Below are 45,383 nucleotides of genomic sequence, written 5' to 3'. Positions count from 1 at the left end.
TTGTTTCTTGCGGGTGCAAAACTAACACCTTTTTATAGATAAACAAGGCTTTTTAAGCCCATTTTTAAGTTTATTTCTTAATCTTTTACTAACAGGTTGATAACAACGCATTTACAACTTATTCCTTTTTATATTTTATAGGTAATTTCTGTAGCACAACATCTTCTCCCCTTGTTTTCTTTGGGTTTCGCGCATTTTTGTTTCTCGCAGATTTAGCCAATTGAGCAGATTTAAAAATCCCTAGCCCTGTCCCGATAGCTATCGGGAGAAACGAAAATCCTTGCCCTTTTTCTTTTAAAAAGGGCAAGATTGGAGCGGATAGCAGGTAATAACTCCTATAAAAACTCCTCCTAATATAGCATATCAAACATTACACCTATATATAAGGACATAAAAAAGCAGCTACTATATAGTAACTGCTAATGAATAGCTTGAACTATTCCTGAAACTTATATATACCTACTCCTATATGTAAGTACGATATTGCTTTTATATATACAAAAAAGAAAATAACCTGACACTTCTGAAAGCTTCTTTTATACTTGAAAGACAATAATTCTATTTACAAATTTAGATTCAGTTATAGAAGAGGAAATCGTTTAATAAAAAACCCCGTCATTTTATAAAATGACAGGGTTTACTATATATGGTGTTTTTTATTATTCTAAAACAAAACTCACACTTACGTTTGATACAATTTCAATTTCTCCTACTGCAAGCGTTTCATTCGAAGCTGCACCAGCACTATCCATAGCCATAGATTTCATAGCTGCATAGATTGGTTGCGGACGGTATCCTTGAGAGTTATCTGAAATAACAATTGCTTTACCTACTTTTTGTCCTAACACAGAAACATAATCCTCTGCTTTAGATTTTGCGTCTTTTATAGCTAATTTTCTAGCTTCTGACTCATGTTGCGCCAATTTAGAAGACTCAAATGCTACATTGTCAATACGATTGATTCCCTGATCTACCAAACCTTCCATTAATTCATCATATTTAGTTAAATCTTTCAATAAGATTTCAACTGTTTGTGTAGCATTATAATTATGTTTCTTTTTTTCATAATCATATTGTGGGTTTAACGCAACTTGTTTTGTTTTAAAATCTGCAGTTGGGATATTCATTTTTTTAATAAATTTTAAAACAGCATCCATCTTCTGGTCGTTTTGCTTTTTAACATCTTTAGCATTGCTTCCTTTGGTTTCGATGGTTGCTAAAATTGTCGCCTGATCTGGAGCAACTTTTACTTTCCCTTCACCAGACACACTAATTTGAGGGATTTGTTTAGTTTCTTGAGCGTAAGACATAGTCATAAAAATAAGGGTTAAAAATAAAGCTGCTTTTTTCATATTTATATTGTTTAATTGTTTCTTATTAGTTCTTTTCAAAAGTTGTGCCATTATAACTTTCCTAGCTTTGCCATTATAAAAAGTATAACGATTGGAATAGCTAACAGAATAACCATCAATGAATGATCAAAAACTAATGTTGGCTCTTTTATCAAAGTAATCATATAACCTCCTATGGCCCCTCCAAAATGTGCCGTATGTCCAATATTATCATTTTTCGCTCTCATTCCGTATATAGAATACAACAAATACAGAATCCCAAAAAGATATGCCGGCATCGGAATTACAAAAAACACCCCCAACATCATATTAGGTTGCAACAATATTGCCGAATACAAAACTCCCGTAACAGCTCCTGATGCACCTACAGCACGATAACTATAATCATTTTTATGAAATACCATCGTGAGCAAACTTCCAAAAACTAAACTCCCAATATAAATTAATACAAACGAAAAGTTTCCTAAATAATTAATTACTACTGGTGCAAAAAACCAAAGTGTTAGCATATTAAAAAGCAAATGCATCATATCAACATGCAAGAAACCAGAAGTTAACATTCTTATTTGTTCTCCAGAACGAATACTTCCAACATGAAATTCATATTTTCTAAAAAAAGAAAGGTCATTAAATCCCTTATAACTAACTAAAACATTGGCAACAATTATTCCTATCAAAATGGTATTCATATCCTATATTTATTATGGATTGTAAATATAGTAATTCTCATAGACACGACAGTTACTGATTAAAATATATACGTTATTCATTTTTGAGTTATATTTGTAGAAAAATAAAACCGCATGCAATTCCTCGTTTATATACTGGCATATCCATTACTTTGGATTATATCTATACTTCCATTCCCAATTTTTTATTTATTTTCTGATGTTGTTTATTTTATCATTTACTACTTAGTTAGATATCGTAGAAAAACGGTTAAAGAAAATCTAGCACTTGCTTTACCTCACCTTACTGACAAGGAAAGAAAAACAATCGAAAAAAAGTTTTACCAGCACATGTGCGACATGTTCTTGGAAATGATAAAAACCATGACTATTTCTCCAGAAGAAATGCGTAAACGTTTTGTTCTTACTAATGTAGACCTTGTAAAAGAATATGAAAAAAAGGGGAAGAGTGTTGTTTTATTTGCATCTCATTATGCAAGCTGGGAATGGCTACTAACTTTAAATGCTCAAACTGATTTTAGAGGTATTGGAGTTTATAAAAAAATTGTAAATCCTTATTTTGACAAATTAGTTCGAAAAATTCGTTCTAAATATGATGCTGAATTAGTCGAAACTAAAAAAATAATTCCACTCATGGCACAGAATCAAAGAGACGGTATTTTGAGTATGTATGGCTTAGCTAGTGACCAATCACCTAAACTTGACAGAGCTTTTCACTGGGATTCGTTTATGGGAATTGAAGTTCCTGTTCATACTGGTGCAGAAATGCTTGCTAGAAAATACAATTTGAGTGTTTTATTTGTGAAAGTAAAAAAAGTAAAACGCGGGTATTACGAAGCTACTTTTATTCCTATTTGTGATACGCCTAAAAAAGCTGATGGTTTTGAAATTACTCATACTTACCTGCGAGAAGTTGAAAAACAAATCCTGGAAGCTCCTGAGTATTATTTATGGACGCATAAAAGATGGAAACATAGAAGATAATTACATTAAAACAAAAATGCCCGGAAATAATTTCGGGCATTTTTCATTCAATTTTATCGCATAAAATTAAATTCCTGCGATTGCTTTTATTTCATCTATAATTCTCAAAGCAAGAACATCTGCTTTTTCTTGAGAAGGTGCTTCGGTATAAATACGGATAATTGGTTCTGTATTCGATTTTCTTAAATGAACCCACTCTGTAGCAAAATCAATTTTCACTCCGTCTATGGTTGTGATATCTTCATTTTTATATTTCTCTGTCATTGCAATCAAAATCGCGTCAACATCAATTTGAGGCGTTAATTCGATTTTGTTTTTGCTCATATAATATTCTGGATATGAAGCACGCAAAGCCGAAACTGTCATTTTTTTATTTGCTAAATGCGTTAAGAATAACGCAACCCCTACCAAGCTATCACGCCCGTAATGAGATTCTGGATAAATAATCCCTCCATTTCCTTCACCTCCAATAATAGCATTATTTTTTTTCATCAACTCTACTACATTCACTTCTCCTACTGCACTGGCTTCGTATTTTCCACCATGAGAAACGGTAACATCTCTTAAGGCACGAGATGATGACATATTCGAAACTGTGTTTCCTGGCGTTTTACTTAAAACATAATCAGCACAAGCAACCAATGTATATTCTTCACCAAACATTTCTCCGTCTTCACAAATAAAAGCCAAACGATCTACATCTGGATCTACTACTACTCCTAAATGCGCTTTTTCTTTCACCACTAATTCAGAGATATCTGTAAGATGCTCTTTTAATGGTTCTGGATTATGAGGGAAATGTCCATTTGGTTCGCAGTATAATTTTACTACTTCAACTCCCATTAATTCTAATAATTTTGGAATAATTATTCCTCCCGAAGAATTCACTCCATCTACAACAACCTTAAATTTTGCTGCTTTTACCGCTTCAACATCTACCAAAGGTAAATTTAAAACTTCATCGATATGAATATCCATATAAGCATCATTAATCGTGATTTCTCCTAAACTATCTACATCCGAAAAATCGAAAGCCTCAGCTTCTGCAATTTCTAAAATTTTTGCACCTTCTGCTCCATTAAGGAATTCTCCCTTTTCATTCAATAATTTTAATGCATTCCACTGTTTTGGATTATGAGATGCTGTAAGTATTATTCCTCCATCTGCTTTTTCTAAAGGAACAGCAACTTCTACAGTTGGCGTTGTTGAGAGTCCTAAATCTATAACATTTATCCCTAAACCAATTAATGTATTTACAACCAAGTTATGAATCATAGGACCCGAAATTCTCGCGTCACGCCCAATTACAACCGTTAGTTTTTCTTTTTTAATATTGTTTTTAAGGAATGTTCCATAAGCCGAAGCAAATTTCACTGCATCAACTGGGGTTAGATTGTCCCCTACTTTACCACCAATTGTTCCTCTTATCCCTGATATCGATTTTATTAAAGTCATTTTAATGAGTTATGGTTATTGCTACAAATATAAAAAAGTTGTGGAGTAACTAAGAGAATAAGAAGCCAAGATTTTGAAAAAGTATCTAAACCGCTCTATTTTTAAGCAAATGAGTTCAAAAGTTTTTATTACATTTACAAGAGTAAACTTAACGCCTTAACTTTTTAGAACGTTAGTAACTCCAAAAAAATGAATTTCCTAGCTCATATATATCTTTCTGGCGATAATGATTTAATCAAAATTGGCAATTTCATGGCCGATGGAATTCGAGGAAAACAATTTGAAAATTTTCCTACCGAAGTTCAAAAAGGGATCATTTTACATCGCGCCATAGATACTTATACCGATGCTCATCCTGTGTTTAGAAAAAGTACCAAAAAACTTCATAAAAAATACCATCATTATGCTGGTGTTATTATTGATATATTTTACGATCATTTTTTAGCCAAAAACTGGAAAACTTATTCAGATGAAAATCTCAATGATTTTGTTGATCGATTTTATAATTCTTTGACTGAAAATCATAGTATTTTAAGCGAAAAAACACAACGTATAATGCCTATTATGTTTCATGAAAACTGGCTGGTAAGCTACCAAACCATCGAGGGGATTAATCATATCCTGACTCAGATGGATCGCAGAACAAAAAACACTTCAAAAATGCAATTCGCTACAGCGGAATTAAAAGAATTCTACACTGAATTTGAGGCTGAATTTACCGAATTTTTTGAAGATTTAAAACAACACGTTAATCACAAATTACTTTCATTATGAAGAAGATTACCTTTTTATGCTATTTTATCTCGCTTACCTCTTTTGCCCAAAACACGACTAATCAACCAACAGGATTAGTTACAAACAAAGCAATGGTTGTTTCGGCACGTGAAGAAGCTTCGAAAATTGGTGCCGATATCATGAAAAAAGGAGGAAATGCATTTGATGCCATGGTTGCAACCGAATTGGCTTTGGCAGTAGCTTTTCCTTATGCAGGAAATATAGGTGGCGGTGGCTTTATGGTATATCGAAAAGCAAATGGAGAAGTTGGTTCTCTTGATTACAGAGAAAGAGCTCCCCTGGCAGCTACTAAAGATATGTTTCTTGATAAAAACGGGAACGTTATTAAAGGAAAAAGCACCGAAACTGCACTAGCTATTGGAATACCCGGAACTGTTGCCGGAGTTTTTGCAGTACACAAAAAATTTGGTTCTTTGCCAATGTCTACAATTTTAGAACCTGTTATTGCTCTGGCTGAAAGAGGCGTAATTGTAACTAAAAAACAAGAGAATCGATTAAACGAATATCGTGATGTAATTATAGAAAGAAACGGCAAAAACACTTTGCTGGCTACCATATATAAAGAAAATGATACTATTAAATATACTGCTCTTGCTGAAACTTTAAAAAGAATTCAGAAAAATGGTCGTGATGAATTTTACAAAGGTAAAACTGCCAAAATATTAGTTGATTATCTTAATAAAAAAGGTGGTATTATCACCATGAAAGATTTAGCGTCATACGAGGCAAAATGGAGAAACCCATTGACTTTTAACTACAAAGATTTAAAAATAACTTCGATGTCTCCACCTAGTAGTGGCGGAATTTGTTTAGCACAAATTTTAAAAATGATTGAGCCTTATGATTTAGAAAAAATGGGACATAATTCAGCTGAGGCTATTCAGGTTATTGTAGAAGCTGAAAGAAGAGCTTATGCTGATAGAAGTTACTTTTTAGGCGATCCTGATTTTGTAAAAATTCCATTAAAAGGATTACTTTCTGATGAGTATTTAAAACAAAGAATGTCTTCTTTTAGTTTTGACAAAGCCACTCTATCATCGGATGTAAAACATGGAGAAATAAAATATAGCGAGAGTACTGAGACAACACATTATTCTATCGTAGATCAATTCGGGAATGCTGTTGCAGCCACAACAACAATTAACGATGCATACGGTTCTAAATATTATTGTGACGAATTAGGTTTTTTCCTAAACAATGAGATGGACGATTTTAGTGTAAAACCTGGTGAGCCAAATATGTTTGGACTTGTTGGAAACGAAGCTAATAGTATTGCTCCTAAAAAAAGAATGTTAAGTTCTATGACTCCTACAATTGTTGAAAAAAATGGCAGCCTATATATGGTTGTGGGAACTCCCGGTGGATCTACAATTATTACATCGGTTTTACAAACTATTTTAAATGTATACGAATACAATTTTAGTATGCAAGAAGCTGTAAATGCTCCCCGTTTTCATCACCAATGGCTACCTGACAATGTGATTTTTGAACCTAATGCATTTGACACAAAAACACTTGATTATTTAAAATCTAAAGATTATATCATCAACGAAAAAAATCCTCCAGTAATAGGTAAAGTAGATGCCATTTTAGTTTTACCGAACAAAAAACTAGAAGGTGGTGCTGATTATCGCGGAGATGATGCAGCTGTTGGATTTTAATTGAATAACATTTAGAATACTATTTTTTAAAGCTGTTAATTTCTTTAAAGAGATTAACAGCTTTAAAATTGTTTAATTTGGGTTCTAAAGGCTAAATTTGCACTATCATATAACTTTTTCAAACCATAATGTTAAAAAAATACTTCAGGAGATTCGAATCAATTATTGCTTTGCTGCAATCCATATTGACGCAAAAGCAATTTATATTCATGTCTAGTGTTTTGGTTGGTATTTCCTGTGCCTTTGCTGTAATTGTCTTAAAAACTTTTGCGCATAGTGTATTTTCGTTTGCCACTTACATTAATGGAATTTTAAAACTAAGTTTCATTAATAGTATCCTACCTATCATTGGTATCTTACTTACCGTTTTTGTTGTAAAAAGAGTTTTAGGTGGAACTATTGAAAAAGGTACTTCACAGATTTTATATACTGTTGCAAAGAAGGCTAGTATTATACCGAAAAAGCAAATGTATGCGCAAATTATCACTAGCTCCCTTACTGTGGGTCTTGGTGGTTCTGCAGGTTTAGAAAGTCCAATTGTCGTTACTGGAGCTGCTTTTGGCTCTAATTATGCCCAAAATTACAAATTGCCTTATAAAGACCGAACATTACTTATAGGTTGCGGTGTTGCTGCTGGTATTGCAGCTGCATTTAACGCTCCTATTGCTGGTGTCCTTTTTGCTATCGAAGTTTTATTAGTTGATGTAAGTATTTCGGCATTTACTCCAATTATGATTTCAGCTGCTACTGGCGCTTTGGTTTCAGCAATTGTTTTAGACGAGAGCATCTTATTGAACTTTAAACAACAACAAACATTTGATTATCACAACATCCCTTTCTATGTACTTCTAGGAGTCTTAACTGGCTTTACAGCGGTATATTATTCCCGAAACTTCCAAAGAGTAGAACATTATTTTTCTAAATTAAAAATGAACGCTTATAAAAAAGCACTATTTGGATCTTCGATGTTAGCAATTCTTATATTCATATTTCCAACTCTTTTTGGCGAGGGATATGAAAGCATAAAAACGTTATCCGAAAGTGATCCTGGGAAATTATTGGACAATACCTTATTTGAAAGCTTCAGAAACAATCAGTGGGTTTTATTACTTTTTGTTGGATGCACTATGATGGTAAAAGTTTTTGCTTCTGGTTTAACAATTGGTAGCGGAGGTAATGGTGGTAACTTTGCTCCTTCTCTATTTTTAGGTTCTTATATAGGTTATTTCTTTTCTAAATTGATTAGCCTTACAGGTCTTACGCAATTGCCAATTAGTAATTTTACCATGGTAGGAATGGCTGGTATTTTAAGTGGATTATTTCATGCTCCTCTTACTGCTATTTTCCTTATTGCCGAAATTACTGGTGGTTATAGCCTAATGATTCCACTTATGATTGTTTCTTCAATTAGTTTTGCTATTTCTAAACGTTTCGAAAAGTATTCTCTTGATGTAAAAGGATTGGCACAAAAAGGACATGCATTTACAAGCAATAAAGATTCAAATATTTTATCGACTCTAGAAATTGATTCTATCATTCAAACCGATTATCTAACGGTTTCTCCAGATGAACATCTTAGTAAATTAGTTGATTATATTTCACACTCTAATCAAGTTGTTTTTGCAGTAATAAATTTAGATTCAGAACTAGTAGGAATAGTACATTTTAATGACATTCGAGAGATTATATTTAATGTTTACAGAGTAAAATATACCTTGATAAAAGATATAATGAAAACTCCTCCTGCAACTATTTCCTCAATAGACAGCATGGAAACTGTCATGAATAAATTTGAAGCATCTAAAGCAGCATTTTTGCCAGTAATAAAAAACGGAAAATATTACGGATTCATTTCCAAATCTATAGCCCTAGAAGCCTATAGAACCAAGTTAAAATCTATGACCATAGAATAAACTAACATCGGATAGAGTTAAAGTTGGAATTATCCGATATTAAGACATATCTTTGTGGTATTATGTGGAACATAGACTTAACATATAGAACAGAATTTCAATCAACATTTGAAAGACTCTACCAGAAAAGACAAGATTTGCAAGCCAGCAGACCATTGCCTAACATTGCTTTGCATAAAATTCGCGAGAGCTTATCGATAGAATGGACATACAACTCTAATAGTATTGAAGGTAATACCATGAGTTTACGAGAAACTCAAATGGTAATTCAAGAAGGGATAACCATAAAAGGAAAGTCGCTTCGAGAACATTTTGAAACTCATAACCACGATAAAGCCATTGATTATTTATATTCGATTGTAAGCGATGATTATAAACTACGAAGTATTGATATTCTTTCACTTCATGGATTAGTCTTACGGTCTATCGAAGATGATTTTGCAGGACGCATCCGTAATGGTGGAGTTCGTATTTCGGGAGCTAATTTTATGCCACCAAATGCTAATAAAGTTTCTGATTATCTAGATGAATTAATTGATTTCGTTAATACAAATCCATTAGATTTAAATGATATTGAGTTGGCGGCAATTTTCCATCATAAATTTGTCTGGATACATCCCTTTTTTGATGGTAATGGTCGTACTGTTCGTTTGAGTATGAATTTACTATTGATGCGCTGTGGTTTTCCTCCTGCTATTATTCTAAAAAATGATAGAAAAAAATATTACGAAGCGCTCAATCAGGCTAATAATGGTAATTATCAAAAACTAATTCTTTTGATGTGCCAAGCACTAGAAAGAACACTTACTATTTACCTAAATGCAATGCCTGGTAATGAAACCGAATACAAAACAATTTCTAATATCGTGAGTGAACCGAGTGTTTCTTATGGTCAGGAATATGTAAGTTTATTGGCTAGAACAGGAAAAATAGACGCCTATAAAGAAGGCAGAAATTGGTACACTACCAAAGAAGCTATCGATGATTATATTTTAACCCGAAAAAGAAAACGCTAACTAATAAAGCTAGCGTTTTTTTTATCTGTTCGCATAATGTAACGCAGATAAAATGTTTTTTTACTAAATTTTAAATCCATGCTCATTTATCAGCGTCTTTACTAAGTAAATCCATTTGATCAGCGTACTATATTAGCACAACGTATATTAAATCAGTATCGCTCAACGTTTTTTGCAATAGCGAATCTATTCAATCTGTGTTAAATCAATACACTATTTTAACACAAACTTCTAGACTGTTATATCAAAAGAACAAATCAAAATGGTAACTTTGCTTTTTTGCAAAATTATGTCGGATACAAATAATACTATTGAAGTTCTTGGCGCAAGAGTTCACAACCTAAAAAACATTGATATCTCTATTCCTCGTGAAAAACTGGTCGTAATTACTGGTTTATCAGGTTCGGGGAAATCCTCTTTGGCATTTGATACTATCTATGCTGAAGGACAACGTCGTTATGTAGAAACTTTTTCGGCCTATGCCAGACAGTTTTTAGGTGGCTTGGAACGTCCTGATGTTGATAAAATCGACGGGCTTTCGCCTGTAATCGCTATTGAACAAAAAACAACTAGTAAAAGTCCGCGTTCTACCGTAGGTACTATTACCGAAATATATGATTTCCTCCGTTTATTATATGCGAGAGGCGCTGATGCCTATAGTTATAATACGGGCGAAAAAATGGTGAGTTATAGCGATGAGCAAATTAAAGATTTGATTATTCATGATTTTAACGGTAAACGTATTAATATTCTTGCTCCTGTAATTAAAGCGCGTAAAGGACATTATGCTGAACTTTTTCAGCAAATAACCAAGCAAGGATTTATAAAAGTTCGTGTTAATGGCGAAGTTCAGGATTTAGTTACGGGTATGAAACTGGATCGTTATAAAACCCACGATATCGAGATTGTTGTTGACAGAATGGTTATTGAAGACACTCCTGACAATCAAAAACGATTATCTGAAAGTATTAATACTGCTATGCATCATGGTGAAAATGTATTAATGATTTTGGATCAAGATACTAACGAGGTGCGTTATTTTAGTCGCAATTTAATGTGCCCCTCTACTGGAATATCATATCAAAATCCGGAGCCGAATTTATTTTCTTTCAACTCACCAAAAGGGGCTTGCTCTCATTGTAACGGATTAGGAACTGTAAATGAAATCAACATAAAAAAAATAATTCCAAATCCTAAATTATCTATTAAAGCTGGTGGATTTGTACCGCTTGGTGAATATAAATCATCATGGATTTTTAAGCAATTAGAAGTTATTGGAGAGAAGTTTGGTTTTAAAATTACCGACCCTATCGAGAAAATTTCTGAAGAAGCCATGAATATGATTTTGCACGGTGGAAAAGATAAATTTACAGTAAACTCCAAAGATCTAGGTGTTGCTCGTGATTATAAAATAGATTTTGAAGGTATATCAAATTTTATCAAAAGCCAGCATGACGAAAGTGCTTCGACTACAATAAAACGTTGGGCGAAAGATTTTATGGACGAAATAAAATGTCCTGAATGTCATGGTTCCAGATTGAAGAAAGAAGCTTTATTTTTCAAAATAAATAAAAAAAATATCACCGAATTATGTGATATGGACATATCTGATTTGACTACATGGTTTTTGGACCTAAACAGTCATTTATCCGACAAACAACTTTTGATTGCATCTGAGGTTGTTAAAGAAATAAAAGACCGCTCAAACTTTTTAATGAATGTAGGTTTAAATTATTTGGCTTTAAGCCGAAGTTCTAAATCGCTATCTGGTGGTGAAGCACAACGTATTCGGTTGGCAACCCAAATTGGGTCACAATTAGTTGGGGTATTATATATTCTTGATGAGCCAAGTATTGGTTTACACCAAAGGGATAATGAAAAACTAATTCACTCTTTGGAGCAATTGCGTGATATAGGAAACTCGGTTATTGTTGTAGAACACGACAAAGACATGATTGAACGTGCTGATTATGTGATTGATATTGGCCCCAAAGCTGGGAAATATGGTGGTGAGATTATTAGCAAAGGAACTCCAAAAGAGATTCTGCAGCACCATACCATAACAGCTAAGTACATGAATGGAGAAATGAAAATCGAAATTCCTGCTAAGCGTCGTGAAGGAAATGGAAAGTTTTTAAAACTTACTGGTGCTACAGGAAATAACCTGAAAAATGTTTCTATTGAATTACCATTAGGAAAAATGATTTGTGTTACGGGAGTTTCTGGAAGCGGAAAATCGACCTTGATAAACGAAACACTTTATCCTATCTTGAATGCTTATTATTTTAATGGCGTAAAGAAACCACAACCATATAAAAAGATAGAAGGTCTGGAACATATTGATAAAGTTATTGATATTGACCAAAGCCCTATTGGGCGAACTCCACGTTCGAATCCAGCTACATATACAGAGGTTTTTACTGAAATTAGAAATCTGTTTACGATGACTTCCGAAAGTATGATTCGTGGATATAAAGCTGGACGTTTTAGTTTTAACGTAAAAGGTGGTCGTTGCGAAACCTGTGAAGGTTCGGGTGTGAGAACTATCGAAATGAATTTCTTACCTGATGTTTATGTTGAATGTGAAACGTGCCAAGGAAAACGTTTTAATCGTGAAACGCTTGAAATACGTTATAAAGGAAAATCTATTTCGGATGTTCTGAATATGACTGTAGATGAAGCTGTTCCGTTTTTTGAAATGATTCCCAAAATTTATAGAAAAGTAAAAACAATTCAGGATGTTGGTTTGGGTTATATCACACTTGGACAACAAAGCACAACGCTTTCTGGTGGTGAAGCGCAACGTATTAAACTTGCTGGAGAATTATCTAAGAAAGATACTGGAAATACGTTTTATATTCTTGACGAGCCTACAACAGGATTACATTTTGAAGATATCCGGGTTCTTATGGATGTGATTAATAAACTAGTTGACAAAGGAAATACGATCTTGATTATAGAGCATAATATGGATGTAATAAAACTTGCCGATTATATTATTGATATTGGTCCTGAAGGTGGAAAAGGTGGCGGGCAGCTTATTGCAAAAGGAACTCCCGAAGAAATAATCAAAAATAAGAAAAGTTATACAGCGCAGTTTTTGAAAAAGGAATTATCTTAGTATATTGCACACTGCTTATAAGATAAGAGACAATTATAAAAAAATATAGCTCTAGCCCTGATAGTAATGAAAATCCTTTATTGTTTTTCTTTAAAACAATAAAGATTACTTCACTTTACTTTTATTATAATAGGAGTTCAGTGAACTTCGTTTGAAATGGGTAGCAGGAAATAGCTCCCTTCGACTTGAGTTTATCCTGAGCGAAGACGAATGGACTCAGGGTGGCAATTTTAAAAATAAATTAATACAAAGAAAATGAGATTAGAAGATTTTGACAATGACGAAGATAAAGTAATCCAAGATAGATTAAAACAAAAAACATGGAACGAAATTAGAACTAATGATAGTTGGGCTATTTTTAAAATCATGGCTGAGTTTGTAAATGGATATGAAAACATGGGACGCATTGGTCCGTGTGTATCTATTTTTGGATCGGCAAGAACAAAACCAGATAGTAAATATTATTTATTGGCTGAGAAAATTGCTTATAAAATCAGTAAAGCTGGCTACGGTGTAATTACTGGTGGTGGTCCTGGAATTATGGAAGCTGGTAATAAAGGTGCTCATTTAGGAGGTGGAACTTCGGTTGGACTGAACATTGAATTGCCTTTTGAACAACATTTTAACCCTTATATTGACCACGATAAAAACTTAAATTTTGACTACTTTTTTGTTCGTAAAGTAATGTTTGTGAAATATTCGCAAGGTTTTGTGGTTATGCCAGGTGGTTTTGGAACTCTTGACGAAATGTTTGAAGCAATCACTTTAATTCAGACTAAGAAAATCGGAAAGTTCCCTATTATTTTGGTTGGAACCGAATTTTGGTCGGGATTAATCGAATGGGTAAAAACGGTATTGGTTGAGAAAGAACATACAGTAAGTCCTGACGATTTGAACTTATTTAAAATCGTTGACTCTGAGGATGAAGTAGTTGAAGCACTAGATAAATTCTACAAAAAATATGATTTAAGTCCTAATTTCTAAAATTTTAAAAGCTGTGTAACAACAGCTTTTTTTATACTTTTTTCTATACATTAGACTCAATTACTCCATAATTAATTAGTATATTTATTTCTTTATTAAATCGTTAAAGATAATCATTGAAGTCTCTTTCTAAATTTACTATTTGTATTCTTGTTTTATTTAGCTCGATAGAACAATACGCACAACATCATTCTAAAATGACTGTGGCGGTAAATCTCGAGTTAAAAACATTAAACATCAGACAAGAAATTACTTTTAATAACGTATCGAATGATACTTTAATTTCTGTTGTTCTTAACGATTGGAACAATTCATATTCGGATAAAAACACTCCCCTTGCCAAGCGTTTTTCGGATGAGTTTTACAGGGGTTTTCATCTTGCAAAACCTGAAGAACGAGGAAACACAACAATCATTAGTTTGACCGATACTCATGATGGAGCACTTGCCTGGGAACGATCATCCAAAAACCCAGACTTTATTGTTGTTAAATTAAACCAGAAACTAGCTCCTAACGAAACCATTTCGTTACACCTTACTTATATCGTTAAAATCCCAAGTGATAAGTTTACTAAATATGGTTTTTCTCAAAACGGTAGCTTAAACCTGAAAAATTGGTTTTTGAGCCCTGCACGATTTGAGAATCATCGTTTTATAAAATATAACAATTATAATCTAGATGATATTGCAAATGCCGCTACTGATTATGAAGTTGAGATAAAAGTTCCTAATAATTACACCGTAACAACCGACTTAAATAAGATTTCTCAAGAACAATTCGAAAAATATAGTAATACCAACTATTCAGGTAAGAAGAGAACCGATTTTAGTATGTTTATTGAGCCTAAAAATAGTTTTACAACTTATAAAATTGGTTCATTAGAGGTTGCTACAAATTTAAAGAACAATAATTTAAACGAAATCCAAAAAGCACTCGCCATAAACAAAATTGTAGATTATACAAATACATATATTGGTAAATACTCGCATGATAAAATTACTGTTTCACAAATAGATTATGAAAGAAATCCGTTTTATGGACTAAATCAATTGCCTTCATTTATAAATCCGTTTCCCGATGCATTTATGTTTGAAATTAAGTTTTTAAAGACTTATTTAAACTCTTACTTAAAGAATAGTTTACGTTTAGACCCAAGAAAAGACAACTGGATTTATGATGGTATACAAATATATGTCATGATGAAATACATTGAAGAAAACTACCCTGAACAGAAAATGATGGGAAGTCTTTCGAAAATGAAAATTTTAAAAAGCTACAAAATAACTAATTTGAGTTTTAACGAACAATACAGCTATTTCTATATGCTTATGGCTCGTAAAAACCTAGACCAGCCATTGGGCGACCCTAAAGACACTCTAATAAAGTTTAACGAACAAATTGCAAGCAAATACCGAGCTGGTCTAAGTCTTAGCTACCTAGACGATTACTTGGGTAACAATAGTGTACAGACAAGCATTCAGGATTTTTATGAACTTAATAAAATTGAGCAAGTAAGTCGTACAAACTTTGAAAGTTTAATGAGCTATAATGCGAAAAAAAATATTAATTGGTTCTTTGATATTATAATAAACTCCAGAAAAATAATAGATTATAAATTCCATAATGTTTCTAAAACAAAAGACAGCATTACATTCTCAATAAGAAATAAAACGGATACTTATCTTCCGATTCCTGTATATGGGGTAAAGAAAAAAGACGTAATTTTTAAACAGTGGATTGATACTAAAAGTACTGACACTACATTTACTATAGAAAGAAAAAATGCTGATAAGATTGTTTTAAATTATGACAATGAGGTTCCTGAATACAATTTGAGAAACAATTGGAAATCATTAAAAGGTTTTTCTCCAACTAATCGTCCTATAAAATTTAATTTTGCTAAAGACCTAGAAGATCCATATTACAATCAGATAATCTATATTCCAACTCTTAACTATAACTATTATGATGGAATTACTCCTGGAATACGTTTTCATAACAAAACGATATTAGACAAACCATTTACATTTGACATTAATCCTGCTTACTCTATAAAAGCTAAGACTATATCGGGTTCATCGGGTTTCACTTATGTTCAAAATTTTAGAAATAGTACATTATATAATATAAGATATTCCTTTTCGGAGTCTTATTTTCACTACGCTCCAGATGCAACTTATTTAAGGTTAACCCCATCAGTACAGTTACGAATTAGAGAAGAAAACTTTCGTGACAACAGAAAACAAACTATCATGATGCGTCAGGTAATTGTAAATCGAGAAAAAAGCAATTATATTACAGACAATTCCAGTCCAAATTATTCGGTGTTTAATGCCCGTTATTTTAATACAAAAACCGAAATTACAAATCATTTTAATTTCATGTCGGAAGTACAATTTGCAAGTGAATTTGGGAAAATTGTCAGTGAGATAGAATTTAGAAAACTTTTTGAAAACAATCGACAAATTAATCTAAGAATGTATGCTGGAGCTTTTTTATATAACACTACCAATTCTGATTATTTTAGTTTCGGAATTGATCGTCCAACTGATTATTTATTTGACTATAATTATTATGGCAGATCAGAAAGTACAGGTGTTTTCAGTCAGCAATTTATAATGGCCGAAGGAGGTTTTAAATCAAAACTAACTCCTCAATTTGCCAACCAATGGATTACTACCTTAAATGCGAGTTATTCTCTTTGGAATTGGATAGAAGCTTATGGTGACGTAGGTATTATTAAAAGCAAAGGCCTTTCTGAAAAATTTATCTACGACAGTGGTATCCGATTAAATTTTGTCCCAGATTACTTTGAATTGTATTTTCCAGTATATTCTAATAATGGATGGGAAATTTCTCAAGATAAATATGGCGAAAAAATACGTTTTGTAGTCACTTTATCTCCTAAAACATTAACCAATCTTTTTACAAGAAAGTGGTTTTAATCAAATAAAAACTAAACAAAACATAAACTATTATCACAAAATTACACAAAATTATAAAAAAACAATAAAAAAAACATCCTGTAAGACCCATTTAAATACAGATAATTAAATTATATTTTTTTTAACGAATTATGATAATTGCTAGTTTTTAAGTAATTTTGTGATCTAACATGACCATTTCCAGATTATGATAAAAGAAAAAAACAATACTACACTTACTTTCGAAGATTTCAAAACTGAAGTTTTGAACGACTACAGAATTGCTGTTATTAGCCGGGAATGTAGCTTAATAGGTCGTAAGGAAGTATTGACAGGAAAAGCCAAATTTGGAATTTTTGGCGATGGAAAAGAAGTCCCTCAATTAGCTATGGCTAAAGCTTTCAAGAATGGTGATTTCAGATCAGGATATTACCGTGATCAAACTTTCATGATGGCAATTGGTGAATTAACTCCAAAACAATTTTTTGCTGGTTTATACGGACATACTGATTTAGAATTTGATCCAATGTCTGCAGGAAGACAAATGGGCGGGCATTTTGTTACTCATAGTTTAAATGAAGATGGTTCATGGAAAAACCTAACCAAACAAAAAAATTCAAGTGCTGATATCTCTCCTACTGCTGGGCAAATGCCAAGATTATTAGGTCTTGCACAGGCTTCTAAAATTTATAGAAATGTTGATGGCATAAAAACTAAAGATAATTTCTCTGTTAATGGCAACGAAATTGCATGGGGAACTATTGGAAACGCCAGTACATCTGAAGGGTTATTTTTTGAAACTATAAATGCTGCCGGAGTACTGCAAGTGCCAATGGTAATGAGTGTTTGGGATGATGAATACGGAATTTCAGTTCATGCGAAACATCAGACTACTAAAGAAAATATCTCTGAAATTTTAAAAGGATACCAACGTGATGAAAACTCAAACGGGTATGAAATATTTAGAGTAAAAGGCTGGGATTATGCCGAACTAATAGCAACTTACGAAGAAGCGGCAGCTATTGCCCGCGAAAAACATATTCCTGTATTAATTCATGTAAACGAATTAACACAACCACAAGGACACTCTACTTCTGGTTCTCACGAGCGTTATAAAAATGCTGCAAGACTGGCTTGGGAAAAAGATTTTGACTGTATTCGTCAAATGAGATTATGGATGATTGCTATTAACATTGCTTCTCCTGAAGAATTGTCTGATATGGAACTTGAACTTAAAAAAGAAGTTCTCGATGCCAAAAAAGAAGCATGGAATTCATTTATAGATCCTGTTATTCAAGATCAAAAAAAATTACTCTCTTTATTAGAAAATATTGCTCCTAGAAGTGCTAGTAAGGAACAAATCTTAAAACTTACAAGCGAATTAAGGAATATTAAAACTCCTCTAAAAAAGGAAATGTTAATCATTGCTCGTAAAGTATTACGTTTAATTGTAAATGAAGATTGCAAAGCTGAATTAGCAAACTGGATTACATCTTATATAGCTACAACACAAGAAACATTTAGCAGTAATTTATACTCAGAGTCAGACTTAAATGTTTTTTCTGCAAAGAAAGTTTTACCAAAATATGATGCCAATAGCTTAGATGTTGATGGAAGAATGATTGTAAGAGATAATTTTGACGCAATCTTTACTAAATATCCTGAAACATTAATTTTTGGAGAAGACGTAGGAAACATTGGTGACGTTAACCAAGGACTGGAAGGAATGCAGGAAAAATATGGAGAACTTCGTGTTGCCGATGTAGGTATTCGTGAAGCTACTATAATTGGTCAAGGAATTGGAATGGCTTTAAGAGGATTACGTCCTATTGCCGAAATTCAATATTTAGATTATTTACTATACGCAATACAAATCATGAGTGATGATTTGGCTACGTTACAATATAGAACTGTAGGGAAGCAAAAAGCACCTTTAATCGTTAGAACACGTGGACACCGTTTAGAAGGAATCTGGCATTCGGGTTCTCCTATGGGAATGATTATTAATGCAATTCGCGGAATACATGTACTAGTACCTAGAAACATGACACAAGCTGCTGGTTTTTATAACACTTTATTAGAATGTGACGAACCTGCTCTTGTAATCGAATGTTTAAATGGATACAGATTAAAAGAAAAAGCTCCTACCAACTACGGAGAGTTTAAAACCCCAATTGGTGTTATTGAAACTTTAAAAGAGGGTAAGGATATCACCCTAGTTTCATACGGATCAACATTACGTTTAGTAGAGCAAGCTGCTACTGAATTGTTACAAGTGGGTATTGACTGTGAGGTTATTGATTTACAATCATTGCTCCCTTTTGATATTAATCAAGATATTGTAAAAAGTATTACCAAAACAAATCGTTTATTAGTAATCGATGAAGATCTACCAGGTGGAGCTTCTGCTTTCATCTTACAACAAATTATCGAACAACAAGACGCATACATACATTTAGATAGCAAACCACAAACATTGACTGCAAAAGCTCACCGACCTGCTTATGGAACCGATGGTGATTACTTTTCTAAACCTTCTGCCGAAGATATTTATGAAAAAGTTTACAGCATGATGAATGAGGTAAATCCAACTAAATTTCCTAATTTATATTAAGAATTTAATCTCAATATTAAACATAAAAAAAGCTCCAAATTTGGAGCTTTTTTTTGTTTTATGACAACTCATATTGTTAGGTTTTCATTTTTCAAAATGATAAAAAATTAATTGCCTATATATTATTTAAAAACCTACTTTGAATTCAATAGTTCTTTTGCTCTTTCTAAATCCTCTGGTGTATCTATTCCTATTCCTACATGAGTTGTTTCAACCATTTTAATGCGTTTACCAAACTCTAAATAACGTAATTGTTCTAACTTCTCTGAAGCTTCAAGAGACTTCATCGGAAGGCTATAAAAATCTAATAATGCCTGTTTCCTAAAAGCGTAAATTCCAATATGCTGAAAATAACGCACTCCAACATCTTTGTCTCTTGGATACGGAATCACTGAACGAGAAAAATACAAAGCAAATCCACTTTGATCTACCACAACTTTTACATTATTAGGATTATTTATTTCAGATTCCTCTTTTATTTCACGCATTAAAGAGGCCAAATCCACTTTTTTGTCGTAATCATTTCTAAAAACTTCAATAACTTTTGCTAATGGCTCCTCATCTATAAAAGGCTCATCTCCTTGAACATTTACCACAATATCAACTTCTAAATCTTGAATAGCCTCTGCAATTCGGTCACTTCCCGATTCATGCTCTTTGATACTCATAATCGCTTTTCCGTCATTAGAAACTATTTCGTCGAATATAATATCAGAATCAGTTACAACAAATACATCATCAAACAAGTTGGTTTGTATTGCAGCTTGATATGTTCTTAAAATTACTGTTTTTCCTCCCAAATCTTGCATAAGTTTCGCCGGAAACCTTGTAGAAGCATAACGCGCGGGAATAACTGCTATTATTTTCATTTTTGATAGTATTAATGTTCAATCTTAGAAACAAATATACCTATTCACAATCAGGTTTTAAAAAATTATTTATAACATATTTCTTAAATAATTAAATTTTAATGTATTACAAAATATTTATTTTTATACTAAAAATAAAACCAAGAAAAACTCATTAGTACTTCTCCTACTCTATTTCTTTTTAGTTATACATAATTCATTTACACAAAATAACAAAACTTCCATCATAAACCCGTACCAAAATCAAGTATTCCCAGATAAAAGATATTTATCATTAAGAAACATAAAAAATGGAAACTGAAACTAGAAACTGAAACTAGAAAAAATTACACAATCTTAACCGAAGTCATGCTCAACGACCCAGCCAATAGTTTATCATTAAATAAGCTTAATTCTTCTGATTTATTCTTTAAACCCAATGTATAAAGCAATGGTAAATAGTGATCTGGTGTTGGAATTGCTAATTGAATTGCTTTATCCATTTTTTCGTAATTAATAAGTGGCTGAAAATTTCCGTCCTTTAAATAGTTGTTAATTGTTTGTTGTGCTTCTATTGCCCAATCGTAACCATAATTATCTCTATCATAGTTATGAAAATCTACTAATCTTAAATTGTGAACGATATTACCACTACCAATAATCAAAACTCCCTTATTGCGTAGCGATTGTAGTTTTTGAGCCAATTCAAGATGATATTGCCCCGATTTAGTATAATCAATACTTAACTGAATCACCGGAACATTAGCCTCTGGATATAAATGTTTAATTACACTCCACGCGCCGTGATCTAAACCCCAGGTTTCATCTAACTCTATTTCGAAAGGACTTACTATTCTTTTAGTTTCAATAGCTAATTCTGGACTTCCTTTGGCTGGATATTGCACATCAAATAAAGCTTGTGGAAAACCTCCAAAATCATGAATCGTTTTAGGCATTTCCATAGCTGTAACTTTTGTCCCTTTGGTATACCAATGTGCCGAAATACACAAAATAGCATTGGGCTGAGGCAATGTTTTGGCCAAGTTTCTAAATCCAGCGACAAACTCATTTTCTTCTATAGCATTCATCGGACTTCCATGCCCAAGAAATAAAACAGGCATTTTATCAGTATTCGAAAAAGTTTGTGAAATTGTATGTAAATCGTTTAGTGTATTCATAATCCAAATTAGATTTTTCTCATTGATTACTCAACAAAATGTTCATCTTTAAAGCCTATCAAATATAATTTATTTTTCGCTCTAGTCATAGCAGTGTACAACCAGCGAATATAATCCCTGTCGATTCCGTTTGGCAAATAAGGTTGCTCAATAAATACTGTATCCCATTGCCCTCCTTGCGATTTATGACAAGTTATTGCATAAGAAAACTTTACCTGTAAACCATTAAAATATTCGTTTGCTTTTACTTTCTGGAATTTCTTATACTTGGTTGTTTCATTTTCATAATCTTTCATTACCTCCTCATACAATCTATTTGATTCTTCGTAAGTTAATGATGGAGATTCACTTTTAATAGTATCCAATAACAAAACGGTCTCGAAAGGTTTCTGATTTGGATAATCGACCATTCGTATTTTTACTTTAGCAAATTTAAATCCGTATAACTCCTGAATACTGAAGATTTCAAGGATTTCGATAATATCTCCATTAGCAATAAAACCAGCTTCGTCTGAATCTTTTAACCAGAAGTAATTATTCTTGACCACCATCAAGAAATCACCTGTAGAAAGATCACTTTCTTTAAATAAAATCTTGGTTCTAATTTGTTCATTGTACTGATTGGCTCTTTTATTAGAGCGTACTATAAATGCTGTATCTTCAATACTATAATTACTGTAAGCGGAGTTAATAGCATCCTGAATATCATATCCATCTGTTAATCGCACGATGTCTTTAAATTTCTTTACATCAAATCTAAATTCGGTTATAAAACTCTCTTTTAACAATTCCCGTAATTCTGTAGCATTAAATAAAATTCCTGAATTTTCTTCCTGACGCATTACTTCATCAAGTTCGATGTGTTCAATTTCTTTATTATAATTTACACTTAATGTATGAATATCAAGTGCTGGGCTAATATCAAGGTTTACTGGAGGCAACTGAGCCGTATCTCCCAAAAGAATCATTTTACAATTAGTTCCCGAATAAACATACGAAATTAAGTCATCTAGCAATGAACCGTTTTCATATAATTTTGAATCTGAGTTGCTATCAGAAATCATCGAAGCTTCATCGACGATAAAAATGGTGTTTTTATGCTTGTTTTGCTGAATGGTAAACGAAACGCCTCCTCCTGAAGATTTTTTAGGGAAGTATATTTTTTTATGAATAGTAAAAGCTGGTTTATTCGAATAATTTGATATTACTTTGGCTGCACGACCTGTTGGTGCAAGCAAGACATATTTCTTATCAATATCTATTAAATTATTTACAATAGTCGAAATTACTGTAGTTTTTCCTGTTCCAGCATATCCTTTAAGCACAAAAATTGTCTCATTAGCTGTATCGGTTAAAAATATAGCAATCTTTTGAAAAAAAATATCCTGTTTATATGTAGGCGAAAAAGGAAACTTTTTTTGTAAAAGACTATAAAACAAGGAAGAACTCATAACAATTATTTTAATGTGAAATTATCATCAAATATAGGTATCAAACGCGAGGGAACCACATAAAATCCCAAATGAATAAAAAAAATTGTAAGTTTGTCATCACGTATAATTCTATTTTTATTCTTAACAAGAATTGAATTCTAAAACCATTTATGCAATTACAAAATATAAATATAGCATCAAAAAAATACAAAAAACTTTCCATTCAGGTTTCACTGACTGGCCTTTCGTTTTGTTGTTTTGATACTTTAAACAATACCATCCTGTCTTTAAACGAAGTTACTTTTGACACGTTTCATAAAACTACAAAAATTGAAGATTTATTTGCTGATGCTTTTAGTAAACATCCAGAACTTAAAGACACATATGATGAGATAACAGTTATTCACAACAACAATTTATCAACATTTGTTCCTACTGCTCTTTTTGATGAAAGCTTCCTTGGGAGTTATTTACAATATAACACCAAGGTTTTTGAAACCGATTTTTTTGCTTTCGATGTAATTTCTAATTACCAAATGAATGCTGTTTACATTCCTTATGTAAATATCAATAACTTTTTTATTGACCAGTTTGGTTCATTCGAATACAAACATGCTAATAGTATTCTTGTCGAAAAACTTTTGGATGTATCCAAAAACAATGATGAGAAAACAATGATTGTGAATTTTAATTTTGGACATTTTGAAATCATTGTAGTACAAAATAAAAAACTACTATTATTTAATTCTTTTGAATATCAAACTCCTGAGGATTTTATTTATTATTTACTGTTTACAGCAGAACAACTTAATATGAATCCAGAGATTTTTAAACTTGAATTATTAGGGACGATTTCTGAAAAAGATGATTTTTTTGCAATCGCTTATAAGTATATCCGAAATGTATCCTTGTTTGACGTATCTAATTTAAAAAGAAAAAATTCTTTTTCAACAGCTCAAAATCAACAACATTTTATACTTTTTCAATCATGAGAATCATTTCAGGAAAACACAAAGGAAGACGTATTTCTCCACCAAAAAACCTTCCCGTAAGACCTACAACCGACATGTCTAAAGAAGCTTTATTTAATGTTTTGAACAACCATTTCAGTTTTGAAGGTTTAAAGATATTAGATTTATTTGCAGGAACCGGAAATATAAGCTATGAATTTGCTTCTCGCGGCTGCACTCCAATTACATCTGTAGATGGAGATTTTGGTTGTGTAAAATTCATCAAACAGATTGCTGCAGAATATGACTTTAATATTGCTGCTACAAAAAGTGATGTTTTTAAATTCTTAGAAAGCTGCAAAACATCTTACGATATTATTTTTGCTGATCCTCCTTATGCAATGGATCAAGCTACATTTGAAAAAATTGTCATGCTGGTTTTTGAAAGAGACCTATTGCAAGAAGACGGAATGATGATTATCGAACATTCTAAATACACTAAACTGGATCATTTGAGTAATTTTTCATTCAAGAAAAGTTATGGAGGTTCGTTTTTTAGTTTCTTCGAATTTGATTCAGCTGAAGAGGAAGAGGTAAACAACGAAACATCTACAAAAAATACCGAAGACGACGAAAGTTAATTAAAACCTGATTCACAATATAAAGCCCCGTTGAAAAATTCAATGGGGCTTGTTTTATAACAACTACCCTTTTTTCTTTTTCAATCCTAAATAAAAATTAATCCCAAATCCAATAACATCCTTAGTACTGTAATTATAACTATCGGGATTCGTCTTTAATTTATTGAGGGCATTTCCCAAATCAACTCCGTTATAATACAAATTAAATCCTATAGAATTCTGATATTCTCCCGGGAAATTATAAATATAACCAACACCAATTCCTAATGAATGTTGTGTATCCGACGCATTTTTTCTTTCTTTAATAGGTTTTGAAAGATCCGCAGGATTCCTTGAAGTTAATTCTTTTTTAGCTTCAATTCTAGAAAACGTATATCTCGGAAGTATTTGTATATAACCCGAATCCTCCTCATAATCTCCAATAACTATTTTTGGACAAAAACTATAATTCATAGCTGAGGCTGATTTTTCTGAAACACTCATAGTAATCCCTTTTTCATCCCGACTCACAGCATCTTCTAATCTCCCAAACATATAACTTACTTCGATTTCAGCTCTAAAAAATTTAACCACCTTAATTTCTGAACCTAATGAAAAGTTGCCAAAAGTAGATTTTTCAAAATCACCATGTAAATAAACGATACCACCAATAAAAGGACGTACCCTTTGCGCAAGTATACTCACTGAAAACATAAAAACAAAAATATAAACAATGTATTTCATCCTATATTATTTTCCAATTATCAAACCTATCATGTGACTTACTTATAGTAATAGACAAATTTTGTTTTATTAATCTAGGGTTTTATGGAGCAAATGGTGGATTACGATTTAGATACGTTTGGAAGTGGAACATACATTCCCGCCACCGCCTCAATCATCAATAGGGTCAGTTATAAAACACATTATCCTAATCCTAATCACAACCTCTACCAGTTTTCTCCTAAATTTACTACTCTCTTTCGATGTAATCGAACTAACTTTCCTAGCAGTTTGTAATTTTCCTGCAGGAGGATTATTCGAATAATCGTATAATTTCTACTTATCCTTTGCGTCGAAAAATGAAATCTATTTTACCAAAAATAACTTTTTTTTTATAATATATAAGATTTTAAATACAAATATTTCAGGAAAAACAAAAATAAACACATATTACAATCAAATAAAATGTAATAAATCTAATAAAAATAAGCTGAGTAATTTCTCATTCAAGAAAAGTTATGGTGATTCATTTTTTAGTTTCTTCAAATTTGATTCTTCCGAAGAGAAGAAAATGAGCAACGAATCATCTACAAAAAACACCGAAGACGACGAAGGTTAATTAAAACCTGATTCACATAAGCATAAAGCCTCCTTGATTATTCAAGGAGGCTTGTTTTTATATATTCATATCTAAATAAACATTACCGAATTCTATCTGAATCATTTATATTTTTGCCTTTAAATTCAGTGTCTTTCATTTTACCAAAGGAATATTTTAAAGTAATCGAAACTTATAGATAGGTTTTTATTTATTTGACACCAAACGTTTGTGTTTAAAAAAAGACAATATAACACAACAGCTTACTGAAAAAGAAGCTGCTCTTATTCATTTCTTTTACAGACATAAAAATCAAATGCTAAAAAGAGAACAAATCCTGAAATCGATTTGGAAAAATGACGACTTTTTTTCAGGAAGAAGCATGGATGTTTACATCAGTAAAATTCGAAAATACTTTAAAGACGATTCCCGAATTAGCATCGATAGTATTCGTAATATCGGACTGGTGTTTAAAATAATAGATTAAAATCACACAATCTTAAACTTATTAACACATAGAAACATAGATTTTATATATCACAAAGGAAACAAAAAGAAATACATTTCTTTCGCATAGCATAACTCTGTGTTTTTTTAATAAGTGAAGCGTGTTTTTTGAGGAAGTAAAACCTATGTATCTATGTGTTGAAGATTATACCCAATACATATTAATTACCTTTCGTATTTATCTAATTTATCTAAAATCATCTGATAGGTTGGCGTTTCGATTTCGTATTTTAAACCTTCATTTACTACAAATTCAGTAAGCGACGAAAGCTCTATTTTTTTTCCTGCCAACAAATCACGGTGCATAGATGAAGTTGCATCACGAGGTGATTTCTCGAGTTTCAGTATCGTTTGCATTACAATATCATTAGGCAGATTTAGTCCTTTTACAGCTGCAATCATAGTGATTTCATTTAATAACGAAACATATAAATTACGACTAGAGGCATTTTCCATGATTTCACCAATATTCTGATTTAAATAAGAAGTAGCCGAAGCCAATGAAGAAATAAAAACAAACTTTTCCCAAACTGTATCTTCAATTGTATCTACCAAATAGCTTTCGATTTTAGCATTTTGAAAAATAGTTTGCAATGCTTTCATTCTATAAACAGAAGCACTATCTGAACCAAAAAATAACTTTTCGTAAATACCTGTTTTTTTAATCACACCAGGTGCGGCAATCATTGAAACAATATAAACACAACCTTGTAAAACTTCATTATCTGGAAAAAGTGTACTAATACGTTCCGAAGCATCAACACCATTATACAAAGGAAGGAAAACCGTATTCTTAGTAATACATTTTTTTATGGCATCAAGACTTTCTTCGATATCATAGGTTTTAGTAGCGCAAATAAGATAGTCTAGCTTTCCGATTACATCAGGATCATTAGATACTACAGTTGGAAAAACAGTCGTTTCTCCTTCATCTGTACTAATTTTTAAACCCGATTCGGCAATAACTTCCATCGCTTTTCCTCTAGCAATAAAAACTACTTCTATAGCATCCTTTTCGGCATAGGCTTTTGCCAAAAGTCCACCAAAATAACCGCCTACTCCACCCAATCCTAAAATTCCAATTCTTGTTTTCATTTCAATAAGTTTTTTTGTCACTCCCGATAGCTATTGGGATAAAAAGATTTACACAAATTTAAAAAAGTAAATAGCTACAATCTACGTGTCCTTTTTTTATTTCCCATAAGTAATAAGAAATTGAATCTTATTTTGGTTTTTCAGAAATAACTAATGAAGATAGTTTCATGAAAATAAATTTGATACTCTCACAAATATAAAAAAATGCAGACCTGTAAGCCGGATTCTGTTCTTGTTATTACTAACAATACCTTATCATTTATCTAGACTTACAATTACTCATAAGTTCAAGCTATCTACCCTTCAGCAACGAACGAGAAGCTCTTAAATGCTGATATACTTGATATTTCACCGCATAGAGTTTACCTGTTTTCACTACAGCATTACCTGTACATACTTTCTGCTGCACTTGTCCTAATCCCGATAGCTATCGGGACCGACGGGTGTTACCCGCTATGCTTCTCTGTGGTGTCCGGACTTTCCTCCCTTTTGATTTCTCAAAACGACGATAAGGCGGTCTGCGTGGCAAATTTAGCGTTTTTATAGGTTACTTTCGAGCATTACAAAATTTACTTTAACACTCTTTTACAACCACTTAATTTTAAAATAGTTATCTTTAATCGTTAACCTCTAAAATTTCATTTATTATGATTAAAATGTATCATTACGCAACTGTTTCCAAAGCTTTGGATCAATTAAACGAAAAAGGATTTACATATGATTTTAATCTAAATGAAGATGTAATTAAGAAAAATCCAGAAAAATTTGAAATCGTACATGTGTATCGATACGAAGGCAACTCCGATCCTGGAGATGAAGCTGTGGTTTATGGAATAAAATCTACCTCGGGCAAAAAAGGAGTTTATGTTGCAGGATTTTCGGCCAATTCTGATTCTGAAACGGCAAAAATTTTAAGTGATTTAAGCATCAAAGGAAGATGATTTTATTAAGGAACAATCTTGGTTGCTATTGGGCAATGCCATTAAATTAAGTAAACACATACAATGCTTTATCGAATAAATCTCTCGTAAAGACGCCCAAGTAGCAAAAAAATCATGTAAAAACTTGGAGACTTGGGCGTCTTTGCAAGATAAATTATAGTTCAAAAAGCTTAACTTAATGACATTGTACTCTGACTAGCTTAAGACATCAACTTAAATATTTAGTCATTTTCTTTTCTCTTTGCTTTTAGACTCTCAAGGTATTTATTCGAATCGAAATTTTCAGCTCGTCCGATATTAATCCCTTACTGAACCGCATTTTTTTAAAATGATTAACCGATTTTTCTCTTCTTCTAAAAGACGTAAACCTGTTCTGACAATTTCACTAGTATTTTTAAATCTTCCTTCAGAAAGACTATGCTCGATAAAACTCTTGAAATGGCTCCCCAACGGTATAGATGTATTTCTTCCCATGATATCTTATAGATTTACGAAAAGTTACCAATTTTAGGTAATTCAGCAAACTGCAATAGATTTTTCAATGAATTTTATATCCAACTTTATTCATGTTGCGATAAATCATTATACTGTCAAAGTACATTTATTATTTTCCATTCGTCATTAGTTTTTACAACATCCATATAATCTATCCAAGTATCAGCTATTAATTTGACAGATGCAGTTCTTGTAGAAACATCTAATAGTTTGACTCCTTTTACATTAATAGGTCTTCGCGAGAATAACCATATTTTCTGCAAAGTATTCAGATACATAATCTTTTTGAGTTGCCTTATTTCTAAGCAACTATCTTAAATCAAAAAACCACGAATTATGTAAATGAAATAAACAATTATAGAACACATTTACAATATGTTGCGACTACATTAGCATCTAACAATTTAAATATTTTAAAATGAAAAACAAAAGCATATTACTCGCAATATTATTAAGTATCGGATTATTTACAACTTCATGTAGTAGTGATGACAATGAAGGAGAAACACTGATACCTCTTTCTGGAAAATGGGATCTTAGTAAAGTAGGTACTGTTGTTAGCGGAACAGAAACTTTGGTCGATGCTCCTCAAAATCAAACTGGCTGTAGCAAAGATTATCTTGAACTTAAAATCGATAACACTGCAACAGAAGGAGATTACGATTCTACAATTAGTGCTTGTGCATTAACTACAAGTGCTGGAATCTATTCCAGATCACATAATAACCTGACAACCGTTATTGATGGTGAAACTAAAACTCAGGATATCGTAAATCTAACTCTTAGCGAATTAAAACTAAAAGATGCAGCAGGAATAATTACAGTATATACTAGATAAAACTAATTATTTTTTTGGTATTAACCTATTTTTTTTGGGTTGAAAATGAAACAGAAATGACTATAAAAAGTCATTTCTGTTTTTTGCTCTAAGCCTTAATTAGTTTTGCGTATTCGGCAATTTTAGCCTCACTTACTTGCTTTGTTATTTCTAATAAACGTTTTACTTTGGGCAACAATGCGTCGATATCTTCTTTTGTTACTATAAACTTTGGATTATAACGTGCTTCGATATAGGCACTTTTTAAGAGTTCGAATAATCGTTTTTCTTCGATGGTATCATTAGGAAAAACAGATGGCAAATCTGATGAATATTTTCTTGTAAAAGAAAATAATTTGGACAAATTATGTTGTTTTGGATTGGTTAATGTATGCACCAATCGAATCGTCTGAAAATAATTTTCGCAGGCTTGATGAAGAAGAAAGGATGCTTTTTTATATAATTCTTTTTCATAACTATATAAAGCAATCTCAAAAAACTCATTGGCACTTTCATATTTATCTTTAAAATATTCTTCTGCTTGTTGTTTTATTTCGTCAAAACGAAGTGGGCGCTGTTCTGCAAGAGTAAACTTTTCACTATCATAAAGTACAATCCCTTCTTCTTTTATCTGCGTATAAAAATATCTGCCTGTATCGATATATTCATTTAATCGTTTTATATTTTCATGAATAAACTCAACTGGAGTTTGCAAATCTGGATCTCGATAATACATATCATCAACCGCATCAAGCATTCGGGTTGCTCTTTGGTCGGCTACTCCATCTGTTACTACGAGTATATCATAATCGCTCCTATATGAAGTAGGAATGCCAAATTCTACTTTTTCGTCACAATCTACATATTCATTTCTTGCATAACTTCCGTAAAGAATAATCATTTGAGTTTTTGGAAGTCTTGCAGTTATTTGTTCTACAAAACGAAGAAGATCTCTTTGTTTCTTTTGTGGCAGATAGGCGATGGATTTCTTCATTAAAAAGTGGTTATTATGAAGCAAAGATAATTATATTCTTACTCTATTAGAAATGAAAATTTTGCTTTGCTATAAGTTGCTAAAAAACAAGGTCATTTATAAAAATGATTTCGGTATTAATTAATATAAATGCACATTTACATTAATTAAATTATGGATGTTTTTCACTTAATTAACCTCTACCTCAAAAGATTCTGTATAAGTAAGAGAAGTTTTTTCTTTATCATTGAATTTATAATTAACAACTGTTTCTATTGTATTAATTCCCTTTTTAATTAATATTTCTTTTACTTCAATGCCTGTCTGAGATGTTTTTTTTAATGTTCGTTTAGCTTTTGTATTACCTACATTTTCAATCTTTAAAGTACGTTTAGCATTAGGTATATTTGCTATTAAATAGTGATGTTTTAAGGTGTCTCCAACTCTCAAATATTGATTAACATTTTCTTTAAGTCTCCTTTTGCTTGCTATTTTATTTTGATAGGTTTCTATTAATGGATGTCCTTTAAAGTTTTCGACGTTCCCTTTTTCATCAAAAAGAATAGTAAAAGCTTGCATACCTGAATCATCGTATGATGTATAACGCATAATTTTTCCTGATGGAAAATTATCAATCCTTTCTTCAACGACCTCATTTCCTTTCTCGTTATTATACACTAATTTGTCATCAATAACGGACTCTCCATTTTTAATAACATATTCAGACATCTCTTTTTTTTGTTTTATATCATATAAATAAAAACCAAAGGCGATAAAACAAAGTATCACAGAGAACACTATTATTATATATTTCTTTTTCATTATTTCATTTTTGTTGAGATTTAAAGGCGCTTCTTCTAATCGATACTAATTAAGCAATATTGATTAGTTCACATTTACTTCGAAAGTAATTGTATCTTTAAAGACAGGAGTGATTTTATCCTCAAAATTATATTCTACAATTGCACTAATTTTATTTATACCTTTTTTAATAAGAACTTCTTCTACATTAACCTTTGTTGGTGGGCGATGCTTTGTAGTTCTTTTGATATCACTATCATCGATACTCCTGTTTTTTACTTTAAAACTACGTTTGGTATTTGGTAAATTAGCTAATAAATATTGATATTTTAAGGTATCTCCAACTCTTAACATTTGCTCAGTTTTAATATTATTTTGATACACTTCTAATAATGGAAATCCTGAATATTTCCTTACTCCTTTTTCATCATAGCTAATAATAAAGCATGATTTTCCAGAATCAGTATACATAACATATTTATTTATCAATCCAGTTGTGTCATAAAAAGTACTTTCTAAAGTGATTTTGCTGTTTTCTCTATAGTGAGTAGATTCTAGATTACCATTATCATAGTAGTAAGAACAAATACCATTTATATGTCCATTTACAAAATTACCCTCAGCTACTTTAATACCTTGTTCATTGTATTGTGTGAACTTACCTTCGAAAATAGTATCCCCATTTCTAATAATATATTCTGATATATCTGTTATTTTTGTATCTGGAAAATATTGTTTTAAAGTATAAACTTTTTCATCTTTAAAATAAAAATGAAGTAGTAATATTGCAAAAAGTGTGACAGAAATTACAACTAGTATTATTTTATTTCTTTTTTTCATTTATTTTTTTTTGTTGTGATTCATAAATATCTCTTCTCACAAATTCATTTTTATTTGGGTCACTAGGATTATTAACTATTTGAATATATTCTGTTTTTTGAGAAGAGGCTGGAGTTGGTTTTTCTTTATTTGCCTCTTCTTTTACAGATTTCCCAGCTTTTATGGCATTCGCCCCATGATCGGTTGCTGTCACAAAATCATCGACTTTGTTTTCCCTTGTTGGTTTTCCCCCATTAGTTCCTTTTCCTTTACGAGTGCTACCTCTTCTTTCAAATCCCATTATAATAGTAAGAGCTTCTAAAGCACCTCTAAAATCAATCCATGTAGCATCTCTTGTACCTCTGCGCAATGAGCTTGGGTCTTGATTGTTTCCTCCGTCAGAAAATGCAATTCCTCCAAAACGGAATGGTTTTGGGATTCCTATAAAATGAAATGATTTTTTACTAAAATCATGAATAACTTCTCCGTTATAAGTTATTAGTTTGGTGTCTCCATCTAATAATATTCGATTACCATTAGCAAAGGTCTTCCCCCAGGTATGCCCTAAATTAGAATAGTAGTCAATTTCAGCACGTCCGTCAAGCCAAATTATTTGACCCGTTTTTTTATTTCTGTACCAATCAAATGGTGTTTGTCCATAAAAATCAACTAATTGTAATAGATCGCTATTATAGGCAGCATATGAAATATACTGTCCAAGCCCTTCATCATTCCTAAAGTTTTCAAACATAGCAAATAATATATTATTGTAAGTTATTACTTATTTTTATACAATAATACATATAAATTATCTTATTTACAACAAATATTCATTTTATCTGATTAACAAAAACTTAACTTCTTTGCTTAGGTATACTCAATACTAGTATAAGAATTCTTATAGCATCCGTCCTAATTTAAGATATAAAAGCATTTATCCTATTCTTAATTGCTTTTATAATCCCAAATTTAAAATTCAACAAAAAAGAGACTTATTAACCTCTTTTCATTAATCTCTAGTTTATCATTTCAAAGAATAAACCTAAACGTATATCTACACAAATAGCTTTAGATCTAAACTCTTAGCATCCCTCTAAATCCTCTAGCAGCATAATACGAATCTGCACCGTTGTGATACACAAAAACAGTATTATAACGAAAATCTGCAAAAAGGGCACCTCCTAGCTTTCTGATATCTACTGGCGTTACTATCCAGCTTGATGTTTTGGTGTCAAATTTACCAAGTAGTTGTAATTCACGATATTGTTTTTCATTCAAAATCTCAATACCCATATTGGTTGCTATATTCACAGCACTATCTTTTGGTTTATTTTCTTTTCTTTTTTCCAGCGCTTCCTGATCATAACAGATACTTCTGCGCCCTTTGGGGCTTTCGGGAGAACAATCATAAAATATATATTCATCAGTAATCTTATCATAACCTACAACGTCTGGCTCGCCTTGGGTTATTTCCATTTCATTTAGCGACCACATTTTTTCGGCATTTGCTTCAAGTTTAATTTGTACTTTAAACCATTCAATAGCCTGATGACGGTTGCTGTTTTGCTCAAAACGAGTTTTTAAGATATCAAGTATGGTCGAAGTTTGTTCTGCTGATAATTGCCTTTTATTATTTTTCATCTTACCTATATTTATAAAAATTACTATTAAAAAGAGTCTTCTAAATAATAGAATAAATTCATTTTACACCAATTAAACAATAATATATAATTTTATTTCTAGCTAAAATAATTATTTTTTTCATTAATAATTAACATTATAAAAATGAATAACTAAATACATAAATCTAATCATTACTAAAAAACTAAGTCTATTATTTAATAGTAATTAATTAAAATTCAATACGCATATAAACGTACAAAATCTTTCAATATTTAAATTTTTAAATCTTTAAATTATACTCTATCTTTGCTATTCAATAAACATTCTATGGAACAATTTGTAGTATCGGCTCGTAAATATCGCCCGCAGACATTTAAAGATGTTGTGGGACAAAAAGCCATTACCAACACTTTACTTAACGCCATAGATAGCAATCATCTAGCTTCGGCTTTATTATTTACAGGACCTCGTGGAGTTGGTAAAACAACTTGTGCACGTATTCTTGCTCGTAAAATAAACCAACCTGGCTATGATGATCCAAACGAAGATTTTGCATTTAACGTTTTTGAACTTGATGCAGCTTCAAACAACTCTGTAGATGATATTCGTAACTTGATTGATCAGGTTCGAATCCCACCACAAACAGGACAATATAAAGTATATATTATTGACGAGGTACATATGCTGTCATCAGCAGCTTTTAATGCTTTTTTGAAAACATTAGAAGAACCACCTAAACATGCCATCTTTATATTGGCAACAACTGAGAAACATAAAATCATTCCAACGATTTTATCTCGCTGTCAAATTTTTGATTTCAAAAGAATTACGGTAAAAGATGCTAAAGAACATCTAGCTGAAGTTGCAACAAGTCAAGGTGTCGTTTATGAAGATGATGCACTACATATTATTGCACAAAAAGCTGATGGAGCTATGCGTGATGCTTTGTCTATTTTTGACCGAGTTGTTTCTTATTGTGGTACCAATTTAACGCGTCAGGCTGTTACCGAAAACTTAAACGTTTTAGATTACGAAACCTACATTTCTATCACTGATTTTATCCTTGAAAATAAAATCCCTGAATTGTTAATGGCGTACAATGATATCCTTGCTAAAGGCTTTGACGGACATCATTTTATTGCTGGCTTAGCATCGCATTTTAGAGATTTATTGGTAAGTAAAACTCCTGCAACCTTGTCGCTTCTGGAAGTTGGTGAACAAGCGCAACAAATGTATGGAGTACAGTCTCAAAAAGCTTCTCAGGAATTTTTATTAAAAGGAATTGAAATTGCCAATGATTGCGATTTAAAATATAAACTAAGTCAAAATCAGCGACTTTTGGTTGAACTTAGTTTGATGCAATTGGCCTCTATCAACTTTGATGGAGAAAAAAAAAAGTTGAGCAATACATAATTCCACCTACTTATTATAGAAATCCTACTTTCTCTATCTCAGAAGTTAAAGCTCCTGCCAATAAGAAAGAAGATTCTATTACTCCTGTAGCAACTCCAAATTCTGCTCCAGAACCTGTAAAATCTGAACCTGTAGTTTCCGAAAAAGCTCCTGTAGTTAATCCTCCTATTATTCAGGGTGCAGCAAAGCCAGGTATTTCGGCATTCTCTTTATCTAGTATTCGTAAGAAAAAAGAATTAGAGGCAAGTAGCAAATCTTATGTAAAACCTACTACTCATTTACCTACTGAGGAATTTACTGAAACAGAAATGTTATTGCAGTGGAATAGATATGCACAACGTTTAGGAGAGAAAGGTTTTAAGATAATGGAGTCTTTATTACTTATTAATGATCCTGTTTTAAACGGAACTTCAATTTCTATCGAATTGCCTAATGAAGGTTCTAAACTAGATTTTGAGAAAGAGTTACATGGTTTATTAGGTCATTTAAAAGGTCATTTACACAATCATGACATCACTATTGACATAATTGTAAATGAAGCTTATGAAAGTAAAAGAAGTTACAATGATCAAGATCGTTATAATCGTTTATTAGAAATAAACCCAAACATTGAACTTTTAAGAACAACATTTGGATTAGATTTACATACTTAAGTAAGTCGAAGGTTTAAAAGTCTATTCTAATAGTTATTGAACCAAAAAGTAATTCAATACCTTAACTACTTATTCTTTAGTCCGAAATTATAAACTTTTGTCAACCATTTTTCTTTTTGATTGCTATCGGATGTTTTTACTACTCCTATATAACTAACTTTGACTGGCTTTACTCCACAAAACTCTAGGGTAGATTTACGTAATTGATTAACACTTGGTCTCCCAAAAAACATTCTGTAATACCAACCTGGCTGATCTAGAGTTGTAATAATATGAGCTGTTTTACCTTTTAAGAATTTATCCCACCAAATAGAGTTTTCACGGTATTGGAAAGCCATTCCTGGCAAAAAAAGTCGATCAATAAACCCTTTAGTAATTGCTGGCAAACCTCCCCACCAAACAGGGTGAATCCAAACCAAGTGATCTGCTCGTTTTATTTTCTCCCAAGATTCTAATAAATCTGGTTCTAATTCGGTTCTTTTTTGATAACCAAATTGCAAATTGGGATTAAACTTTAGGTCGGCTATTGTAATTGTTTCTACTTTTGAATCAGATTTCAAAGCTCCTTTTTTATAGGCTTCTGCTAAGGCAAAATTAAAACTTGCCGAATTAGGATGTCCATTAATAATGAGAATATTTTTCATATCTAATTAGCTTATTTTTAGATTAATGGTACTATAACTATTTAACGCTTCGTAAATTTTTTGCGACGAATGTATTTGATGACTAAAATAAACTCCTCTCTCTAAAGCATCATTTAACACCTTTTCAATATGTAAAACAGTAGAAAATGCGGTTAATTCGGCTTGACCTTTTACACTTTGCAAACTAACACTTTTTGTTTCATCCTGAGTTTTAATAATGATGTCAAAAACTGTTTGATCTCCGTTTCCGCTTGAACCAAACATCAATTGTCTTTCTTTTAAAGACATGATATTAAAAATCTTAAGCGATTGAAAATATCCCATTAAACTAGTTATAAATTTAGAATTATAGGTCATTTTAACTGAAACGGTTGGTATCTTTTCGATCTGATTTAAAATAAATAAATCTGGAACATCAAGATTATAAACTTGACGCTTTCCTATCTCAAATGAGAAGTTATGTTTTTTAGAATTCAAAAAATGCTTAACATTTTGTGGTTTATTATTTTTATAGACAATAAAGGGCTTACACACATTTTCTGCCAAAAAATTTGCTGAACTTTTCCCCGCCAAATCCTTTATAGAATAATAGATATAAAGACTTGTTTCTTGAATTTCACGCTTATCTGGTTCCATAAAATCTACCAAGTTCCCTACAATTCCACCCATCCAGCCTGAACCAAAAATGATACAACTATTTATACTTTGCTTATTTACTATTGCTAGATCGTATGCAATTGTTAAATCTGGAGTAGGTTTTGTAATATCAATATAGTCTAGCTTGTTTTGTATAGCAAACTTTAGGATTTCATTGTTACTGTCTTTTGTACACAATACAATTAGATCAATTTTATTATTTATAATACTATCAAAAGTTTTAGGATTAGTCACATCAATAACTAGATTATTAGCTGTATTTCCTAATTGTCTACTCCCTATAAATAAGTTATAATTAGGATTTCTTTCTTTAAGTATCCGTAAAATAACCTTGCCAACTAATCCTGTTCCTCCAATTACTAAAATATTTTTTCGCATCATTACATATTATTTTTAGCAAACATAATGACTAAACATCTCTCGGTTACTAGACAAATGTCCTATAAAATAGCTTTCCGGATTCGGCTTAAGTGCCTTGGTGTAACTCCTAAAAAAGAAGCTAAATACTGTAACGGAATCAACTGAATATAATTGGGATGATTTTTAAAAAGTGTTTCATATCGTTCTTTTCCTGTCAGTTTCTGAAAAGATAAAATGCGTTGCTCCAAGTTTATATATTGCATTTCGGCTATTATTCGTCCTACTTTTTGCCAATGGATACTATTCTCATAAAGATGCTCTATATCAGTATGACTTATAACTTCGAGCTCCGTATCAAATAACGCCTGAATATTTTCTTCTGTTGGTTTCTGGGTAATAAAGCTGGCAAAAGCTGCCATAAATTCATTCTCGAATGTAATACAGTTTGTAATTTCTTCTCCTTCACTATTAATATAAAAAGAGCGTAAGGCACCTAATTTTATCAAAACAATTTCTTTGGATATTTGCGTTACCTGAATTAAGAAATCTCCTTTTTTTAATTTCTTCTTTATAATTAAACCATCTAGTTTATTTAATTCATCAAAAGGTAAAACTTGAAGAGACTGGAATATTTGTTTCATTATTTTTATTGTAAATACATAGAATACTTAAAATTACAGCTTCTTATAAATCAATCTTTTTTTCCAGCAGAAATAAAAAGTTTTTCGATTCTTTTATCAGGAACCAACCACATCAATGCTACGATTAGATAACAAGCTCCCGAAATCCATTCGTTATAAAACGAAAAAATAATTCCTAAAATATATAAAACTGTTGAAGCTTTTCCTCTTCGATCTTTCCCTATTGCTTTTGCTAAAACTGAATCCTTTCCTTCGTTTTTGATTATAATTTGTTGTAAAATAAAATATGCTACTGCAGATAATAATAAAATTAATCCATATAAAGCCATGGCTGCTTTTGAAAAAGAGTGTTCTCCCATCCAACCTGTTGAAACTGGAATTAGCGAAAGCCAAAAAAGCAAATGCAAATTGGCCCAAAGAATTTTTCCATCGACTTTGGTAAGTCCATGAAGTAAATAATGATGATTGTTCCAATAAATACCTACGTAAATAAAACTCAAAACATAACTTATAAATTTTGGAAATAGTGGTATTAAATCGGTGAAATTATTTCCTTCTGGAACTTTTATTTCAAGAATCATTATGGTAATTATAATTGCCAAAACGCCATCACTAAATGCCTCTAATCTCGCTTTATTCATAAATTATAAAGTTTAACAACGTAAAATATAGTTACTAAAAATATTTTAAAACACATAAAAAAACAGATCTTAAGTATAAAAAAGGGCTCAAAATAAATAAAACACCTTTTTATAGAATATAAATTCCATGTTTCTATATGTCAAAATTAATTATATATAACCCGTTAATTTTAACTTGCTATATTTTTCCGTAATACATCGCTTTTACGATACCATCTGAAAGTCCAATCTTAGGAACATAAATCTGTCTTGCTCCACTCCATTTCATTGCATTAAGATATATTCTTGTTGCAGGTATGATAACATCGGCACGATCGGGATTAAGTCCTAATTCTGCAATTCTTTGATCGTATGTTAAGGAATTTAAAAAAGCATACTGCGAATTCACATAAATGTATGACAATGGCTTATCTTGATGTTTTCCCGACATTTTAAATAATTTATTAATGTTTCCTCCTGATCCGATAAGCGTCACTTCTTCGTATTCTTCTGTGTTTGCTCTAATCCATTTTTCAATTTCATTCCACACTACATCGCAAACCATACCGTTTAATAACCGCACTGTTCCCGCTTTAAAAGATCTTGAAGTAACCAATTTTCCATTAGAGAATAATGTGAATTCTGTACTTCCGCCGCCAACATCTACAAAAAGATAAGTTTGATCTGTTTTTAGCAAATGATGTAAATCTGTTGATGCAATTATAGCTGCTTCTTTTTTTCCGTCAATAATTTCAATCTTTATATCTGCTTTTTTCTTGATTATCGCTACTACTTCTTTACCATTATAGGCTTCCCTCATTGCTGAAGTTGCAAATGCCATATAACGTTCTACTTTATGTACTTTCATCAAAAGATTAAATGCTTTCATTGCATCACACATTCTTTCGATATTTTCTTCTGATATTTCTCCAACTGTAAATGCATCTTGTCCTAAACGAATCGGTACACGTACTAGTGAACTTTTATTAAATTGAGGTTCCTTACCTTCTTGTTCTACAACATTGGAAATTAACAATCGCATGGCATTTGATCCAATATCGATTGCCCCATATTTTTTTATTTTAATCATTCTTAATTATGATTTGAAATTAAGTATCTTGATACATAAAGTTGCTCTTTTAGATTTTATACAACTTCTTCTATATCATTTACTTTGTTTTGATAATATTTGTATGTTTCTAATTGTGCTCTAAACACAGCATGATGATTTCTCGCTTTGTATTTATTATCCAGTCTATATGAATGAAAACGCACTTTTACATTTCCTTTCCAGGCAATATTAAAGTTATCTATTAAATCATTTTTAATTGCCATATCATAAATAGGACAAGTTACCTCGACTCTTCCATCAAGGTTTCTGGTCATAAAATCGGCTGATGATATATATACTTCGCTTAATCCTGCATTTCCAAAAATATAAACTCTTGAATGTTCCAGATAGTTATCGACAATACTTATTGCTTCTATATTTTCGCTCATTCCTGGTATACCTGGGATCAATGAGCAAATTCCTCTTACTTGCAACTGTACTTTCACTCCTGCATTACTAGCTTCATATAATTTATCTATCATTTTAAAATCGGATAAACTATTCATTTTAAGCTTTATATATGTTTTACGACCTGCCAACGCATGTAAAATTTCTCTATCTATTAACTTTACAAATTTGGATCTTGTATAATGTGGTGATACAATTAAATGCTTGTATCGATGCACTCTATAATTAATATCGAAAAATTCAAATATCTTGGATATATCTTTTAGAATTTGTTGGTGACTGGTAAATAATGTAACATCAGTATAAATTTTTGCCGTTGATTCATTGAAATTTCCTGTCGAAATAAATCCATATCTTTTAGTTTTCCCTTCATCTATTCTTTCGATCACACATATTTTACTATGTACTTTTAACCCTTTAATTCCAAAAATAAGTTCTATTCCTTCTGTTTGCATTTGCTCAGCATACGAAATATTAGAAGCTTCATCAAATCGAGCCTGTAACTCTATTTGCACTGTTACCTTTTTTCCATTTTTAGCAGCATTTATTAATGAACTGATAATTTGAGAATTCTTAGCTAAACGATATAATGTAATCTTAATCGTTGTGACTTTTGGATCTAAAGCGGCTTCACGCAAAAACTTTGTTACATATGAAAACGACTGATATGGTGCATTTAGCAAATAATCTTTTTTTCCAATTTTTTCTAATATACTTCCTTCCATACCCAATCCAGGAATTGGCAATGGTACATTTGTTTTATATAATAAATCATATCTCCCTAGGTTAGGAAAATTCATGTAATCACGTCGGTTATGATATCTTCCTCCTGGGATAATACTATCTGTCGAAATAATTTTCATTTTTTCAAGGAAAAACTGCAACGTATCTGGCTCTATTAATTGGTCATAAATAAAGCGAACTGGCTCTCCTATTCGTCTATCCTTAACTGATGTTGCTATTTTTTCTAGCATACTTTTACTCAAATCACTATCGATGTCTAATTGTGCATCACGAGTGATTTTTATCATATGTGCTGAAACACTTTTATAATCAAAAATGGTGAAAATACTACTCAAATTATGCCTAATGACATCATCTATCAAAATAATATAATTTTTATCATCATGTGATGGTAAAACTACAAATCGATTGATGGTTTTAGGAATTTCTATTACTGCATATCGAACTTCTCCGGTATGATTCATCTCTAATCGAACTGCCAAATACCCCAGTGTATCCTTTAAAACCGGAAATTCGGCTAAATCATTTAATATAATGGTAACTAACTCTGGACTTAGTTTCTCAATAAAGAAATTTTTTAAATATTCTTCCTGATCTTTTGTAATCTCATTTTCGGTAATAATAAAAATATTCTCTGTTTCGAGTTCTTTTTCGATATTACTTAATATTCTTAAACTCTCAGATTGCTGCTGAATTACTATTTCAGTAATATCTTTAACTAATTGTTGAGCTGATATTCCTCCTAAATATTTTTCGCCTGAAATCCCAGAAAGGCTTAATCTTCGAATTGCTGCATAACGAACTCTAAAAAATTCATCTAAATTATTTGAAAAAATTCCTAAAAATCGTAATCTGTCTAATAATGGTACTGAAATATCTGCTGCTTCCTGTAATACTCTTGCATTAAATGCCAACCAACTTTTTTCTCTATCTATATATTTTTGTTCGTACACTGTATTCATTTTAAATCTTTAGGGAAAATTGTTTTTTGAGTTCTGCCTTTATCTATTTTGTCCCATCTTTCTGTATCAAATTGTAGTGATACAAAACCTGATGTAGGTACATTATCTATGAAAACATCCCCAAATTTATTAACAAAATTTGTAATAGCCTCATTATGTCCGAAAAGAATAACACTTTCGAAAACATTATCACACGATTTGATAACCTTTTCTAATTGTTTCTCATCAAACGTATAAAGATCGTCTTTGTAAATGATGCTTTCTATTGGATATGAAATGTTTTGCGCAAAAATAAGTGCCGTTTCTACAGCTCTTGCTGCTGTACTGCTCCATATCAAAAAGGTCTTAGGTAGAAATTTTGAAATACTGGCTGAAACGTCATGCGCATCATGGATTCCTTTTTTTACCAAAGGTCTGTCAAAATCTTTTAAAGGTGCTTCCCAACTTGATTTTGCATGTCTGATCAATATTAAATTTTTCATATTACGGATACTATTTGTTTTTATAAGGAATATGCTTTTATTTTTTGGACTTATACGTGGTGCTTTTTTTGATCTCTATAGTTCCAAAAAAGGAAACTTATATGATTAAATCGTAAAAACAACCTTAAAATTTAGCTACAATTTACAAAAGAATTTCATAAAGGCATCTCTTTTGTTGATTTTTTATATTTCTAATTTAATGTGATGAGCTATACATAACAAAAAATAGTAACAATAAATTTTTAAAAAAATCACTTCAATTTTAACATCTCTTTTTGTCAATCACAAATATTCTAAAGATTTAACTTTTTTAAAAATACCCTCTTCTTTTTTATAAGGAAAAATATGTACTTAATCTATGATAAATGTATTTCGTCGATGTTTGAAACAAAAAACAAAAATACATAATAGCTTCATTATCACCTATTTAGATATTTTTGAAAAATATTTTACAGCTAATTTTTCACAAAAACTACTTCTAAAAAAAACGTAAAACGCAAAATAAAAATATCTTTTTTTGATTTTTTTGGGTCAAAATTGTCTTTTCAACGAGTATTTAAGTCATTTACAGGAAAAAAAAATCAATTAAAAAGAGAGTATATAACTTTGATTATGTTAAAAAAATAAAAAAATCACAAACTATAAAGTTAAATATATGAAGGCAATAAAAAGGAAAAATCAAACAGAAAAAATCTATTCGAAGGATCTTAATTACTAAACACCCCAAAATTATATTTAAATAAAATTACACTAGGATATCACTTTAGAGAAACTATTAATTTTTGAAATTAAAGATTATGAAAAAAAATACTTTATTAACTATTTTAGGATTATTCTTTTTTTCTTTTGGTTTATACGCTCAAGAAAAAAACATTCCGATTAGAATTGGGAATACACCTTACCAAAGTAAATCTACTGCCAAAAAAACTGCTTTTGCAGGTGCAACTGCTGTACAAGCATTAGCAGCAGCAGGATCTATTGATGTTGCTAATCCTGCTGCTGGAAACAATGGATATACTGCTGATGGGTTAGTAAGAAATATATTAACTTCTGGCTGCTTAGTTGTAAGTAATGTTCGGTTTGGTTATTATCAAAGAAGTGGAAACACTTGGACCTGGAATAATCATATCTGGTCTGCAACTGCTGGCGATAGACAATTAGGGTATTATAATAAAGCAACTTCTACTTTTCCTATTGATGAAGGGCTTTTGATATCAACAGGAAAAATAAATTCTGCCATGGGTCCTAATACCTTTACAAATAAATCAGACGAAATGGTTGATTTAGCAAGTGATCCTGACTTAACAAACATTTCTGGACAAACAATGCATGATGCTGCCATTCTTGAATTTAATTTTATTCCAGACGGAAATCTTGTTGAATTTCAATTTGTATTTGCATCAGAAGAATATCTCGAATATGTTGATACTGAATTTAACGATGCTTTCGGTTTTTTCTTAAGCGGTCCTGGGATTACAGGTACTTATACTAATAATGCAGTAAATCTTGCTCAATTACCCAACAATGATGCCGTTACCATAAACAATATCCATTCTGCTGGGACTAATATAAATAATACTCCTTTTGTAGCTAAAAATGGGACTTATTATGTAAATAATGCCCCTGGAGTAACAACTATGGAATTTGATGGTTCAACTACTGTTCTTACTGCTACTTATGCAGTTACTCCCGGACAATCTTATAAAATTAAAATGGCAATTGCCGATGCATCTGATCAAAAGTATGATTCAGGTGTATTTTTAAAAGCAAGAAGTTTTGCTACGAATACTTTAGTAATTACAAATCCTGCTCCAGTTTGTTCTCCTAATACGGTTAATCTTACTGCTCCTGCTGTTACTGCGGGTAGTACTGCTGGATTAACTTACACTTATTGGCAAGATGCAGCTGCTACTATTCCTTATAATACTCCTACTGCAGCAACTGCGGGTACTTATTACATAAAAGGAAAAAATCTTACATCTGGTTGTTCAGATACTAAACCTGTTGTTGTAACAGTTAGCAATGTTATTGTAACAGAGGCTACTGCATCACATCTTAATGTAAAATGTTTTGGAGCTGCAACTGGGGCAATTACAGTTAACAATGCTACAGGTGGTGTTGCACCATATACCTATTCATGGAAAAAAAATGGAAGTGCTTTTGCAACTAATCAAAACCTAACTGGTTTAACAGTTGGATCTTATGAGGTTACTGCAACTGATGCAAATGGTTGTAAAGGAATTAGCACTATTGCTATTACACAACCCACAACTGCTTTGAATGTAACGTTAACATCAAAAACCAATGTATTATGTAACAATGATGCTACAGGTGCAATAGATATAACTGTAACTGGTGGCACAGGTACTTATACTTACAGTTGGACAAAAGATGGAAGTGCATTTGCTCCGACAACACAAGATTTAACAAATATCGTTTCTGGAGTTTACAATGTGACCGTAACTGATGCTAATAGCTGTCAACAACAACTCTCTGTGACTATTACTGCCGGAGATTCAACTAAACCTATAGTTAACCCATTACCTGCAACTTCAACTATTAACTGTCCGCAGACACCTGTTTTTGCTGTCGCTACTGCTACTGATAATAGCGGTACGGTAACATCTCTAACTTTTGTTGACGTAAATACTCCTGGATCATGTCCTGGAACATATTCGATAACCAGAACATGGACTGCAAAAGATGCATGTAATAATGTTTCTCTTCCTGTAAGTCAAACAATAAATGTTATAGATACC

Annotated in this window: 38 protein-coding genes, 1 other RNA gene and 1 pseudogene; 17 read left to right on the top strand and 23 right to left on the bottom strand. The window is 31.6% G+C overall.

Going from position 1 to position 45,383, the window contains the following annotated elements:
* Positions 1-659: 659 nt before the first annotated feature.
* The gene (locus IUY40_RS18180) at positions 660-1,352 is read right to left on the bottom strand and encodes an SIMPL domain-containing protein (RefSeq protein ID WP_195738280.1); all 693 of its coding nucleotides are present in this window, start codon (positions 1,350-1,352) and stop codon (positions 660-662) included.
* Between the two features lie 50 nt (positions 1,353-1,402).
* Positions 1,403-2,041, bottom strand: coding sequence for a rhomboid family intramembrane serine protease (locus tag IUY40_RS18175; protein ID WP_195738279.1), 639 nt, complete (start codon positions 2,039-2,041; stop codon positions 1,403-1,405).
* A 114-nt stretch (positions 2,042-2,155) separates the two neighbouring features.
* On the opposite strand from IUY40_RS18175, the gene IUY40_RS18170 reads away from it, so the two are divergent.
* On the top strand, positions 2,156-3,025 hold the full coding sequence (locus IUY40_RS18170) for a lysophospholipid acyltransferase family protein (RefSeq protein WP_195738278.1): 870 nt from the start codon (positions 2,156-2,158) through the stop codon (positions 3,023-3,025).
* Positions 3,026-3,091: 66 nt separating this feature from the next.
* On the opposite strand, the gene glmM is transcribed toward IUY40_RS18170, so the two are convergent.
* Positions 3,092-4,480: a phosphoglucosamine mutase gene (glmM, locus tag IUY40_RS18165; protein WP_195738277.1), complete on the bottom strand. Its 1,389-nt coding sequence runs from the start codon at positions 4,478-4,480 to the stop codon at positions 3,092-3,094.
* 189 nt (positions 4,481-4,669) lie between these two features.
* On the opposite strand from glmM, the gene IUY40_RS18160 reads away from it, so the two are divergent.
* The 8 genes from IUY40_RS18160 to IUY40_RS18125 all read left to right on the top strand — a co-directional run bounded on the left by IUY40_RS18160 (position 4,670) and on the right by IUY40_RS18125 (position 19,508).
* Complete coding sequence (locus tag IUY40_RS18160; protein WP_195738276.1) at positions 4,670-5,254, top strand: ACP phosphodiesterase; 585 nt, start codon at positions 4,670-4,672, stop codon at positions 5,252-5,254.
* Entirely contained in the window at positions 5,251-6,936 is a 1,686-nt protein-coding gene (gene ggt, locus IUY40_RS18155) for a gamma-glutamyltransferase (RefSeq protein WP_195738275.1), read from the top strand. Before IUY40_RS18160 ends, ggt begins: the two co-directional genes overlap by 4 nt.
* Before the next feature lie 128 nt (positions 6,937-7,064).
* Entirely contained in the window at positions 7,065-8,849 is a 1,785-nt protein-coding gene (locus IUY40_RS18150; RefSeq protein ID WP_195738274.1) for a chloride channel protein, read from the top strand.
* Between the two features lie 62 nt (positions 8,850-8,911).
* Positions 8,912-9,865 (top strand): Fic family protein, encoded by a 954-nt coding sequence (locus tag IUY40_RS18145; RefSeq protein ID WP_195738273.1) that lies wholly within the window; start codon positions 8,912-8,914, stop codon positions 9,863-9,865.
* 289 nt (positions 9,866-10,154) lie between these two features.
* A complete protein-coding gene (uvrA, locus tag IUY40_RS18140; RefSeq protein WP_195738272.1) occupies positions 10,155-12,986 on the top strand; it encodes an excinuclease ABC subunit UvrA in 2,832 nt (943 codons plus the stop codon).
* A 255-nt stretch (positions 12,987-13,241) separates the two neighbouring features.
* On the top strand, positions 13,242-13,970 hold the full coding sequence (locus tag IUY40_RS18135; protein WP_195738271.1) for a TIGR00730 family Rossman fold protein: 729 nt from the start codon (positions 13,242-13,244) through the stop codon (positions 13,968-13,970).
* Between the two features lie 197 nt (positions 13,971-14,167).
* Complete coding sequence (locus IUY40_RS18130) at positions 14,168-16,915, top strand: aminopeptidase (protein ID WP_195738285.1); 2,748 nt, start codon at positions 14,168-14,170, stop codon at positions 16,913-16,915.
* A 187-nt stretch (positions 16,916-17,102) separates the two neighbouring features.
* Complete coding sequence (locus tag IUY40_RS18125) at positions 17,103-19,508, top strand: alpha-ketoacid dehydrogenase subunit alpha/beta (RefSeq protein ID WP_195738270.1); 2,406 nt, start codon at positions 17,103-17,105, stop codon at positions 19,506-19,508.
* A gap of 134 nt (positions 19,509-19,642) precedes the next feature.
* On the opposite strand, the gene kdsB is transcribed toward IUY40_RS18125, so the two are convergent.
* The 3 genes from kdsB to IUY40_RS18110 all read right to left on the bottom strand — a co-directional run bounded on the left by kdsB (position 19,643) and on the right by IUY40_RS18110 (position 22,985).
* Positions 19,643-20,377 carry a 3-deoxy-manno-octulosonate cytidylyltransferase gene (gene kdsB / locus IUY40_RS18120; RefSeq protein ID WP_195738269.1) on the bottom strand — a complete coding sequence of 245 codons (735 nt, stop codon included), beginning with the start codon at positions 20,375-20,377 and terminating at the stop codon, positions 19,643-19,645.
* Between the two features lie 326 nt (positions 20,378-20,703).
* Positions 20,704-21,534 (bottom strand): 4,5-DOPA dioxygenase extradiol, encoded by an 831-nt coding sequence (ygiD, locus tag IUY40_RS18115; RefSeq protein WP_195738268.1) that lies wholly within the window; start codon positions 21,532-21,534, stop codon positions 20,704-20,706.
* Positions 21,535-21,560: 26 nt separating this feature from the next.
* A complete protein-coding gene (locus IUY40_RS18110; protein ID WP_195738267.1) occupies positions 21,561-22,985 on the bottom strand; it encodes an AAA family ATPase in 1,425 nt (474 codons plus the stop codon).
* Positions 22,986-23,137: 152 nt separating this feature from the next.
* On the opposite strand from IUY40_RS18110, the gene IUY40_RS18105 reads away from it, so the two are divergent.
* Together IUY40_RS18105 and IUY40_RS18100 are read left to right on the top strand one after the other, a co-directional pair.
* Positions 23,138-23,959, top strand: coding sequence for a DUF3822 family protein (locus IUY40_RS18105; RefSeq protein ID WP_195738266.1), 822 nt, complete (start codon positions 23,138-23,140; stop codon positions 23,957-23,959).
* The gene (locus IUY40_RS18100; RefSeq protein ID WP_195738265.1) at positions 23,956-24,558 is read left to right on the top strand and encodes an RsmD family RNA methyltransferase; all 603 of its coding nucleotides are present in this window, start codon (positions 23,956-23,958) and stop codon (positions 24,556-24,558) included. The genes IUY40_RS18105 and IUY40_RS18100 overlap by 4 nt, the downstream gene beginning before the upstream one ends.
* Before the next feature lie 63 nt (positions 24,559-24,621).
* On the opposite strand, the gene IUY40_RS18095 is transcribed toward IUY40_RS18100, so the two are convergent.
* The gene (locus tag IUY40_RS18095) at positions 24,622-25,281 is read right to left on the bottom strand and encodes a hypothetical protein (protein ID WP_195738264.1); all 660 of its coding nucleotides are present in this window, start codon (positions 25,279-25,281) and stop codon (positions 24,622-24,624) included.
* An 806-nt stretch (positions 25,282-26,087) separates the two neighbouring features.
* On the opposite strand from IUY40_RS18095, the gene IUY40_RS19550 reads away from it, so the two are divergent.
* Positions 26,088-26,345: a winged helix-turn-helix domain-containing protein gene (locus IUY40_RS19550; RefSeq protein ID WP_317190941.1), complete on the top strand. Its 258-nt coding sequence runs from the start codon at positions 26,088-26,090 to the stop codon at positions 26,343-26,345.
* A 185-nt stretch (positions 26,346-26,530) separates the two neighbouring features.
* Here IUY40_RS19550 and IUY40_RS18085 read toward each other — a convergent pair whose 3' ends face one another.
* Entirely contained in the window at positions 26,531-27,460 is a 930-nt protein-coding gene (locus IUY40_RS18085) for a 2-dehydropantoate 2-reductase (protein ID WP_195738263.1), read from the bottom strand.
* Positions 27,461-27,659: 199 nt separating this feature from the next.
* An RNA gene (gene rnpB, locus IUY40_RS18080) (RNase P RNA component class A) lies at positions 27,660-27,985 on the bottom strand.
* Between the two features lie 122 nt (positions 27,986-28,107).
* On the opposite strand from rnpB, the gene IUY40_RS18075 reads away from it, so the two are divergent.
* The gene (locus IUY40_RS18075) at positions 28,108-28,401 is read left to right on the top strand and encodes a hypothetical protein (protein WP_195738262.1); all 294 of its coding nucleotides are present in this window, start codon (positions 28,108-28,110) and stop codon (positions 28,399-28,401) included.
* A 221-nt stretch (positions 28,402-28,622) separates the two neighbouring features.
* Here IUY40_RS18075 and IUY40_RS18070 read toward each other — a convergent pair.
* Both IUY40_RS18070 and IUY40_RS18065 read right to left on the bottom strand, forming a co-directional pair.
* Positions 28,623-28,875, bottom strand: a pseudogene (locus IUY40_RS18070) (type II toxin-antitoxin system ParD family antitoxin).
* 116 nt (positions 28,876-28,991) lie between these two features.
* Positions 28,992-29,174 (bottom strand): nuclear transport factor 2 family protein, encoded by a 183-nt coding sequence (locus IUY40_RS18065; RefSeq protein WP_229335652.1) that lies wholly within the window; start codon positions 29,172-29,174, stop codon positions 28,992-28,994.
* Positions 29,175-29,314: 140 nt separating this feature from the next.
* Here IUY40_RS18065 and IUY40_RS18060 point away from each other — a divergent pair, with 140 nt between their 5' ends.
* The gene (locus tag IUY40_RS18060; protein ID WP_195738261.1) at positions 29,315-29,734 is read left to right on the top strand and encodes a lipocalin family protein; all 420 of its coding nucleotides are present in this window, start codon (positions 29,315-29,317) and stop codon (positions 29,732-29,734) included.
* Between the two features lie 88 nt (positions 29,735-29,822).
* On the opposite strand, the gene IUY40_RS18055 is transcribed toward IUY40_RS18060, so the two are convergent.
* From IUY40_RS18055 to IUY40_RS18035, 5 genes are all read right to left on the bottom strand, one after another.
* Positions 29,823-30,707, bottom strand: a complete 885-nt coding sequence (locus IUY40_RS18055) for a HEPN domain-containing protein (RefSeq protein WP_195738260.1) — start codon at positions 30,705-30,707, stop codon at positions 29,823-29,825.
* Positions 30,708-30,875: 168 nt separating this feature from the next.
* Complete coding sequence (locus tag IUY40_RS18050; protein ID WP_195738259.1) at positions 30,876-31,508, bottom strand: hypothetical protein; 633 nt, start codon at positions 31,506-31,508, stop codon at positions 30,876-30,878.
* A gap of 63 nt (positions 31,509-31,571) precedes the next feature.
* Positions 31,572-32,327, bottom strand: a complete 756-nt coding sequence (locus tag IUY40_RS18045; protein ID WP_195738258.1) for a hypothetical protein — start codon at positions 32,325-32,327, stop codon at positions 31,572-31,574.
* Positions 32,311-33,057: a hypothetical protein gene (locus tag IUY40_RS18040; protein ID WP_195738257.1), complete on the bottom strand. Its 747-nt coding sequence runs from the start codon at positions 33,055-33,057 to the stop codon at positions 32,311-32,313. Before IUY40_RS18040 ends, IUY40_RS18045 begins: the two co-directional genes overlap by 17 nt.
* 323 nt (positions 33,058-33,380) lie before the next feature.
* Positions 33,381-33,947 carry a DUF4256 domain-containing protein gene (locus IUY40_RS18035; protein WP_229335650.1) on the bottom strand — a complete coding sequence of 189 codons (567 nt, stop codon included), beginning with the start codon at positions 33,945-33,947 and terminating at the stop codon, positions 33,381-33,383.
* Between the two features lie 309 nt (positions 33,948-34,256).
* Here IUY40_RS18035 and dnaX point away from each other — a divergent pair, with 309 nt between their 5' ends.
* Entirely contained in the window at positions 34,257-35,342 is a 1,086-nt protein-coding gene (gene dnaX / locus IUY40_RS18030) for a DNA polymerase III subunit gamma/tau (protein ID WP_195738256.1), read from the top strand.
* A gap of 308 nt (positions 35,343-35,650) precedes the next feature.
* Positions 35,651-35,995, top strand: coding sequence for a DNA polymerase III (locus IUY40_RS18025; RefSeq protein ID WP_195738255.1), 345 nt, complete (start codon positions 35,651-35,653; stop codon positions 35,993-35,995).
* A 65-nt stretch (positions 35,996-36,060) separates the two neighbouring features.
* On the opposite strand, the gene IUY40_RS18020 is transcribed toward IUY40_RS18025, so the two are convergent.
* The 7 genes from IUY40_RS18020 to IUY40_RS17990 all read right to left on the bottom strand — a co-directional run bounded on the left by IUY40_RS18020 (position 36,061) and on the right by IUY40_RS17990 (position 42,624).
* The gene (locus IUY40_RS18020; RefSeq protein ID WP_195738254.1) at positions 36,061-36,639 is read right to left on the bottom strand and encodes an NAD(P)H-dependent oxidoreductase; all 579 of its coding nucleotides are present in this window, start codon (positions 36,637-36,639) and stop codon (positions 36,061-36,063) included.
* A gap of 6 nt (positions 36,640-36,645) precedes the next feature.
* The gene (locus IUY40_RS18015; RefSeq protein WP_229335647.1) at positions 36,646-37,677 is read right to left on the bottom strand and encodes an NAD-dependent epimerase/dehydratase family protein; all 1,032 of its coding nucleotides are present in this window, start codon (positions 37,675-37,677) and stop codon (positions 36,646-36,648) included.
* 59 nt (positions 37,678-37,736) lie between these two features.
* Positions 37,737-38,297 (bottom strand): cyclic nucleotide-binding domain-containing protein, encoded by a 561-nt coding sequence (locus IUY40_RS18010; RefSeq protein WP_195738253.1) that lies wholly within the window; start codon positions 38,295-38,297, stop codon positions 37,737-37,739.
* Positions 38,298-38,347: 50 nt separating this feature from the next.
* Positions 38,348-38,938: a TMEM175 family protein gene (locus IUY40_RS18005; protein ID WP_195738252.1), complete on the bottom strand. Its 591-nt coding sequence runs from the start codon at positions 38,936-38,938 to the stop codon at positions 38,348-38,350.
* 178 nt (positions 38,939-39,116) lie between these two features.
* The gene (locus IUY40_RS18000) at positions 39,117-40,007 is read right to left on the bottom strand and encodes a rod shape-determining protein (protein WP_195738251.1); all 891 of its coding nucleotides are present in this window, start codon (positions 40,005-40,007) and stop codon (positions 39,117-39,119) included.
* 56 nt (positions 40,008-40,063) lie between these two features.
* On the bottom strand, positions 40,064-42,142 hold the full coding sequence (ppk1, locus tag IUY40_RS17995) for a polyphosphate kinase 1 (RefSeq protein ID WP_229335646.1): 2,079 nt from the start codon (positions 42,140-42,142) through the stop codon (positions 40,064-40,066).
* The gene (locus IUY40_RS17990; RefSeq protein ID WP_195738250.1) at positions 42,139-42,624 is read right to left on the bottom strand and encodes a histidine phosphatase family protein; all 486 of its coding nucleotides are present in this window, start codon (positions 42,622-42,624) and stop codon (positions 42,139-42,141) included. The genes ppk1 and IUY40_RS17990 overlap by 4 nt, the downstream gene beginning before the upstream one ends.
* A 797-nt stretch (positions 42,625-43,421) precedes the next feature.
* Between IUY40_RS17990 and IUY40_RS17985 the strand changes: the two genes are divergently transcribed.
* A partial coding sequence (locus IUY40_RS17985) for a choice-of-anchor L domain-containing protein (protein ID WP_195738249.1) occupies positions 43,422-45,383 on the top strand: 1,962 nt, incomplete at its 3' end.

The organism is Flavobacterium sp. ALJ2 (assembly GCF_015594725.1).
In the GTDB taxonomy this organism is placed as follows: domain Bacteria; phylum Bacteroidota; class Bacteroidia; order Flavobacteriales; family Flavobacteriaceae; genus Flavobacterium.
This window is presented reverse-complemented; position numbering and strand designations above follow the sequence as displayed.

Coding starts and splice junctions, on each gene's coding strand:
- IUY40_RS18180 (WP_195738280.1), bottom strand. CDS start 1,352: ATGAAAAAAGCAGCTTTATTTTTAACCCTTATTTTTATGACTATGTCT.
- IUY40_RS18175 (WP_195738279.1), bottom strand. CDS start 2,041: ATGAATACCATTTTGATAGGAATAATTGTTGCCAATGTTTTAGTTAGT.
- IUY40_RS18170 (WP_195738278.1), top strand. CDS start 2,156: ATGCAATTCCTCGTTTATATACTGGCATATCCATTACTTTGGATTATA.
- glmM (WP_195738277.1), bottom strand. CDS start 4,480: ATGACTTTAATAAAATCGATATCAGGGATAAGAGGAACAATTGGTGGT.
- IUY40_RS18160 (WP_195738276.1), top strand. CDS start 4,670: ATGAATTTCCTAGCTCATATATATCTTTCTGGCGATAATGATTTAATC.
- ggt (WP_195738275.1), top strand. CDS start 5,251: ATGAAGAAGATTACCTTTTTATGCTATTTTATCTCGCTTACCTCTTTT.
- IUY40_RS18150 (WP_195738274.1), top strand. CDS start 7,065: ATGTTAAAAAAATACTTCAGGAGATTCGAATCAATTATTGCTTTGCTG.
- IUY40_RS18145 (WP_195738273.1), top strand. CDS start 8,912: ATGTGGAACATAGACTTAACATATAGAACAGAATTTCAATCAACATTT.
- uvrA (WP_195738272.1), top strand. CDS start 10,155: ATGTCGGATACAAATAATACTATTGAAGTTCTTGGCGCAAGAGTTCAC.
- IUY40_RS18135 (WP_195738271.1), top strand. CDS start 13,242: ATGAGATTAGAAGATTTTGACAATGACGAAGATAAAGTAATCCAAGAT.
- IUY40_RS18130 (WP_195738285.1), top strand. CDS start 14,168: ATGACTGTGGCGGTAAATCTCGAGTTAAAAACATTAAACATCAGACAA.
- IUY40_RS18125 (WP_195738270.1), top strand. CDS start 17,103: ATGATAAAAGAAAAAAACAATACTACACTTACTTTCGAAGATTTCAAA.
- kdsB (WP_195738269.1), bottom strand. CDS start 20,377: ATGAAAATAATAGCAGTTATTCCCGCGCGTTATGCTTCTACAAGGTTT.
- ygiD (WP_195738268.1), bottom strand. CDS start 21,534: ATGAATACACTAAACGATTTACATACAATTTCACAAACTTTTTCGAAT.
- IUY40_RS18110 (WP_195738267.1), bottom strand. CDS start 22,985: ATGAGTTCTTCCTTGTTTTATAGTCTTTTACAAAAAAAGTTTCCTTTT.
- IUY40_RS18105 (WP_195738266.1), top strand. CDS start 23,138: ATGCAATTACAAAATATAAATATAGCATCAAAAAAATACAAAAAACTT.
- IUY40_RS18100 (WP_195738265.1), top strand. CDS start 23,956: ATGAGAATCATTTCAGGAAAACACAAAGGAAGACGTATTTCTCCACCA.
- IUY40_RS18095 (WP_195738264.1), bottom strand. CDS start 25,281: ATGAAATACATTGTTTATATTTTTGTTTTTATGTTTTCAGTGAGTATA.
- IUY40_RS18085 (WP_195738263.1), bottom strand. CDS start 27,460: ATGAAAACAAGAATTGGAATTTTAGGATTGGGTGGAGTAGGCGGTTAT.
- IUY40_RS18075 (WP_195738262.1), top strand. CDS start 28,108: ATGATTAAAATGTATCATTACGCAACTGTTTCCAAAGCTTTGGATCAA.
- IUY40_RS18065 (WP_229335652.1), bottom strand. CDS start 29,174: ATGTATCTGAATACTTTGCAGAAAATATGGTTATTCTCGCGAAGACCT.
- IUY40_RS18060 (WP_195738261.1), top strand. CDS start 29,315: ATGAAAAACAAAAGCATATTACTCGCAATATTATTAAGTATCGGATTA.
- IUY40_RS18055 (WP_195738260.1), bottom strand. CDS start 30,707: ATGAAGAAATCCATCGCCTATCTGCCACAAAAGAAACAAAGAGATCTT.
- IUY40_RS18050 (WP_195738259.1), bottom strand. CDS start 31,508: ATGAAAAAGAAATATATAATAATAGTGTTCTCTGTGATACTTTGTTTT.
- IUY40_RS18045 (WP_195738258.1), bottom strand. CDS start 32,327: ATGAAAAAAAGAAATAAAATAATACTAGTTGTAATTTCTGTCACACTT.
- IUY40_RS18040 (WP_195738257.1), bottom strand. CDS start 33,057: ATGTTTGAAAACTTTAGGAATGATGAAGGGCTTGGACAGTATATTTCA.
- IUY40_RS18035 (WP_229335650.1), bottom strand. CDS start 33,947: ATGAAAAATAATAAAAGGCAATTATCAGCAGAACAAACTTCGACCATA.
- dnaX (WP_195738256.1), top strand. CDS start 34,257: ATGGAACAATTTGTAGTATCGGCTCGTAAATATCGCCCGCAGACATTT.
- IUY40_RS18025 (WP_195738255.1), top strand. CDS start 35,651: ATGTTATTGCAGTGGAATAGATATGCACAACGTTTAGGAGAGAAAGGT.
- IUY40_RS18020 (WP_195738254.1), bottom strand. CDS start 36,639: ATGAAAAATATTCTCATTATTAATGGACATCCTAATTCGGCAAGTTTT.
- IUY40_RS18015 (WP_229335647.1), bottom strand. CDS start 37,677: ATGATGCGAAAAAATATTTTAGTAATTGGAGGAACAGGATTAGTTGGC.
- IUY40_RS18010 (WP_195738253.1), bottom strand. CDS start 38,297: ATGAAACAAATATTCCAGTCTCTTCAAGTTTTACCTTTTGATGAATTA.
- IUY40_RS18005 (WP_195738252.1), bottom strand. CDS start 38,938: ATGAATAAAGCGAGATTAGAGGCATTTAGTGATGGCGTTTTGGCAATT.
- IUY40_RS18000 (WP_195738251.1), bottom strand. CDS start 40,007: ATGATTAAAATAAAAAAATATGGGGCAATCGATATTGGATCAAATGCC.
- ppk1 (WP_229335646.1), bottom strand. CDS start 42,142: ATGAATACAGTGTACGAACAAAAATATATAGATAGAGAAAAAAGTTGG.
- IUY40_RS17990 (WP_195738250.1), bottom strand. CDS start 42,624: ATGAAAAATTTAATATTGATCAGACATGCAAAATCAAGTTGGGAAGCA.